The organism is Streptomyces sp. NPDC015130 (assembly GCF_043080005.1).
Classification (GTDB): Bacteria; Actinomycetota; Actinomycetes; order Streptomycetales; family Streptomycetaceae; genus Streptomyces.
In genome coordinates this window covers 1-57,671 of the sequence record NZ_JBIBVC010000018.1, presented here as the reverse complement: position 1 = coordinate 57,671, position 57,671 = coordinate 1, and the positions used below count along the sequence as shown (strand labels likewise).

At 71.6% G+C, this 57,671-nt stretch carries 51 protein-coding genes and 1 pseudogene (1 of these 52 running past the window's edge); 37 read left to right on the top strand and 15 right to left on the bottom strand.

The features are described from left to right. Window positions 1–711, bottom strand: the 5' portion of a protein-coding gene (locus tag ACF08F_RS30420) for a pyridoxal-phosphate dependent enzyme (protein ID WP_392301736.1). The gene continues 411 nt to the left of window position 1, outside the view; 711 of the gene's 1,122 nt are visible here — the first part of the coding sequence; it begins with the start codon at window positions 709–711; its stop codon lies beyond the left edge, outside the window. A 190-nt stretch (window positions 712–901) separates the two neighbouring features. Between ACF08F_RS30420 and ACF08F_RS30415 the strand changes: the two genes are divergently transcribed. Next, on the top strand, window positions 902–2,470 hold the full coding sequence (locus tag ACF08F_RS30415; protein WP_392301735.1) for a S8 family serine peptidase: 1,569 nt from the start codon (window positions 902–904) through the stop codon (window positions 2,468–2,470). A gap of 194 nt (window positions 2,471–2,664) precedes the next feature. Beyond that, the gene (locus ACF08F_RS30410; protein WP_392301734.1) at window positions 2,665–3,843 is read left to right on the top strand and encodes a DUF4190 domain-containing protein; all 1,179 of its coding nucleotides are present in this window, start codon (window positions 2,665–2,667) and stop codon (window positions 3,841–3,843) included. Between the two features lie 152 nt (window positions 3,844–3,995). On the opposite strand, the gene ACF08F_RS30405 is transcribed toward ACF08F_RS30410, so the two are convergent. Next, a complete protein-coding gene (locus ACF08F_RS30405; RefSeq protein ID WP_392301733.1) occupies window positions 3,996–5,336 on the bottom strand; it encodes a glycoside hydrolase family 18 protein in 1,341 nt (446 codons plus the stop codon). Window positions 5,337–5,648: 312 nt separating this feature from the next. Between ACF08F_RS30405 and ACF08F_RS30400 the strand changes: the two genes are divergently transcribed. From ACF08F_RS30400 to ACF08F_RS30380, 5 genes are all read left to right on the top strand, one after another. Further along, the gene (locus ACF08F_RS30400) at window positions 5,649–6,401 is read left to right on the top strand and encodes a GntR family transcriptional regulator (protein WP_392301732.1); all 753 of its coding nucleotides are present in this window, start codon (window positions 5,649–5,651) and stop codon (window positions 6,399–6,401) included. Between the two features lie 362 nt (window positions 6,402–6,763). Next, entirely contained in the window at window positions 6,764–6,943 is a 180-nt protein-coding gene (locus ACF08F_RS30395) for an SPOR domain-containing protein (RefSeq protein ID WP_392301731.1), read from the top strand. A 40-nt stretch (window positions 6,944–6,983) separates the two neighbouring features. After that, a complete protein-coding gene (locus ACF08F_RS30390; RefSeq protein ID WP_392301730.1) occupies window positions 6,984–7,457 on the top strand; it encodes a (deoxy)nucleoside triphosphate pyrophosphohydrolase in 474 nt (157 codons plus the stop codon). A 143-nt stretch (window positions 7,458–7,600) separates the two neighbouring features. Beyond that, window positions 7,601–8,023 carry an ATP-binding protein gene (locus ACF08F_RS30385; protein WP_392301729.1) on the top strand — a complete coding sequence of 141 codons (423 nt, stop codon included), beginning with the start codon at window positions 7,601–7,603 and terminating at the stop codon, window positions 8,021–8,023. A 144-nt stretch (window positions 8,024–8,167) separates the two neighbouring features. Next, window positions 8,168–10,735, top strand: coding sequence for a SpoIIE family protein phosphatase (locus ACF08F_RS30380; RefSeq protein WP_392301728.1), 2,568 nt, complete (start codon window positions 8,168–8,170; stop codon window positions 10,733–10,735). A gap of 23 nt (window positions 10,736–10,758) precedes the next feature. Here the strand turns inward: ACF08F_RS30380 and ACF08F_RS30375 are convergent, their stop codons facing one another. After that, the gene (locus ACF08F_RS30375; RefSeq protein WP_392301727.1) at window positions 10,759–11,466 is read right to left on the bottom strand and encodes a PspA/IM30 family protein; all 708 of its coding nucleotides are present in this window, start codon (window positions 11,464–11,466) and stop codon (window positions 10,759–10,761) included. A 122-nt stretch (window positions 11,467–11,588) separates the two neighbouring features. Next, window positions 11,589–13,697, bottom strand: coding sequence for a TPM domain-containing protein (locus ACF08F_RS30370; RefSeq protein WP_392301726.1), 2,109 nt, complete (start codon window positions 13,695–13,697; stop codon window positions 11,589–11,591). Between the two features lie 198 nt (window positions 13,698–13,895). On the opposite strand from ACF08F_RS30370, the gene ACF08F_RS30365 reads away from it, so the two are divergent. Then, complete coding sequence (locus tag ACF08F_RS30365) at window positions 13,896–14,915, top strand: hypothetical protein (protein ID WP_392301725.1); 1,020 nt, start codon at window positions 13,896–13,898, stop codon at window positions 14,913–14,915. A 22-nt stretch (window positions 14,916–14,937) separates the two neighbouring features. Here the strand turns inward: ACF08F_RS30365 and ACF08F_RS30360 are convergent, their stop codons facing one another. The 4 genes from ACF08F_RS30360 to ACF08F_RS30345 form a co-directional block, all read right to left on the bottom strand. Further along, window positions 14,938–15,714 carry a succinate dehydrogenase/fumarate reductase iron-sulfur subunit gene (locus ACF08F_RS30360; protein WP_392301724.1) on the bottom strand — a complete coding sequence of 259 codons (777 nt, stop codon included), beginning with the start codon at window positions 15,712–15,714 and terminating at the stop codon, window positions 14,938–14,940. Further along, entirely contained in the window at window positions 15,711–17,606 is a 1,896-nt protein-coding gene (locus ACF08F_RS30355; protein ID WP_392301723.1) for a fumarate reductase/succinate dehydrogenase flavoprotein subunit, read from the bottom strand. Before ACF08F_RS30355 ends, ACF08F_RS30360 begins: the two co-directional genes overlap by 4 nt. A gap of 17 nt (window positions 17,607–17,623) precedes the next feature. Further along, window positions 17,624–18,445, bottom strand: coding sequence for a hypothetical protein (locus tag ACF08F_RS30350; RefSeq protein WP_392301722.1), 822 nt, complete (start codon window positions 18,443–18,445; stop codon window positions 17,624–17,626). An 85-nt stretch (window positions 18,446–18,530) separates the two neighbouring features. Continuing rightward, window positions 18,531–18,758: a hypothetical protein gene (locus ACF08F_RS30345; RefSeq protein WP_392301721.1), complete on the bottom strand. Its 228-nt coding sequence runs from the start codon at window positions 18,756–18,758 to the stop codon at window positions 18,531–18,533. A gap of 248 nt (window positions 18,759–19,006) precedes the next feature. Between ACF08F_RS30345 and ACF08F_RS30340 the strand changes: the two genes are divergently transcribed. The 23 genes and pseudogenes from ACF08F_RS30340 (at window position 19,007) to ACF08F_RS30230 (ending at window position 43,578) form a co-directional block, all read left to right on the top strand. Beyond that, entirely contained in the window at window positions 19,007–21,442 is a 2,436-nt protein-coding gene (locus tag ACF08F_RS30340; RefSeq protein WP_392301720.1) for an ABC transporter family substrate-binding protein, read from the top strand. A 315-nt stretch (window positions 21,443–21,757) separates the two neighbouring features. Beyond that, complete coding sequence (gene typA / locus ACF08F_RS30335; protein WP_017239904.1) at window positions 21,758–23,659, top strand: translational GTPase TypA; 1,902 nt, start codon at window positions 21,758–21,760, stop codon at window positions 23,657–23,659. A gap of 481 nt (window positions 23,660–24,140) precedes the next feature. Next, window positions 24,141–25,778 (top strand): ABC transporter substrate-binding protein, encoded by a 1,638-nt coding sequence (locus ACF08F_RS30330; protein ID WP_392301719.1) that lies wholly within the window; start codon window positions 24,141–24,143, stop codon window positions 25,776–25,778. A gap of 174 nt (window positions 25,779–25,952) precedes the next feature. Beyond that, window positions 25,953–26,885 carry an ABC transporter permease gene (locus tag ACF08F_RS30325; protein WP_392301853.1) on the top strand — a complete coding sequence of 311 codons (933 nt, stop codon included), beginning with the start codon at window positions 25,953–25,955 and terminating at the stop codon, window positions 26,883–26,885. Further along, a complete protein-coding gene (locus ACF08F_RS30320; RefSeq protein WP_392301718.1) occupies window positions 26,878–27,831 on the top strand; it encodes an ABC transporter permease in 954 nt (317 codons plus the stop codon). The genes ACF08F_RS30325 and ACF08F_RS30320 overlap by 8 nt, the downstream gene beginning before the upstream one ends. A gap of 14 nt (window positions 27,832–27,845) precedes the next feature. Continuing rightward, window positions 27,846–28,904 (top strand): ABC transporter ATP-binding protein, encoded by a 1,059-nt coding sequence (locus tag ACF08F_RS30315; RefSeq protein ID WP_392301717.1) that lies wholly within the window; start codon window positions 27,846–27,848, stop codon window positions 28,902–28,904. After that, window positions 28,897–29,982, top strand: a complete 1,086-nt coding sequence (locus ACF08F_RS30310) for an ABC transporter ATP-binding protein (RefSeq protein ID WP_392301716.1) — start codon at window positions 28,897–28,899, stop codon at window positions 29,980–29,982. The genes ACF08F_RS30315 and ACF08F_RS30310 overlap by 8 nt, the downstream gene beginning before the upstream one ends. Window positions 29,983–30,323: 341 nt before the next feature. Beyond that, window positions 30,324–30,761 carry a DUF2690 domain-containing protein gene (locus ACF08F_RS30305; protein ID WP_392301715.1) on the top strand — a complete coding sequence of 146 codons (438 nt, stop codon included), beginning with the start codon at window positions 30,324–30,326 and terminating at the stop codon, window positions 30,759–30,761. A gap of 21 nt (window positions 30,762–30,782) precedes the next feature. Then, window positions 30,783–31,196, top strand: a complete 414-nt coding sequence (locus ACF08F_RS30300; RefSeq protein WP_392301714.1) for a DUF2690 domain-containing protein — start codon at window positions 30,783–30,785, stop codon at window positions 31,194–31,196. Window positions 31,197–31,220: 24 nt separating this feature from the next. Further along, window positions 31,221–31,634, top strand: coding sequence for a DUF2690 domain-containing protein (locus tag ACF08F_RS30295; protein ID WP_392301713.1), 414 nt, complete (start codon window positions 31,221–31,223; stop codon window positions 31,632–31,634). 30 nt (window positions 31,635–31,664) lie between these two features. Beyond that, complete coding sequence (locus tag ACF08F_RS30290) at window positions 31,665–32,093, top strand: DUF2690 domain-containing protein (protein ID WP_392301712.1); 429 nt, start codon at window positions 31,665–31,667, stop codon at window positions 32,091–32,093. Between the two features lie 246 nt (window positions 32,094–32,339). Further along, window positions 32,340–32,780 carry a DUF2690 domain-containing protein gene (locus ACF08F_RS30285; protein ID WP_392301711.1) on the top strand — a complete coding sequence of 147 codons (441 nt, stop codon included), beginning with the start codon at window positions 32,340–32,342 and terminating at the stop codon, window positions 32,778–32,780. Between the two features lie 190 nt (window positions 32,781–32,970). Further along, on the top strand, window positions 32,971–33,402 hold the full coding sequence (locus ACF08F_RS30280; protein WP_392301710.1) for a DUF2690 domain-containing protein: 432 nt from the start codon (window positions 32,971–32,973) through the stop codon (window positions 33,400–33,402). A 12-nt stretch (window positions 33,403–33,414) separates the two neighbouring features. Beyond that, complete coding sequence (locus ACF08F_RS30275) at window positions 33,415–34,494, top strand: N-acetylmuramoyl-L-alanine amidase (RefSeq protein ID WP_392301709.1); 1,080 nt, start codon at window positions 33,415–33,417, stop codon at window positions 34,492–34,494. 50 nt (window positions 34,495–34,544) lie between these two features. Further along, window positions 34,545–35,528 (top strand): penicillin-insensitive murein endopeptidase, encoded by a 984-nt coding sequence (locus ACF08F_RS30270; RefSeq protein ID WP_392301708.1) that lies wholly within the window; start codon window positions 34,545–34,547, stop codon window positions 35,526–35,528. 41 nt (window positions 35,529–35,569) lie between these two features. After that, window positions 35,570–35,995: pseudogene (locus ACF08F_RS30265) on the top strand (peptidoglycan-binding protein); the annotation flags it as partial. Between the two features lie 30 nt (window positions 35,996–36,025). Further along, a complete protein-coding gene (locus ACF08F_RS30260) occupies window positions 36,026–36,487 on the top strand; it encodes a hypothetical protein (RefSeq protein ID WP_392301852.1) in 462 nt (153 codons plus the stop codon). A gap of 209 nt (window positions 36,488–36,696) precedes the next feature. Beyond that, window positions 36,697–38,328 carry an ABC transporter substrate-binding protein gene (locus tag ACF08F_RS30255; protein ID WP_392301707.1) on the top strand — a complete coding sequence of 544 codons (1,632 nt, stop codon included), beginning with the start codon at window positions 36,697–36,699 and terminating at the stop codon, window positions 38,326–38,328. A 122-nt stretch (window positions 38,329–38,450) separates the two neighbouring features. Continuing rightward, complete coding sequence (locus tag ACF08F_RS30250; RefSeq protein WP_392301706.1) at window positions 38,451–39,374, top strand: ABC transporter permease; 924 nt, start codon at window positions 38,451–38,453, stop codon at window positions 39,372–39,374. Further along, window positions 39,367–40,353 (top strand): ABC transporter permease, encoded by a 987-nt coding sequence (locus ACF08F_RS30245; protein WP_392301705.1) that lies wholly within the window; start codon window positions 39,367–39,369, stop codon window positions 40,351–40,353. The genes ACF08F_RS30250 and ACF08F_RS30245 overlap by 8 nt, the downstream gene beginning before the upstream one ends. Before the next feature lie 6 nt (window positions 40,354–40,359). Continuing rightward, window positions 40,360–41,343 (top strand): ABC transporter ATP-binding protein, encoded by a 984-nt coding sequence (locus tag ACF08F_RS30240; protein ID WP_392301704.1) that lies wholly within the window; start codon window positions 40,360–40,362, stop codon window positions 41,341–41,343. After that, window positions 41,336–42,436: an ABC transporter ATP-binding protein gene (locus ACF08F_RS30235; protein WP_392301703.1), complete on the top strand. Its 1,101-nt coding sequence runs from the start codon at window positions 41,336–41,338 to the stop codon at window positions 42,434–42,436. Before ACF08F_RS30240 ends, ACF08F_RS30235 begins: the two co-directional genes overlap by 8 nt. A gap of 191 nt (window positions 42,437–42,627) precedes the next feature. After that, on the top strand, window positions 42,628–43,578 hold the full coding sequence (locus ACF08F_RS30230; protein ID WP_392301702.1) for a hypothetical protein: 951 nt from the start codon (window positions 42,628–42,630) through the stop codon (window positions 43,576–43,578). 1 nt (window position 43,579) lies between these two features. Here ACF08F_RS30230 and ACF08F_RS30225 read toward each other — a convergent pair whose 3' ends face one another. Further along, a complete protein-coding gene (locus tag ACF08F_RS30225) occupies window positions 43,580–45,742 on the bottom strand; it encodes a prolyl oligopeptidase family serine peptidase (RefSeq protein ID WP_392301701.1) in 2,163 nt (720 codons plus the stop codon). Between the two features lie 169 nt (window positions 45,743–45,911). On the opposite strand from ACF08F_RS30225, the gene ACF08F_RS30220 reads away from it, so the two are divergent. From ACF08F_RS30220 to ACF08F_RS30205, 4 genes are all read left to right on the top strand, one after another. Beyond that, on the top strand, window positions 45,912–46,106 hold the full coding sequence (locus ACF08F_RS30220) for a hypothetical protein (RefSeq protein ID WP_046911704.1): 195 nt from the start codon (window positions 45,912–45,914) through the stop codon (window positions 46,104–46,106). A 36-nt stretch (window positions 46,107–46,142) separates the two neighbouring features. Next, entirely contained in the window at window positions 46,143–47,033 is an 891-nt protein-coding gene (gene mshB / locus ACF08F_RS30215) for an N-acetyl-1-D-myo-inositol-2-amino-2-deoxy-alpha-D-glucopyranoside deacetylase (protein WP_392301700.1), read from the top strand. Continuing rightward, on the top strand, window positions 47,030–47,467 hold the full coding sequence (locus ACF08F_RS30210; RefSeq protein ID WP_392301699.1) for a DUF6113 family protein: 438 nt from the start codon (window positions 47,030–47,032) through the stop codon (window positions 47,465–47,467). Before mshB ends, ACF08F_RS30210 begins: the two co-directional genes overlap by 4 nt. 73 nt (window positions 47,468–47,540) lie before the next feature. Then, on the top strand, window positions 47,541–49,955 hold the full coding sequence (locus tag ACF08F_RS30205) for a hypothetical protein (RefSeq protein ID WP_392301698.1): 2,415 nt from the start codon (window positions 47,541–47,543) through the stop codon (window positions 49,953–49,955). Window positions 49,956–50,053: 98 nt separating this feature from the next. Here ACF08F_RS30205 and ACF08F_RS30200 read toward each other — a convergent pair whose 3' ends face one another. From ACF08F_RS30200 to ACF08F_RS30175, 6 genes are all read right to left on the bottom strand, one after another. Further along, on the bottom strand, window positions 50,054–50,278 hold the full coding sequence (locus ACF08F_RS30200; RefSeq protein WP_392301697.1) for a hypothetical protein: 225 nt from the start codon (window positions 50,276–50,278) through the stop codon (window positions 50,054–50,056). Window positions 50,279–50,346: 68 nt separating this feature from the next. Further along, entirely contained in the window at window positions 50,347–50,709 is a 363-nt protein-coding gene (locus tag ACF08F_RS30195) for a DUF1304 domain-containing protein (RefSeq protein ID WP_392301696.1), read from the bottom strand. Between the two features lie 119 nt (window positions 50,710–50,828). Then, complete coding sequence (locus ACF08F_RS30190; protein WP_392301695.1) at window positions 50,829–52,397, bottom strand: serine/threonine-protein kinase; 1,569 nt, start codon at window positions 52,395–52,397, stop codon at window positions 50,829–50,831. Beyond that, window positions 52,394–53,953 carry a serine/threonine-protein kinase gene (locus tag ACF08F_RS30185; protein ID WP_392301694.1) on the bottom strand — a complete coding sequence of 520 codons (1,560 nt, stop codon included), beginning with the start codon at window positions 53,951–53,953 and terminating at the stop codon, window positions 52,394–52,396. Before ACF08F_RS30185 ends, ACF08F_RS30190 begins: the two co-directional genes overlap by 4 nt. Window positions 53,954–54,076: 123 nt before the next feature. After that, entirely contained in the window at window positions 54,077–54,961 is an 885-nt protein-coding gene (locus ACF08F_RS30180) for a tetratricopeptide repeat protein (protein WP_392301693.1), read from the bottom strand. Window positions 54,962–54,968: 7 nt separating this feature from the next. Next, window positions 54,969–55,970, bottom strand: coding sequence for a GNAT family N-acetyltransferase (locus tag ACF08F_RS30175; RefSeq protein ID WP_392301692.1), 1,002 nt, complete (start codon window positions 55,968–55,970; stop codon window positions 54,969–54,971). Window positions 55,971–56,082: 112 nt separating this feature from the next. Between ACF08F_RS30175 and fdxA the strand changes: the two genes are divergently transcribed. Together fdxA and ACF08F_RS30165 are read left to right on the top strand one after the other, a co-directional pair. Further along, the gene (gene fdxA, locus ACF08F_RS30170) at window positions 56,083–56,403 is read left to right on the top strand and encodes a ferredoxin (RefSeq protein WP_015035968.1); all 321 of its coding nucleotides are present in this window, start codon (window positions 56,083–56,085) and stop codon (window positions 56,401–56,403) included. Window positions 56,404–56,489: 86 nt separating this feature from the next. Continuing rightward, the gene (locus ACF08F_RS30165; protein ID WP_392301691.1) at window positions 56,490–57,584 is read left to right on the top strand and encodes a bifunctional succinyldiaminopimelate transaminase/glutamate-prephenate aminotransferase; all 1,095 of its coding nucleotides are present in this window, start codon (window positions 56,490–56,492) and stop codon (window positions 57,582–57,584) included. Window positions 57,585–57,671: the final 87 nt, after the last annotated feature.

Here is a 57,671-nt window from a genome sequence, read left to right as displayed (position 1 = left end):
GCCGAGGAGCAACGTGCCGTTGCCGACGGGGACGACGATCGTGTCGGGGAGCCGGCCTCCGAGCTCCTCCCAGAGCTCGTAGACGTACGTCTTCGTGCCGTGCAGGAAGTACGGGTTGTAGACGTGCGAGGCGTAGAACGTGCCGGGGGCGTCCGCGGCCTCGCGCGCCGCCCGGGCGGTGGCCTCGCGGTCACCGGGCACCTCGACCACGCGGGCCCCGTGCGCCCGGATCTGCTCCAGCTTCTTCGGGGACGTCCCCTCGGGCACGTACACGAGGCTGTCGAGCCCGGCCCGCGCCCCGTACGCGGCGACGGCCGTGCCCGCGTTCCCGCTGCTGTCGGCCACGACCCGGTCGAGGCCCCCGGCGCGTGCGAGCCGCAGGGCGTGGGCGGCGAGCATCACGGCGCCCCGGTCCTTGAAGGACAGCGTCGGCATGAGGAAGTCGAGTTTGGCCGAAACCGACTCCGTGAGCGGGACGAGGGGCGTGCGGCCCTCGCCGAGGGTCACCTCGGCTCCGTACGGCAGCGGAGGCAGGGCCTCCTCGTACCGCCACAAGGAATTCACACGTGACGCGAGGGACGTGAGCGACGGGAGGGATCCGGGGGCCGGGGTGAACTCCAGGTCCCAGGGGCCACCGCACTTCGGACAACACCAGGTGAGCGCGTCCGTGGGGGAGTGGATCCGGCAGTCGGGGCACACGTAGGCAGTCATGAGGCCCAGGATGTCAGGCGTGTGACACGGGTGTGTCGGGTACGGCATGGCCCTTGTGTGATTCCTATGGATCGGTCAATCTTTCGCTCGGCAGCCGGACTTGAGAAGCGGCGGGGACATCTCCACGTCGTCTTGTCATGTCCATGCCTACCCCCACAGCAACGCACCACCAATGAGGAGGACCCCTCACATGTCAGTGATGCGTGACTCACGTCGCCGCACGGCCATCGCGATCGCCGTCGCAGCCCTCGCCCTCGGCTCCGCCTCCACCCTCCCGGCCGTCGCCGCGCCGGCCGCCGCGGAGGGCGTCATCGAGAACGCGGGAGCCGAAGGCGCCATCGCGGGCAGCTACATCGTCACCCTGGAGGAGTCGGCTCAGGCCGAGACCGCCGAGGGCCGAGCGGTCGCCGCCGAGTACGGCGCGAAGATCAAGAAGACGTACACCTCCGCGCTCAACGGCTACAGCGTCGAACTCTCCGAGGCGCAGGCGAAGAAGCTCGCCGCCGACCCCGCCGTGAAGTCCGTCGCGCAGAACCGCGTCTTCAAGATCAACGCCACCCAGCCCTCCCCGCCGTCCTGGGGCCTGGACCGGCTCGACCAGCGGGCCCTCCCGCTGAACCAGAGCTACACCTACCCGGACACCGCGGGCCAGGGCGTCACCGCGTACATCATCGACACCGGTGTGCGGATCTCCCACAGCGACTTCGGCGGCCGCGCCTTCAACGGCTTCGACGCCGTCGACAACGACAACGTCGCCCAGGACGGCAACGGCCACGGCACCCACGTCGCCGGCACCGTCGCGGGCACCGCCCACGGCGTCGCCAAGAAGGCCAAGATCGTCGGCGTCCGCGTGCTCGACAACAACGGCTCCGGCACCACCGCCGGCGTCGTCGCGGGCATCGACTGGGTCACCCGGAACGCGGTCAAGCCGGCCGTCGCCAACATGAGCCTCGGCGGCGGGGCGGACTCGACCCTCGACACGGCCGTCCGCAACTCGATCGCGTCGGGCGTCACGTACGCCGTCGCCGCCGGCAACAGCAATGCCAACGCGTCGAACTACTCCCCGGCCCGTGTGACCGAGGCGCTCACGGTCGGCTCCACGACCAACACCGACGCGCGCTCCAGCTTCTCGAACTACGGCACCGTCCTGGACCTCTTCGCCCCGGGCTCCAACATCACCTCGGCGTGGAACACCGGCGACAGCGCCACCAACACCATCTCCGGTACGTCGATGGCGGCCCCGCACGTCGCCGGCGCGGCCGCGCTGTACCTCGGGGACAACCCGAGCGCCACCCCGGCCCAGGTCGGCACCGCCCTGGTGAACGCCGCCACGCCGAACGTGGTGACCAGCCCGGGCACCGGCTCCCCGAACCGCCTCCTGTACGTCGGTGGCGGCGGCACCACCCCGCCGCCCGGGAAGAAGTTCGAGAACACCGCGGACTACGCCATCGCCGACAACGCGACCGTCGAGTCCCCGGTCACCGTCAGCGGCGTCACGGGCAACGCTCCCGCCACCCTCCAGGTGCCGGTGAACATCGTCCACACCTACATCGGTGACCTCCAGGTCCAGCTCATAGCCCCCGACGGCTCGGCGTACACGCTGAAGGCCTTCGGCACCGGCGGCAGCGCGGACAACATCAACACCACGTACACCGTGAACGCCTCCTCGGAGGTCGCGAACGGCACGTGGAAGCTGCGGGTCACGGACAACGCGTCCATCGACACCGGGAAGATCGACTCCTGGGCCCTGCAGTTCTGATCCACGCCGATCGGTCCGGGCGCATGCCCGTCCGCGCTGATCCGCTCTGACGCACGTGTCACGACGAGGGGTGGTCGCCCGCCGGCGGCCGCCCCTCCGGCGTACCCCGGGTCGGTCGGCGCGGCGGACGACGACGTACGATGCGCGCTCGTTCGTCCGTTCGCACCAGCCGCCCCAACAGGAGCACCTCAGCCGTGGAGCCGACCCAGCCGCCCCAGCAGCCCCCGTCGTCCCAGGGCTGGCCCGCCCCCGGCCCGTACACCTCGCCGGGCGGGCCGTACGCCTCCGGTCCCTACGGACAGCCCGGTGGCCCGGGTGGGCCCGGTGCCCCCGGCCCGTACGGGCAGCCCCCGCGTACCACCAACGGGCTCGCCATCGGCGCCCTCGTCTCCGGCATCGTCTGCTGCCTCCCGCCCCTCGGGATGATCCTGGGCGGGATCGCCCTCCCGCAGATCAAGAAGAGGGGCCAGGCGGGCAAGGGGCTCGCCGTCACGGGCATCGTCCTCTCCCTCGTCAGCACCCTGCTGATCGGCATCGGGCTCGCGACCGGCGCCATCGGCTCGGCCGTCGACGGCTTCCGGGAGGGCGTGGACCAGGCGTCGCGCACCAAGTCCCCGTTCTCGCTGCGCGTGGGGCAGTGCTTCGGCGACGACGGCAAGCTGGAGGACGAGGACTACGCGACGGACGTCGAGATCGTCGACTGCGCCGAGCCGCACGACGGCGAGGTCACCGGCAGCTTCAAGCTCACCGGCTACGACAAGTGGCCCGGCGAGTCCGAGACGGAGGCGGTGGCGGAGAAGCGCTGCGAGACAATCAACTCCGCGTACGCGCTGGACACCTGGGCCGTCCCCGTCGACGTGCTGGTGTACTACTACATGCCGAGCAGCCGCAGCTGGCGCTACGGCGACCGGACCGTGACCTGCGCGTACGCGAGCGAGGGCGGGTCCTTCAGCGGTTCGGTGCGCTCCGACGCGAGCACCCTGACCGCCGACCAGGAGCACTTCCTGAAGGCCCTCAACCCGATCGAAACGGTCGGCAACCGGGAGCCGGACGCCGACCCTGACGAGGACTTCGAGGCCAACAAGGCGTGGTCCGGGGAGATGCTCGCGGCGATCGACGGGGCGCGCGCGGGCCTCAAGGGCCACGACTGGCCCGGAGCCTCCACGGCCCCGGTCGCGGCGCTCGCCGAGGAGCTGGACGCCGCCGCGAGGAAGTGGCGCAAGCTGGCCGGATCGACCGACGCGGACGCCTACTGGGAGGAGTACGAAACGGCCTGGGACGCCCTGCCGCAAGACCTCGGCGCGAAGGCGCGGACCGGGCTCGGCCTGACGGACACCCTGCCCGTGGAGGAGTCCCCCGGCAGCTCGGCCTGAGACCGGAAGGCGCACCCCCGGAACTCCGCGGCACCGGGCGACTTCGAGCCGGCGTGCGGTGGTGCGGGCCGGCCCGGTGCTGGGGCCGGCCCGGTGCTGGAGTCCGGCCCGGTGCCGGAGTCGGCCCGGTGCCGGTCCGGGCCGACTCCGGTCTAGCGTCGGGTCAGGCCCCGGTCGATCGCGGTGATCAGCTCACCGTCGGGGGTGTCGCCGTCCAGCGACCAGACCATGGCGCCGCCCAGGCCCCGCTGGCGGACGTAGGACGCCTTGGTGCGCAGCACGGAGGGGTCGTCGTAGGTCCAGAGCGTGGTGCCGTCGAAGAGCCACGCGTGGCCGTTCTTCTGGCCGCGGTAGAGCTTGTACGTGCCGGACTCGGCGAGCTTCTTCAGGTGCTTGTAGTCCTCGGAACCCGCCGCCCACGTGGCCGGGGCCGGGGCCGCCGCGGGCTGCCCGAGGCCGTCGCCGCCGCCGGTGACGCCGGTCCAGCCCTGGCCGTAGAAGGGCATGCCGACGACGAGCTTGTGGGCGGGGGCGCCGCGCCGCAGCCAGGACTTCACGGTCCCGTCGACGCTCCAGTCGTTCTTGGCGAAGAGCGCGGACTGCTGGCCCGTCGTCGTCTCGCCGGAGACGTGGAAGTCGTAACCCTGGAGGTTCACGAAGTCGAAGTCCCGCATGATCTTGGCGACTTCGAAGCCCGCGTCGATCTTGGCGGGCGCGGTGGGCACGTACGCGCTGAGGTCGAAGCGCTTGCGCTGCGGCAGCGAGCGGCCGTAGGCGTCGAGCTGGGTGCGGAACTCCCGCACCAGCTTGGTGAAGTTGGGCTTGTCCTCGGGGCGGATCACGTTCCCGGGGTTGCCCTCCGAGCCGGGCCACTCCCAGTCCAGGTCGATGCCGTCGAAGACGCCCGCGGCGGCCCCGGCGCCACCGCGGGCGCCGTCGACGGGCAGGTTGCCCTTGATGTACGTGTCGATGCAGGAGGCGACCAGCGCCTTGCGGCCGGCGTCGGTGCGCACGGCGTCGGAGAAGTGGGCCGATCCGCTCCAGCCGCCCAGCGAGATCATGACCTTGAGGCCCGGGTTCTTCGCCTTCAGCTCGCGCAGCTGGTTGAAGTTGCCGGCGAGGGGCTGCTCGGCGGTGTCGGCGACGCCGTCCACCGAGTCGGCCGTGTCGACGGGGCGCACGTAGTCGGCCCACGGGTCGGAGCCGGGCACGTTGCCCATGAGGCACTTGCCGTTCGGACCGACGATGCCGAAGGCGTAGTTGATGTGGCTGAGCTTCGCGGCCGTGCCGCTGGTCTCCAGGTCCTTGACCTGGAAGTCCCGTCCGTAGATGCCCCATTGGGTGAAGTACCCGATGCGCTTCAGGGAGTGGGAGGCGGAGGAGGCGGGGGAGGGCTGGTGCGCGTCCGCCGCGGGGGCCAGAGTGGCGAGGAGGCCGAGGGTGGCCGCGGCGGCGGCGCCGAAGGTCAGCTTGGTCAGGGCTCTGGGGCGCATGGGCTCGTTCCTGTGCGAGGCGGGATGGAGCGTGCGGGATGTGCCGTGCGAGAGAGGCCGTGCGGGTGGTGCCGTGCGCGATGTGCCGTGCAGGCAGGAACGTATTGGTCTGTACCAATAGAGGTCAAGGGGTGCGGCGAGGACGCCACGGAGACTCGGGGGCGGCCGAACGTCGCCTACTCCCGGTGACCGCCGGTAGCAAGGCCTGCGACCGGCACGTCATCACTTCGAGTGAAACTCTGGCCCATGCTTGCGGATCGCGACCGTCGGTTGTCAGTCTGTAGCTGTCAGTCAACCTGAGGGGAGTGTCCAGTGACGTTCGGTGAGCAGCCCGCCTACTTGCGCGTGGCGAGCGATCTGCGGGAGAAGATCGCCAACGGCTCGCTTCCGCCGCACACCCGTCTCCCGTCGCAGGCGCGCATCCGCGAGGAGTACGGGGTCTCGGACACCGTCGCGCTGGAGGCCCGCAAGGTGCTGATGGCCGAAGGGCTCGTGGAGGGCCGGTCCGGCTCGGGGACGTATGTGCGGGAGCGCCCGGTGCCGCGCCCGATCGCCCGGTCCGGCTACCGCCCGGCGTCCGGGGCCACACCGTTCCGGCAGGAGCAGGCCGCTGAAGGGGCCCGGGGCACCTGGGAGTCGAGCAGCGAGCAGGAGCCGGCGAGCGTCGAGGTGGCCGCCCGGCTCGACATCGAGCCGGGGGAGCGCGTGATGCGCACGCGGTACGTGTACCGGGACGGGGGTGAGCCCATGATGGTCTCCACCTCCTGGGAGCCCCTCGCGGTCACCGGCAGGACGCCGGTGATGCTGCCGGAGGAGGGCCCGCTGGGCGGCTGTGGCGTCGTCGAGCGGATGGCGGCCATCGACGTGGTCGTGGACAACGTGGTGGAGGAGGTCGGCGCCCGCCCCGGGCTGGCCGAGGAGCTCCTCGCGCTCGGCGGGGTGCCGGGCCATGTGGTGATGGTGGTCGAGCGGACGTACTACGCGTCGGGGCGGGCCGTCGAGACGGCGGACGTGGTGGTCCCGGCCGACCGCTACCGCATCTCGTACCACCTCCCGGTCCGCTGACCCGGTCCCCCGATCGGTTCGCTGTTCCTGTCTGCCGATCCGGTCCGCTGACCCGGTCCGCTGTTCCGGTCTGCCGATCCGGTCCACTGTTCCGACGCGCGCGAGTTGACGGCGCGTCGGACCTCCCCCTTCGCCCTCAACCCCTCGCCCTCCCTCTCACCCTCTCCTCCGCCCTGCCGCCCGGAAGGCGCCGTTCAGGGTGCGTGAGCTTCGGCCTCCCTCCGTCGGTTACCGGCCAGTTCGTATCTCTTTGTGAAAACACATATCCGCTGTGTGAAGGTCAGGCGTAAGCTCCGGCATATGCGGATTGCGGTTTCCCGGAGATCGTTGGAAGCGGCCGGACCGGCGGAGGGAGAAGCCTGATGAGTGACAGCGGCGCTGTTCTTCCCTGGCTTGTCATACGGCAGGACGACAACGGCAACCGCTACCGCGTGGGGCGGTACGCGACGAAGGACGAGGCCCAGAAGATCGCGGACAGCCTCGACGACCACGGCCACCAGCAGCTCTACTCGGTCGAGCGGATCGGCACCCCGGCGCTCTGAGGCCGACGGACGCCGTCCCGTCCGGGCTACGCTCGCGGCCATGACGGAACGCACCACCGACCCCACCACGCCCCACGAGCGGCACGGCACCGCCGGCCGCGACGTCGTGGTCGTCGTCGCGGGGGCCGTGTACGACGGGGGGCGCCTGCTCGCCGCGCGCCGCAGCGCCCCCGCCGAACTCGCCGGCCGCTGGGAACTCCCCGGCGGCAAGCTCGAACCCGGCGAGAGCCCCGAAGAGGCCCTGGTCAGGGAGTTGCGCGAGGAGCTCGGGGTCGAGGCCGAACCGGGCGAGCGCATCCCCGGCGAGTGGCCGCTGAAGCCCGGATACGTCCTCCGGGTGTGGACAGCCCGCCTGCTCTCCGGCGTCCCGCGCCCGCTGGAGGACCACGACGAACTGCGCTGGCTCGCCCGGCACGAGCTGGACTCGGTCGACTGGCTCGACCAGGACCGCCCGGCCGTCGCCGAGGCCGCGCTGCGGCTCCCGGCGGCTCCCGTCGACGGAGCGCGCGACTGAGTCCCTACGCCGTTCGTGCCACCGTGCGCCCATGGCTGCGCCCGACACGATATCCCGCACCAAATAGCGGGTATGTCCTGATTGATCCCCTGGAAGGGGACATGGGCCTTCCTGCTGACACACGGCTGGGGAAGTGATCGGGTGTGATCGACACCGACGGCGACTGTGCCGAGTGGGCCTTCCCGGCAGAGGCCAATGCCGTGCGCACCGCCCGCCACGCGGTGCGCGAGACCCTCCGGGCCTGGGACCTCGACGCGGCCCTCGGCGATGTGACCGTCCTGCTGGTCAGCGAGCTGGTGACCAACTCCCTGCGGTACGCCTCCGGGCCGATCGGCGTCCGCCTGGTACGCCCCCGCCTCGACGGCGCCGCCCCCGCCGCACCCCCCGCCCTGCTGGTGGAGGTTTCGGATCCACTTCCGGATCCCCCGACGGAACGGCCCGCGGGGCCGGAGGACGAGGGGGGCCGCGGGCTCGGTCTCGTGGCCTGTTCCGCACGGCGCTGGGGGACCCGCAAAGGAAGGACGGGCAAAACCGTATGGTTCGAGCTGGCTCTCCCTGGTGAGTAAACAGGGAGGGACAACGATCACCCGGACTCGGCCCGAAGCGAACGAGACCACCCTGTGATCGTGAACGTCGTGCCGTCGGGGCCTGCCGTATTGAATACTGCGGGCATGGCCGGTCCGGTGCGGTGAGCTGGAGGGGACGGTCGCGTGAGCGAGATATCCGAGACGGCGAGCGGCTTCGTGTGGCAGAGCAGCCCGCCCGGCTCCATCTATGACTACATCAGGGTCGCGTCCTTCTCGATCGGGCCCGACGGCCTCGTCGAGCAGTGGAGCAGGCGAGCCGTGGACCTCTTCGGCGTCACCGCCGAGGAGGCCAGGGGCAAGGACCCCGTCGAGGCCTTCATGCCCGCCGACCTGCGCGAGCGCGGGCACCGGAGGGTCAAGGAGATCCTCGACGGCAAGGAATGGACGGGCCTCGTCCCCTTCCGGATGCCCGGCGAGGAGCGCCCCCACGGCATCGCCGAGATGTACGTCATGCCCAGCGAGACCGAGTCCGGTGAGCGAGCCGCGCTGTGCATCGTCGTCGACGTGCGCGCCCTCCGCCGCATCGAGACCGACCTCGCCGCCTCCCAGGCGATTTTCGGCCAATCCCCCTTCGGCTTTCTCCTCTTCGGCACCGACCTCACCGTGAAGCGCGCCAACCAGCGCTTCGCCACCGTCTTCGGCGGCTCGGCCGACGACCACCGCGGCCGGACCGTCCACGACTACCTCGGCCGCGCCGAGGCCGACCGCATGACCAACGCCCTCCGCCGGGTCCTGGAGACCGGGGAGTCCGTCACCGACCTCCAGATCGTCGGCGCCGCCCCCGGCGCCCGGGACCGCCGCCACTGGTCCATCAACCTCTACCGCGTGCACAGCGGCTCCGGCCGGCCCATCGGTGTCGCCGGGCTCGGCATCGACGTCACGCGCCGGCACAACGCCGCCCGCGAGGCCGCCAGCGCCCGCCGCAACCTCGCCCTCCTCAACGAGGCGGGCGCCCGCATCGGCAACTCCCTCGACCTGGAGGCCACCGCCCGCGAACTCCTCGACGTCGCCGTCCCCGGCTTCTGCGACCTCGCCTCCGTCGACCTGTACCAGGGCCTGCTGACCGGGGACGAGGCACCACCGGGCCGGTGGGGCAGCTCCCACGACGTCGGCTACGGGGCGGGCAGCGCCGAACTCCGCAGGGTCGCCTTCGCCAGTGCCGTCTCCGACACCCCCCTCAGAACCGACGAGGGACACGGAACGGGCAGCGGCTGTTGCGGACCCGTGCCGATCCAGGTCGGGGCCGTCCACCGCTACCCCTTCAACTCGCCCTGCGCCGGAGCACTGCGGACCGGACGCATCCGGACCGTGCCGGGCGCCGAGGGCGAACTCGCCCAGTCCACACTGGTCGTCCCGATGGTCGCCCACGACACCGTCGTCGGTCTCGTCCAGTTCTCCCGGGCGAAGGGCAGCGAGCCCTTCGGGGAGCGCGACCGGGCCCTCGCCGTCGAACTCGCGGCCCGCGCCGCCGTCTGCATCGACAACGCCCGCCTCTACCGCCGCGAGCACGAGCGGGCCCTGATCCTCCAGCGCAGCCTCCTCCCGCCCGGCGACCCCGAGGCCGCGGGGCTCGACATCGCCTGCCGCTACCTCCCCGGCACCACCGCCACCGAGGTCGGCGGCGACTGGTTCGACGTCATCGAACTGCCCGGCCACCGCACCGCCCTCGTCATCGGGGACGTCATGGGGCGCGGCCTGCGCGCCGCCGTCGCCATGGGCGAACTGCGCACCGCCGTCCGCACCCTGGCCCAGCTCGACCTGGAACCCGCCGAGGTCCTCTCCCACCTCGACGAGATCGCCCGCGGCCTCGGCGCCCCCATCGGCACCCAGCAGTCCCGCACACACAAGTCCCGGGGCCCCGAACTCTCCGAGGTCTACCTCGCGACCTGCGTCTACGCGGTGTACGACCCGGTCACCCGACGCTGCACCTTCGCCAACGCCGGCCACCTCCCGCCCGTGCTCGTCGAACCCGGCGAGGAGGCCCTGCTGCTCGACGTACCCCCCGGGATGCCGCTCGGTGTCGGCGGGGAGCCCTTCGAGGAGGTCGAGGTCGAACTGCCCGAGGGTGCCCTCCTCGCCCTCTACACCGACGGGCTCGTCGAGTCCCGCGACCACCCGCTCGACGAGGGGCTCAGCGCCTTCCGGCGCGCCCTCACCGACCCGGCCCGTCCGCTCGAGGACGTCTGCGACCGGGTCCTGAGCAGTCTCGACACCGGGCACGGCGAGGACGACATCGCCCTCCTCATGGCCAGGATCCAGGGCCTGCCCAGCGAGGCCGTCGGAGACTGGTCGCTGCCCAGGGAACCCCGCTCGGTCGGCCGCGCCCGCGAACTGGCCCGCACGCAGCTCAAGGCCTGGGACCTCGAACCGCTCGTCGACACCGTCGAACTCCTCGTCAGCGAACTCGTCACCAACGCGCTCCGCTACGGCGAGGGGGAGATCCGGCTGCGCCTGCTGCGCGACCGCACCCTCGTGTGCGAGGTCTGGGACGCGGGCCTGGTCCAGCCCCGCCGCCGCCGGGCCCGGGACACCGACGAGGGCGGCCGCGGCCTCCAGCTCGTCGGGCTGCTCAGCTCCTCCTGGGGATCCCGCCGCACCCCGCGGGGCAAGACCGTCTGGTTCGAACTGGCCCTGCCCGACGGCGACGGAGCGGCGGAACCCACGGTGGAGCAGCTCCTCAGCATGTTCTGACCAGCGGCCGAGCCGGTACCGGATCAGCCCTTGAGCGCCGCCAGCCGGGCCTCGATCTCCGCGCTGTCGCCGAGCGCGTCCAACTGCTCGAACTGGGCGTCCAGCGAGGAGGCGGCGAGCTCCTGCTTGCCCATCGCCTTCGCCTCCTCTCGGCGCACCTTGTCCTCGAAGCGGCTCAGCTCGCTCGTCGGGTCGAGGACGTCGATGCTCTTCACCGCGTCCATCATGCGGTTCTGCGCCTGCGCCGACTTGGCCCGCGCGACCAGCTCGTCGCGCTTCGCCCGCAGTTCGCCGAGCTTCGCCTTCATCTGGTCGAGGCCCGACCTGAGCTTGTCCACCACCTCGGTCTGCGCGGCGATCGTCGGCTCCGCCGTCCGCGCCTCCTTCTCCGACTGGAGCTGCCGGCCCAGCGCCACCTTCGCCAGGTTGTCGAAGCGGTCCGCCTCCGCCGCCTGCCCGCCGGCCCGCAGTTCGTCCGCCTTGCGGCTGGCGGCCAGCGCCTTGCCGCCCCACTCCTTCGCCGCCTCCACGTCCTCCTGGTGGTCCTGCTCCATCAACCGCAGATTGCCGATCGTCGCGGCCACGGCCTCCTCGGCCTCCGAGATGTTGTTCGAGTAGTCGCGGATCAGCTGGTCCAGCATCTTCTGCGGATCCTCCGCCTGGTCCAGCAGCGCGTTGATGTTGGCCTTCGCCAGCTGGGTGACCCGGCCGAGGATCGTCTGCTTGCTCATGGCACTTCTCCTTCGGAGGAACAGAGAACGGAACAGAAAGCGGGACAGAGTCCGGGACTGAGAACGGAACAGGGAACGGGACAGGGAACGGGACAGAAGACGTGACGCCGCACGCGCGGTCCTCAGAACCGGCCGCCGCCGCCCCGTCGGCCGCGCGTGCCGCTGCCGCCGAAGCTGCCGGGCCCGCCGCCGAGACCTCCGCCCCCGAAACCCCCGCCCGAACCTCCACCGAACCCCCCATGTCCGCCTCCTCTTCCCCCGCCGAACAGTCCGCCGAGGATGATGCCGCCGAGCACGGCCCCGCCGAGCCCGCCGCCACGACTTCCTCCCACCCCTGTTACACCGCCCAGGCCGTTCGGGTTCCCGTACGTCCGGACGTCCTGCTCGGCGAGGTCCTGAGCACGCCGGGCCAGCGCGTCCGCCTGCTGGGCCTCCGCGAGGGCGGCCTGCGGATCCTCGGACCCGGCGAGCGAACGCGCTTTCTCCCAGCGGCGCTGGGCCTCGGCCAGACGCGTACGGGCCTCGGAACCCACGGCTCCGCGATGCGTCGTGATGTAGTCGGCGGCCGCTCCGATCGCCGAGCGGGCCGTCAGCATCGCCTGGTCGAGGAGCGCGCGGGCGCGTCGAGTGCCCGACTCGCGCTCCCGTGCGCCCTCCAGCGACTCGTCGAGCGCCGCGTCGGCCTCCTCGACCCGGCGCAGCGCGTCGATCGGGTCGTACCGCCCGGCCTCCACCCCCCGCCGGACCTCGGCGACCACCGACTCGGCCCGGGCGATCCGGCCCTGGAGGTCGGCGGTGGAGACCCCTTCGGCCGTCCCCTTCAACAGACCGCGGGCGTCGGCGAGATCCGCGTCCGTCTCGGACAGCGCGCCCGGCAGCTTCCCCACCGCCTCGGCCAGCTCCTGCGCCCGCCGGTCCACGGCCTCGACGAGCCGGGCCGCCTGGTCCACCGCGCCCTCGGCCGCCCGGATGTGCACCGCGGCCCCGCCGTTGTCCCCGGCGTCGATCTGCTGGCGCGCCTGGTTGACGTGGGTCGTCGCGAACACGAGCCGGTCCTTCGCCTGCTCGATGTCGCCCGCCACCGGGGCCGCCGCCGAGTCCGCGTACCGCTCGCGCATCGCGGTCAGCGCCGCCTCGGCCATGCCCATGCGGCCGGTCTGCTCACGGAACGAGGCCTCGACCGTGGCCAGCGCCTCGGGGGCGGTCCGCTCCAGGGCCCGGAGCCGGTCGAAGGCCTCGCTCTCGGCGTCGAGCCGGGCGTCCGCCTCGCCGCAGCGCCGGAGGATCTCGTCGAGCATGCTCCGGCGGGTCTGGTCGTCCTCGGGAAAGGAGTCGTCGAGCTTCTGCCGCAGCCGGAACGACGCCGTCAGCTGCTCCTTGGCGAAGGCGAGCGCCTCGGTGAAGGGCCGTACCGCCTCATCGCCGAACTGGGCGGTCGCGAAACCGAGCTCCTCCTGGCTGGTGCGGACCGCGTCGTCGGTGGCGACCAGGGACTGCCGCGCCTGCCCGTCGAGTTCGTCCAGGGAGGGCGGCGCGGGCTCCTTCGGCGGCCCCCAGCCCTGCCCGCCCTGCGGGGTGGTCCGGGTCTCGGTCCGCCTGCGCCGTTTGGTGTACGCGTAGGCGGCCACGGCCCCCGCGCCGCCGACCAGCACCACCGGCAGGACCAGGTCGGTCGCCGAGGTCCCCTCGTCGGTCGGCTCGCCGGGGTCGGCGGGCCCGGGGGTGATGTCCGGGGCGGGCACGGGCAGGCCCGCGAGGACGGCGTCGTAGCCGTCTGCCGCGCCGATGGCGGCGCCCGCCCAGTCGTTCTGCCGCAGGGCGGGCTCGATCGCGGTCCTGGCCACGTCGTCCAGCTGCTCCTGGGTGAAGCGCGACGCAGGGTCGGCGGAGTAGCCGTACTGCCGGTCGTGGGTGGCGACGGCGAGCAGCAGGTCCTCGACGCCGAGCCCGTTGCGTTCCGCGGTGGCGTCGGCCCAGCTCTGCCCCGAGCTCCCGGAGAAGTCCCGTACGTACACGACGAAGAGCTGCACGCGGCGGTCGTCGTAGAGGCGGTCGAGGGCCTGGACCACGGAGGCGCGGCGGTCGCCGAGGGCGCCCACACGGTCGGTGATCTGCCCCTCGCGGGACAGGACGACGGGGTCGTCGGCTCGGGCACCGTGCACGGCGGGCACGACGAGCCACCACGCCGCCACCAGTACCGCGAGAAGGGCTCGGGTGGCTGTTCGCGTCACAAGGGGGAGGTTATGTCCCGGTATGCCGCTCCGCGAGCCGAGTCCACGGCCCGCGGGCCAGGGGTACAGCCCCGCGAGCAGTCAGAACGGACCGGTGTCGTCCGGAAACCGTTCGAAGCCGTTCGGCGTCACTGTCGGTGGCCGCCTCTACGGTGGCGACAGCGACATCGGTGACATGACGGCTCTCGGGGGGCTCGGGTGAACGCACGGTTGAAGGGCATCTGGAAGCGGGGGCGCTGGTTCGCCCTCGGGCTGGTCCTGCTGCTCGTCGTCCCGCTGCTCACCGGGGCGGCAGCGCTGCGGCTCAACTTCACGGGCGACGTCAGGGAGGACGCGAGGACCCGCGGCAAGGACGCCATCTGGCTGGGCCACGCCTGGGTCGACGGACGGAAGAAGGACGCCGATCTCGCGGCCTTCGCGCGCCGCATCAAGGGCACCGGGATCCGCGACCTGTACGTCCACGCCGGACCGCTGCGGCACGACGGCACCCTCCCGGCGGCCAAGTACCCCCGGGCGAAGTGGCTGATCGACGCCGTGCACCGCACGATGCCCGGCATACGGGTGCAGGCGTGGCTGGGTGACGTCCTCGTCACCGAGGGGTCGAACGGACTGCGCCTGGACAAGGCCGAGTCCCGGGCGGCCGTGGTCACCTCGGCCCGGCAGATCCTGGACGCCGGCTTCGACGGGGTCCACTTCGACCTGGAGCCGCTGCTCTCCGACGACGTGAACTACCTGTCGCTCCTCGACGACCTGGGGGAGCTGACCAGGTCCCGGAAGGTGCCGCTCTCGGTCGCCGCCCACCAGATCGACCCCGTACCCGCCGCGCACTCGGTGAACAGCGTGATCAGCGGCAAGGAGAAGTGGTGGTCGCAGGAGTTCTTCGGGCAGGTCGCCCGGCGCGTCGACCAGATCGCCGTCATGTCGTACGACACCTGGATGCCGCTGGAGGGGCTGTACGGCGGCTACGTCGCCCAGCAGACGAGCCTCGCCCTCGAAGTGACGCCCGAGTCCACCGACCTGCTGATGGGACTGCCCTTCTTCCACGAGGACGACCTCGGCCACCACGAGAACGCCGAGACCGTCGCCGCCGCGATCCGCGGCACGCGACTGGGCCTCGGGCGCACGGACCCCGGCCGCCGGCAGTTCGGCGTCGCGCTGTACGTCGACTTCGCCGCGGAGGAGGGGGACTGGACGGCCTACCGCGAGGGCTGGCACTGACCAGCCCCCCGGATCGGCTCCCCTACCCCTTCCGCCGTCTGATCGTGTTGCCGAGCCACACCAGCGGGTCGTACTTCCGGTCCACGACCCGCTCCTTCAGCGGGATCAGGGCGTTGTCGGTGATCCGGATGGACTCCGGGCACACCTCCGTACAGCACTTGGTGATGTTGCAGTAGCCGAGCCCGTGTTCCTCCTGCGCGCTCCGCCGCCGGTCGATCCCCGCCTCCGCCGCCGCGTCCAGCGGGTGCATGTCGAGCTCCGCGACCCGCATGAGGAAGCGGGGCCCGGCGAAGGCCTCCTTGTTCTCCTCGTGGTCGCGCACCACATGGCAGGTGTCCTGACACAGGAAGCACTCGATGCACTTCCTGAACTCCTGCGAGCGGTCCACGTCCTCCTGCCGCATCCGGTACTCGCCGGGCCCGAGCCCGGGCGGCGGCACGAAGGCCGGGATCTCCCGGGCCTTCGCGTAGTTGAAGGAGACGTCCGTGACCAGGTCGCGGACGATCGGGAAGGCGCGCATCGGGGTCACGGTGATCACCTCGTCCCGCGCGAAGACCGACATCCGGGTCATGCACAGCAGCCGGGGCCGGCCGTTGATCTCGGCCGAGCACGAACCGCACTTGCCCGCCTTGCAGTTCCAGCGGACGGCGAGGTCCGGCGCCTGGGTGGCCTGGAGGCGGTGCACGACGTCGAGGACGACCTCCCCGTCGTGCACCTCCACCGTGTAGTCGGTCAGCTCCCCGCCGTCGGTGTCGCCCCGCCACACCCGGAACCGCGCGTCGTACGCACTCGCACTCATCGGCCCAGCTCCCCTTCCAGCTCCGTGTCCGCGAGGTACTTGGCCAGCTCCTGCTGCTCGAAGAGGGCCAGCAGGTCCGCCCGGATCGGCTCGGTCCGGACCCGTTCGAGCCCGATGCCGTCGCCCTCGGCGCGGCACAGCAGGTTGACGGGGCGCCACTCCCGCACCATCGCCGGGTGGTCCTCCCGGGTGTGCCCGCCCCGGGACTCGGTGCGCTCCAGGGCGGCCCGGGCCACACACTCGCCGACGAGCAGCATGTTCCGCAGGTCGAGGGCGAGGTGCCAGCCCGGATTGAACTGCCGGTGTCCCTCGACGGCGATCCGGCGGGCCCGCTCCCGCAGGGCGGCGATCCGCTCCAGCGCCTCGGCCATCTCGCCCTCCCGCCGGATGATCCCGACGAGGTCGTTCATCGTCTGCTGGAGTTCCTGGTGGAGCGTGTACGGGTTCTCCGGCGCGCCGCCCGACGGCCCGCCGAAGGGCGCGAGCGCCTCCGCCGCCGCGGCCTCGACGTCCTCCGCGACGACCGTGGAGCCCGCCCCGGACACCGCGTACTGCGCCGCGTAGAGTCCGGCCCGCCGGCCGAAGACGAGGAGGTCGGAGAGCGAGTTGCCGCCGAGCCGGTTGGAGCCGTGCATGCCGCCCGCCACCTCGCCGGCCGCGAAGAGCCCCGGCACGCCGACCGTGGCCGCCGTCTCGGAGTCGACGGCCACGCCGCCCATCACGTAGTGGCAGGTCGGCCCGACCTCCATGGCCTCCGCCGTGATGTCGACGTCGGCCAGCTCCTTGAACTGGTGGTACATCGAGGGGAGCCGCCGCCGGATCACCTCCGCCGGCATCCGCGTCGACACGTCGAGGAACACCCCGCCGTGCGGGGAGCCGCGGCCCGCCTTCACCTCGGAGTTGATGGCCCGCGCCACCTCGTCACGGGGCAGCAGCTCGGGCGGGCGCCGGTTGTTGTCCGGGTCCTCGTACCAGCGGTCGCCCTCCTCCTCCGTCTGCGCGTACTTCTCCTTGAAGACGTCGGGGACGTAGTCGAACATGAACCGCCGGCCCTCGGAGTTCCGCAGCACCCCGCCGTCGCCGCGGACGGACTCGGTGACGAGGATGCCCTTCACCGAGGGCGGCCAGACCATCCCGGTCGGGTGGAACTGCACGAACTCCATGTTCACCAGCGGTGCGCCCGCGAGCAGGGCCAGTGCCTGCCCGTCGCCCGTGTACTCCCAGGAGTTCGAGGTGACCTTGAAGGACTTGCCGATGCCGCCGGTCGCGAGGACGACCGAGGGCGCCTCCAGGACGAGGAAGCGGCCGCTCTCGCGCTCGTAGCAGAAGACCCCGGCGACCTCGCCGTCCGCGCCCTTCAGGATCCGGGTGACGGTGAACTCCTGGAAGACCTTCAGCCGTGCCTCGTGGTCGCCGGTCTCGCGGTGGTCCTCCTGCTGGAGGCCGACGATCCGCTGCTGGAGGGTCCGGATCAGTTCGAGGCCGGTCCGGTCGCCGACGTGCGCGAGCCGGGGGTACTCGTGCCCGCCGAAGTTGCGCTGCGAGATCCGGCCGTCCGGGGTCCGGTCGAAGAGCGCGCCCCAGGTCTCCAGCTCCCAGACCCGGTCAGGGGCCTCCTGGGCGTGCAGCTCGGCCATCCGCCACTGGTTGAGGAACTTCCCGCCGCGCATGGTGTCGCGGAAGTGCGTCTTCCAGTCGTCGTGCTCGTTGGCGTTGGCCATGGAGGCGGCGATCCCGCCCTCGGCCATGACGGTGTGGGCCTTGCCGAAGAGGGATTTGCAGATCACGGCGGTACGGGCGCCCGCCCGGCGCGCCTCGATCGCGGCCCGCAGCCCGGCCCCGCCGGCGCCGACCACGACCACGTCCCACTGCTGTCGTTCCACCACTGCCATCTCAGAAGAACCTCACGTCAGAAGAACCTCGGGTCGTCGAAGGTGCCGGTCGCGAGCAGGTAGACGTACAGGTCGCACGCGGCGACGCTGATCAGCGAGGCCCACGCGAGCTGCATGTGCCACCGGTTCAGCCGTCCGGTCCAGGTCCACAGCCGGTACCGGACGGGGTGCTTCGAGAAGTGCCGCAGCCGGCCGCCGACGATGTGCCGGCAGGAGTGGCAGGACAGGGTGTACGCCCAGATGAGCGCGATGTTCACGAGGAAGACCAGCGTCCCGAGCCCGGCGTGACCCCAGGCGTACGAGGAGTCCCGGAAGGTCAGGACGGTGTCGTACGTGAGGATGCCGGCGACCGGCAGCGCCAGGTAGAAGAAGTACCGGTGGAGGTTCTGGAGGAGCAGCGGGAAGCGGGTCTCGCCGGTGTACGTGCGGTGGGGCTCGGCGACCGCGCAGGCCGGGGGAGACGCCCAGAAGCCCCGGTAGTACGCCTTGCGGTAGTAGTAGCAGGTCAGCCGGAAGCCGAGCGGGAAGACCAGGATCAGCAAAGCGGGGGAGAGGGTCCACCAGCTGCCGAAGACCTCCCAGTTCGGCCCGCCCTCCATGGGGACGCAGTTCGACGCCAGGCAGGGCGAGTAGAAGGGCGAGACGTAGGGGGCCGTGTAGTAGTCGGCGGCGGCGAAGGCCCGCCACGTCGAGTACGCGACGAAGGCGAGCAGTCCGGCGGCGGTGGCGGCCGGCGAGAGCCACCACCGGTCGGTGCGCAGATGACGGGCGGCGATGGCGGCGCGCCCCGGGGAGCGCACCCCCGTCGCGGACCCGGGCGGTTCCGTACCTGTGGCCAACAGGTCCTCCTGCGGTCGGTCGCCGGTACGTCCTCAGGCCCGCGGGGCGCATGGCGCGAGCGCGTGGCTCAGGGCGCTCGGCTGTCTAGGGAGCGTGGCGGTCGCGTGCTCCCAGTCCCTCGTCGTCCGTGTCCGTCCACAGCCCGCTGTCGTACGGGGCGTCGGGGATGGTCACCAGGCTTTCGGCGCGTCCGGCGGTCGGCTCCGGGGCCGCGCCCCGCTCGGCCGCGACGGATCGCTCCAGCTGTCCGACGGTGCGGACCAGCTCTTCGAGGCAGCTCTTGACAGCCGCCAGATCGTCCTGAACGGACATGGGTTGCCCTCACTTCCGCGAGCGGCTTCCGCAGGAGTGTCGCGCGTCACACCCCCCTTGGGAAGCCATGTGCACGGGTTTCCACTCGTCCGGAGCGGCCGGGTTCGGGGTCGTTGGGCCGCACGAGTGGGGTTTCCCGGACGTGCCGCCGTGTCGCCGTGGCCGGATCCGCTCCGTCCTTTTCAGTGTATGAGCAATAGGTCTGATCATCTCCAAATGGAATAAATCTGGACGAAGGGGTACAAGTCATGTCCCAGTTCGGCGCCCCTCGCGGGAGGACATGCTCCAGGAGCCCCCGCTCCCGCACGCTCCGCTCCGTCGCCACCCTCACCAGTGCGGTCCTCGCCGTCACCGTGCTCGCCGGCTGCAGCTCCGACACCGCCGACGAGGCCCAGGCCGCCGCACAGGACAACGCCCCGGCCGCGCGCGACAAGGTGGCCGACGGCGGCACCCTCCGCTGGGCCGTCGACGCGCTGCCCACCACGCTGAACAGCTTCCAGGCCGACGCCGACGGCACCACCTCCCGGATCGCCGGGGCCGTGCTCCCCTCCCTCTACACGCTCGACGCGCGGGGCCGGCCGCAGCTGAACCCGGACTACCTGGAGTCCGCGCAGGTCGTCGAGACCGAGCCCAAGCAGGTCGTCCTCTACAAGCTCCACCAGCAGGCCGTGTGGAGCGACGGGCGCGAGATCGGGGCCCCCGACTTCGTGGCCCAGTGGCGGGCCCTGAGCGGCCGCGACACCGCGTACTGGACCGCCCGCAACGCCGGCTACGAGCGGATCGAGAAGATCGAGCGGGGCAAGAACGACCTGGAGGTGCGGGTCACCTTCTCCAAGCCCTACGCCGACTGGCAGTCCCTCTTCACCCCCCTCTACCCCAAGCAGGTGATGGGGTCCCCGAACTCCTTCAACGACGGGGCGCGCACCACCCTCAAGGCCACTGCAGGACCGTTCCTGCTGAAGTCGATCGACCGCGGGAGCGGCGACGTCACCCTGGTGCGCAACCCCCGCTGGTGGGGCCAGTCCGCCAAGCTCGACAGCCTCGTCCTCAAGGCCGTCCCCCGCGCCGAGCGGGGCACCGCCCTCGCCGCCGGCAAGCTCGACCTGGCCGAGATCGACCGCTCCACCGCCGAGCGGATCGCCCTCGCGCTCAAGGACGCCCGCGCGGGCCGGAACGGCGCGCAGGCGGCCCTCGCCCACGGCCCCGGCTCGGCGATCACCTCCTCCAAGGCCCTGAAGTCCTGGGCCCTCGCCCACGGCTCCGACGAGGAGAAGGCGGAGGAGGTCCAGGCCGCCCGCCTGAAGAACCAGAAGGCCGTCACCCTCTACGCGAACCAGCAGAACACCCTCGCCGGCTTCGTCGTCCGCAAGTCCCTGGAGCCCGCCTACACCCAGCTCTCGCTGAACGGCGAGTCCGGCGCGCTCGCCGACGAGCGGGTACGCCGGGCCGTGGCCCGCGCCATCGACCGCCAGGAACTGGCCGAATCCGTACTCAAGCCGCTCGGCCTCCCGGCGACGCCTCCCGGCAGCCACCTGGCCCTCGCCGGACAGGCGGCGTACGCGGACAGCAGCGACGCCCTGGGCGACCAGGACACCCAGGAGGCGCGGGCGCTCCTCGCCGACGCGGGCTGGGTCCCGGGCGGGGCGGTCAAGAAGCCGGCCGGCGCGAAGGAGGGCACCGAGGCCGGCAGCGAGGCGGAGAAGGCCAAGGAGACCAAGGAGAAGGAGAAGGCCGGGGAGAAGCCCGGGGAGAAGCCCGGGGAGAAGGACGAGGCCGGCGCGAAGACCGACAGCGCCTCCACCGACGCCAAGAAGAAGGCGGACACCGCGTCCGACGAAGGCCTCTACATCGTCGGCGACGACAAGCCGGGCGACCGCCGGGCCCTCCCCGCCCCCGTCATCGGCGCGGCCGGCCCCGAGAACGGCACCGACGTCCTCGCCCCGGCCCCCGCCGCCGCGCGCCAGAGCGCCGCGCTCCTCGCCCGGGCCGAGGCGCTCGACACCGGCACCGGCCCCGGCCGCGCCGCACACTCGGTCACCAAGCCGGACCGGGGAGTGGCCGGGGCCTACGCCCCGCTCGGCACCGCGGCCCCCGTGACCGCGCCCGACGCGGCCCAGGTCCTCGGCAAGGACGGCAAGGCGCTCAGCCTCCGCTTCGTCCTGCCCTCCGGGCCCGGCTCGGAGTCCCTGCGCGCGGTCGGCGACCGGATCGTCCGGATGCTCGACGCGGTGGGGATCCGTACGGAGGTCACCAAGGTCGCGGACGACAGCTTCTTCAAGGACCACGTCGCCGCCGGCGACTACGACCTGGCGCTCTACTCCTGGCCGGCCTCCGCCTTCCCGGCGACCGACGCCCGGCCCATCTTCGCCAAGCCCGAGCCCGCCTCGGACGGGTCGCTCCTGGTCGAGCAGAACTACTCGCGGGTCGGCACCGACCGCATCGACCAGCTCTTCGACCAGGCGGCCGGGACGCTCGACGAGGAGGAGGCCCGGGAGCTCGTCCGCCAGGCGGACGCCCGGATCTGGGCCGCGGCCGGTTCCATCCCCCTCTACCAGCGTCCGCAGCTCGTCGCGGCGAAGGCGGACGTCGTGAACGCGGGGGCCTGGGGCCTCGCCGCCCCCCGCTACCAGGACATCGGCTTCAAGAAGCCCGAATCCTCCAAGGGAGCAGAGCGAAACCGCTGAAAGCTCCAAAGCCCCCGAAACCGCTGGTCACAACCTCAGAACCAGCTCAAGTTCCTTGCCCGCCGGTGATCCCGGCGGGCAGGATCGCGTCGGCCGCTTGACCCGGCCAGTCCACTGTCATACGTCAGCGCCCGGAGCGTCCCCATACGCCTCCGGGCACATGCCGAAACCCCCCAGTAGACCCTCTCGGATGCGGGCGGGGAAGCCCCTTGCGCGGCTGCCCCGTACCATAGGACATAGCCGTGGCGCGTCCGCCCGGCGGGCGTAAGAGGAATTGACGCCGCATCCCACGATCCGAGAGAAGCGCAAGCACCCATGCCCACGCGCCACGACATCCGTAACGTCGCCATCGTCGCCCACGTCGACCATGGCAAGACGACCATCGTCGACGCCATGCTCAAGCAGGCCGGTGCCTTCGCCGCCCACCAGCAGCTCGACGACCGCATGATGGACTCGAACGACCTGGAGCGTGAGAAGGGCATCACGATCCTCGCCAAGAACACGGCGGTGAAGTATCACCCCAAGGACGGCGGGGCCCCGATCACGATCAACATCATCGACACCCCCGGTCACGCCGACTTCGGTGGCGAGGTCGAGCGCGGTCTGTCGATGGTGGACGCGGTCGTCCTCCTCGTGGACGCCTCCGAGGGTCCGCTCCCGCAGACCCGCTTCGTGCTGCGCAAGGCGCTCCAGCAGCGCAAGCCGGTCATCCTCTGCATCAACAAGACGGACCGCCCGGACTCCCGGATCGACGAGGTCGTCAACGAGACCTACGACCTCTTCCTCGACCTGGACGCGGACGAGGACCAGATCGAGTTCCCGATCGTCTACGCCTGCGGCCGTGACGGCATCGCCTCGCTGACCAAGCCGGAGAACGGCACGGTCCCCGCGGACAGCGACAACCTGGAGCCGTTCTTCAGCGCCATCCTGGAGCACGTCCCGGCCCCCGTGTACGACGAGGAGGCCCCGCTCCAGGCCCACGTCACCAACCTGGACGCCGACAACTTCCTCGGCCGCATCGCGCTCCTCCGCGTCGAGCAGGGCGAGCTGCGCAAGGGCCAGACGGTCGCGTGGATCAAGCGGGACGGCACGATCTCCAACGTCCGCATCACCGAGCTGATGATGACCGAGGCGCTCACCCGCAAGCCGGCCGAGGTCGCGGGCCCCGGTGACATCTGCGCCGTCGCCGGTATCCCCGACATCATGATCGGCGAGACCCTGGCCGACCCGGAGAACCCGATCGCGCTCCCGCTGATCACGGTCGACCAGCCGGCCATCTCCATGACCATCGGCACCAACACCTCGCCGCTCGTCGGCCGCGGTGGCACGGGCAAGGGCGCGGACGCCAAGGCCGCGGTCAAGAACCGCAAGGTCACCGCCCGCCAGGTCAAGGACCGTCTGGACCGCGAGCTGATCGGTAACGTCTCGCTCCGCGTCCTCGACACCGAGCGCCCGGACGCCTGGGAGGTCCAGGGCCGTGGTGAGCTCGCGCTCGCCATCCTGGTCGAGCAGATGCGCCGCGAGGGCTTCGAGCTCACCATCGGCAAGCCGCAGGTCGTCACCAAGGAGGTCGACGGCAAGACGCACGAGCCCGTCGAGCGCCTCACGGTCGACGTCCCCGAGGAGCACATGGGCGCGGTCACGCAGCTCATGGGCGTCCGCAAGGGCCGCATGGACAACATGTCGAACCACGGCTCCGGCTGGGTCCGCATGGAGTTCGTCGTCCCGTCCCGTGGCCTCATCGGCTTCCGTACGGAGTTCCTGACCAACACCCGTGGCACGGGCATCGCCCACTCGATCCACGAGGGTCACGAGCCCTGGTTCGGCACGCTGACGACCCGCAACAACGGTTCGCTGGTCGCCGACCGCGCCGGCGCCGTCACCGCCTTCGCGATGACCAACCTCCAGGAGCGCGGCGTCCTGTTCACCGACCCCGGCACCGAGGTGTACGAGGGCATGATCGTCGGCGAGAACTCCCGCTCCGACGACATGGACGTGAACATCACCAAGGAGAAGAAGCTCACCAACATGCGCTCCTCCTCGGCCGACTCCTTCGAGGCGATCGTCCCGCCGCGGAAGCTCTCCCTGGAGCAGTCCCTGGAGTTCTGCCGCGACGACGAGTGCGTCGAGGTGACCCCGGAGGCCGTGCGCATCCGCAAGGTCATCCTGGACCAGAACGCCCGTGGTCGTGCGTCTTCCCGCGCCAAGAACGGCTGAGTAAGGTCGCATACGGCCGAGAGCGGCGGGGTAGGTCACCGACCTGTGATCTTCGCCGCTCCCGACTGACATAGCGTCAGCGCCAGAGCCCGGACCCCCACAGACACCTGTGGGGGTCCGGGCTTTTCGTCAAGTCGAGTCAACTCGATTTCGCTGCCCGAGTGTCCGCATATCGACCCTCGCTCTCCGGTACGTGTGTTAACGGTCCGTTTCGGGGGTGTCTGTCTGTGCTCAGTTTGTCCGGATTTCGGTATCCGGACCCTTGGTGATGTTGTCAAAACGAGACCACTTAAGTGTGGTTTACAGCCCGGACGTACTTAATAGTTGGCTCCATTGAGCTCGGGTCAATGGGTCACGCACTGTGGGGAGTGCCGACTCACGAGCACACTCGGGGCACTTGAGTCCGAAGCCGTCAGGGGTGTCGGCTGAACTCGGAGTGCCCCTCTTGTAGTGACAAAAGTGGACTCATGAGGAGGAACCCATGCGCGGTGCCAAGAGCGCCAAGTGGGTAACGGGCGCGATCATCGTCGCCCTTGCTGCGACCGCCTGTGGCGGGGGTAAGAGCGACAGCGGCGACGCCAAGGGCGCTGTTGACCCGAACGGAATCTTCTCCGTCGAGCTGGGCGAGCCGGAGAAGCCCCTGCTCACCGGTGACACGATGGAGTCCAACGGCTCCGCCGTCATGGCCGGCCTGTTCTCGACCCTGGTCGACTACAAGGCCGACGGCTCGCTCGAGATGATCAACGCCGAGTCGGTCACCACGACGGACTCGAAGACCTGGACCGTCAAGCTCAAGCCGGGCTGGACCTTCCACGACGGCACCGCGGTGACCTCGAAGTCCTACGTGGACGCGTGGAACTGGAACGCCAGCCTGAAGAACGCCCAGGGCCTCGCTTCCTGGTTCGCGGACATCAAGGGCTACGACAAGGTCCACCCGGACGCCGAGGGCGCCAAGCAGACCGCCGACAAGCTCGAGGGTCTCAAGGTCGTCGACGAGAACACCTTCACCATCGAGCTGTCGAAGGCTGTTCCGTACTTCGGTCACAAGCTGGCCTACATCGTCTTCGCGCCGATGGCCGAGTCCTTCTACAAGGACCCGACCGCGGGCGGCCTGAAGCCGGTCGGCAACGGTCCCTACAAGTTCAAGGCCTGGGACCGCAAGAAGAAGATCGAGATCGTCCGCTACGACGGCTACAAGGGCCCGAACAAGGCGAAGAACGGCGGTGTGGTCTTCAAGAACTACACCACCCTCGAGGCCGCGTACGAGGACCTGAAGTCGGGCAACGTCGACGTCCTGCGTCAGATCGCGCCGAAGGACCTCCCGGTCTACCGTCAGGACCTCGGCGACCGCGCCGTGGACCAGGCGTACTCCGCCGTCCAGACCATCGCCGTGGCCTTCTACTCGGACCAGTGGAAGAAGCCGAAGCAGGTCGACCCCCGCGTCATCCAGGGTCTGTCCATGGCGATCGACCGTGCCACCATCACCAAGACGGTGCTGCAGGGTACGCGTGAGCCCGCGACCGGCTGGGTCGCCAAGGGTGTCCTGGGCTTCCAGGAGGACGGTGGCGCCGGCGTCACCAAGTTCGACCCGGCGAAGGCCAAGGAGCTCATCAAGGCCGGCGGCGGCGTCCCCGGCAACAAGATCTCCATCCAGTTCAACGCCGACGGTGGCCACAAGGAGTGGGTGGACGCGGTCTGCAACTCCATCACCCAGGCCACGACCGTCCAGTGTGTCGGCGACGGCAAGCCGGACTTCCAGGCCGACCTGACCGCTCGTAAGACGAAGCAGGTCAAGTCGCTCTACCGCTCCGGCTGGGTGCTCGACTACCCGGTGAACGCCAACTTCATCTCGGACCTGTTCCGCACGGGTGCGGCCGGCAACCAGGGCGACTTCTCCAACAAGGAGCTGGACGCCAAGATCGCCAAGGCTGACTCCGCGGCTACGCTGGACGAGTCGGTGAAGCAGTTCCAGGCCATCGAGAAGGACCTGGTCAACTACATGCCGTCCATCCCGCTCTGGTACTACAAGGTCAACGCGGGCTACTCCGAGAAGGTTTCGGGCGTGGCTTACGGTCAGGACGGCGACCCGATCCTGACCGGCGTCGAGGTCAAGAAGTAATCAACCGAGCGTAGTCCGCACGCCGTCACGGGACTGACGGATCGTCAGTCCCGTCTCGGTGCCTTACGCAGTGGCTGGGGGGCCCTTCCACGACACAGCCGTACCCGGATCCGGGTACCGGTGTGCCATGGGAGGGCCCGTCGGTTGCCGCTGTCACATCTCAACGGAGGCATGATGGGGCGTTATGTCGCACGACGACTGCTCCAGATGATCCCGGTATTCATCGGGACGACCCTGCTGATCTTCCTCATGGTGCGCAGCCTGCCCGGTGACCCCGTGCTGGCCATGTTCGGCGACAAGGGCGCCGACCCGGCGACGCTCGCCGCGAAGCGCCATGAGCTGGGCCTCGACCGGCCCCAGTGGGTGCAGTACGTGACATATATGTGGGACATGATCTGGCACCAGGACTTCGGTACCCAGATCCGTAACGGACGACCGGTCACGGAAGTGCTCGGCGACGCGTTCCCCATCACTCTCCAGCTCGCGGCGCTCGCGTTCGCCATCGAGCTGATCTTCGGCATCGGCCTGGGCATCATCGGTGGTCTGCGCGCCGGCCGTCTGGCCGACAACGCGATCCTGATCTTCACCCTGCTGATCATCTCGATCCCGGTCTTCGTTCTCGGCTACATCATCAAGATGGTGTTCGCCTTCAACCTGGAGTGGATCGCGCCGAACGTGAGTACCGAACCGGTGCTCAGCGAGATGATCGCTCCGGCCATTGTGCTCGGCGGTCTCTCCCTCGCCTATGTGGCGCGCCTCACCCGTACGTCCATGGCGGAGAACCTGCGCGCGGACTACATGCGCACGGCCGTCGCCAAGGGCCTGCCGCGACGCCGCGTCATCGGCGTCCACCTGATGCGCAACTCGATGATCCCCGTGGTCACCTTCCTCGGCACCGACATCGGCGCCCTCATGGGCGGCGCGGTCGTCACCGAGGCGATCTTCAACATCAAGGGAGTCGGTGGCGTCATCGCCGAGTCGATCTCCCGGCGCGAAGGTTCGACCCTGGTGGGCCTCGTCACCATCCTGGTGATCGTCTACCTCGTCACCAGCCTGCTCATCGACCTGCTGTACGCGGTCCTGGACCCGAGGATCCGGTATGCCTGACGTGACCAAGACCGCCACCGCAGTCGAGGACGCCGTCGCCACCCCCTCGGTGGACGCGTCCGCTCCGGCGGCCAAGGCGGAGAAGGCCCGCAGCCTCTGGGGCGACGCCTGGGCCGACCTGCGCCGCAACCCGTACTTCATCGTCTCCTCGGTGCTGATCGCGCTGCTGCTGCTGATCTCGGCGTGGCCGACCCTCTTCACCAGCGCGTCCCCGACCGCCGGTGACCTGGTCCACCACTTCCTGAGCAAGCCCGAGCTGGGCAGCATCGGCTCCCCCGAGTGGCTGGGCTACGACCAGCAGGGCCGCTCCGTCTACGCCCGACTGATCCACGGCACCCGTGCCTCGATCATCGTCGGCATCTGCGTCACCGCGATCGTCACCATCGTCGGCGGCATCATGGGCATGATCTCCGGCTACTTCGGCGGCTGGATCGACGCGGTCCTGTCCCGCGTGACCGACGTCTTCTTCGGCATCCCGTTCCTGCTCGGCGCCATGGTCGTCCTGCAGGCCTTCGTCGAGCGGACCGTCTGGGTCGTCGTCTTCGCCCTCGCGTTCCTCGGCTGGACCCAGATCACCCGCGTCATGCGCGGTGCCGTGATCACGGTCAAGCAGGCCGACTACGTCCACGCGGCCAAGGCCCTCGGCGCCGGCACGACCCGGATCCTCTTCCGGCACATCCTGCCCAACGCCATGGCCCCCGTGATCGTCGTCGCGACCATCGCGCTCGGCGGCTACATCTCGGCCGAGGCCACCCTGTCGTTCCTCGGCCTGGGCCTCGCCGCCCCGACCGTCTCGTGGGGTGTCGACATCTCCGCGGGTGTCGCCCAGATCCGAGTGGCCCCGCACGTCCTGCTCTGGCCCTCGATCATGCTGAGCCTCACCGTTCTGGCGTTCATCATGCTCGGCGAAGCCGTCCGCAACGCCCTCGACCCCAAGCTGCGCTGAGGAGGGCGTAAAAGATGAGCATCATCGACCAGACCGCGACCGTCCCCGCACCGCGCGGCGGCTCCGACCACAACGGTCCCCTGCTCGAAGTCCGGGACCTGCACGTCGAGTTCCACACCCGTGACGGTGTGGCCAAGGCGGTCAACGGCGTCAACTACTCGGTGAACGCCGGCGAGACCCTCGCCGTCCTCGGCGAGTCCGGCTCCGGCAAGTCCGTCACCGCCCAGGCCATCATGGGCATCCTCGACATGCCGCCGGGCAAGATCCCGCAGGGCGAGATCCTGTTCCGCGGCGAGGACATGCTGAAGATGTCCGAGGAGGAGCGGCGGAAGATCCGCGGCCGGAAGATCGCGATGATCTTCCAGGACGCGCTGTCCTCCCTCAACCCGGTCCTCTCCGTCGGCTACCAGCTCGGCGAGATGTTCCGCGTGCACCAGGGCCTGTCCAAGAAGGACGCCAAGGTCAAGGCCATCGAGCTGATGGACAAGGTCAAGATCCCCGCCGCCAAGGCGCGGGTCAGCGACTACCCCCACCAGTTCTCCGGCGGTATGCGCCAGCGCATCATGATCGCCATGGCGCTCGCCCTGGAGCCGGACCTGATCATCGCCGACGAGCCCACCACGGCTCTCGACGTGACCGTCCAGGCCCAGGTCATGGACCTCCTCGCGGAGCTCCAGCAGGAATACAACATGGGCCTGATCCTGATCACCCACGACCTCGGCGTCGTCGCCGACGTCGCGGACAAGATCGCCGTGATGTACGCCGGCCGCATCGTCGAGCAGGCCCCGGTCCACGAGCTGTACGCGCGCCCCGCGCACCCGTACACCCGAGGCCTCCTGGACTCGATCCCGCGCCTGGACCAGAAGGGCCAGGAGCTCTACGCGATCAAGGGCCTGCCGCCCAACCTGCTCAAGGTGCCCACCGGCTGCGCCTTCAACCCGCGCTGCCCCAAGGCCGACGACATCTGCCGTACGGAGATCCCGGCCCTGGCGCCGGTCACCGAGCAGAACGGCGCGGACCTCCCGGGCCGCAAGAGCGCCTGCCACTTCTGGAAGGAGACGATCCATGGCTGACCTCAGCAAGAACGACGAGGCCGTGGCCGCCATGGAGGCCCCCGTGGGCCGCGGCGAGCCGATCCTCCAGGTGCGCAACCTGCAGAAGCACTTCCCGCTGACGCAGGGCATCCTCTTCAAGAAGCAGGTCGGCGCGGTCAAGGCCGTGGACGGGGTCTCCTTCGACCTCTACCAGGGCGAGACCCTCGGCATCGTGGGCGAGTCCGGCTGTGGCAAGTCCACGGTCGCCAAGCTCCTGATGAACCTGGAGCGGGCCACCGCCGGCGAGGTCTTCTACAAGGGCCAGGACATCACCAAGCTGTCCGGGCGCGCGCTGAAGGCCGTCCGCCGCAACATCCAGATGGTGTTCCAGGACCCGTACACCTCGCTCAACCCGCGTATGACGGTCGGTGACATCATCGGCGAGCCGTACGACATCCACCCCGAGGTGGCCCCGAAGGGCGACCGGCGCCGCAAGGTGCAGGAGCTCCTGGACGTCGTCGGTCTCAACCCCGAGTACATCAACCGCTACCCGCACCAGTTCTCCGGCGGTCAGCGCCAGCGCATCGGCATCGCCCGCGGCCTCGCGCTCAACCCGGAGATCATCATCTGCGACGAGCCGGTCTCGGCCCTGGACGTCTCCGTCCAGGCCCAGGTCATCAACCTGATGGGGAAGCTGCAGGAGGAGTTCAACCTCTCCTACCTCTTCATCGCGCACGACCTGTCGATCGTCCGGCACATCTCGGACCGCGTCGGCGTCATGTACCTCGGCAAGATGGCCGAGATCGGTACGGACGAGCAGATCTACGAGCACCCGACGCACCCGTACACGCAGGCGCTGCTCTCCGCGGTGCCGGTGCCGGACCCGGAGGCCCGCGCGCACCGCGAGCGGATCATCCTCACCGGTGACGTCCCCTCGCCGGCCAACCCGCCGTCGGGCTGCAGCTTCCGCACCCGCTGCTGGAAGGCGCAGGAGCGCTGCTCCCAGGAGGTCCCGCTCCTCGCGGTCCCGGCCCGCTTCCAGGGCCAGGACACCCCGGCCGCCCACTTCTCGGCGTGCCACTTCGCCGAGGAGAAGCAGGTCGTCCCGGTGCACTGACGCACCGAAAGCCCGCAAGGCCCCCGCCACCCGCAAGGGTGCCGGGGGCCTTGCGCGTTCCCGGGGGAGCGCCGTACGCGCGTGGCGTCCCGGGGGAGGGGCGTGCGGGCGTCCCGTTCCCGTCCCGCGTCCCCCGGCCCGTCCCGTGCGACCGACGGGAAGCCGCCCCCCGCCCCGGGGTTCCCACCTCGGCCTTCGACGCCGGCCCGCGCCGCCGCCCCCGCCCCGGGACGGGTCCCGGGCGGCGGGACACCGGGGGAGGCCCGCCGGGACTGGCAGCGTGTGCCGCGGCGCAGCCCACCGAGCTGACCGGAGCCCACCACCCAGGACAGGGAGCCCCTGTGAACGCCCTCACCCGCAGATTCGCCACGATCGGTTCGGCCCTCGCGATGGCCGCGTCGAGCCTCCTCCTCGCCTCCTCGCCGGCGTCGGCCGCCACCTCCTGCTACGCCGCCAGCTGCGAGGGCCTGGACCCGGCGACGACGATCTGCCAGAACGACGCGAGGACCGTGGCGACGACCTACTACCCCGGCGGGATCGAGCTGCGCTACAGCCCCACCTGCCGTACGGCCTGGGCCCGTTACAACGGCACCCTCGACTACCCCTTCACCTTCATGGTGGAGCGCGAGAACGCGGACGGTTCCTACTCGCCGCACTACTCGGCGTACTACCGGGGCAACGGGGCCGGCGTCTGGACGCGGATGGTCAACGACGCGGGCTACACGGCGAGGGCCTGCGGCTACCCCACCGGTGGCTACAGCTGCAGCCGCGCGTACTAGACGCCGGAAGGAGCACTTCACGTGAACGCCCTCACCCGCAAGCTCGCGACCACCGCCTCGGCCCTCGCCCTCGCCGCGTCCGGACTGCTCCTCACCTCGTCGCCGGCGTCGGCCGCGACCTCCTGCAACGGGCCCGACTGCACCGGCAGGGACCCGAGCACGACCGTCTGCCAGAACGACGCCCGCACGGTCGCCAGGACGAGCCTGGGCACCGAGCTGCGCTACAGCCCCACCTGCCGGGCAGCCTGGGCACGCCAGAGCGGCGGTACGTCGATGACCGTCCGGGTCGAGGGCAACACCGGCCTGGAGCAGGCCGTTCACCACTCCGGCAGCGGCACCGTGTGGACCCCGATGATCGACGACCGGGGCGTCATCGCCCGGGCCTGCGGTCACGTCATGGGATTCGAGCGGTCGTTGTGCACGACCTGGTTCTAGACCCCGCAGAAGGAGCACCGTCGCATGAACACCCTCACCCGCAAGCTCGCCACCGCAGGCTCGGCGCTGGCCATGGCCGCGAGCGGCCTGCTGTTCGCCTCGTCGCCCGCCTCGGCCGCCACGTCCTGCTACGCGGCGTCCTGCCACGGCCTCGACCCGGCGACGACGATCTGCCAGAACGACGCCCGGACGGTGCTGTGGGACCGCTCGGGCCGCGTCGAACTGCGGTACAGCCCGCAGTGCCGTACCGCCTGGGCCCGACAGGGTTTCGGTCCGGCGGGCCGGATCACGGTCAACAACTCCCAGGGAGCCGTCTTCGCGGCGGACTACTCCGGCGGAAACCCCGCGTGGACCCGGATGGTGAACGACAAGGACATCGCCGCCTGGGCCTGCGGGACGTGGAACACCGGCGAGTTCGGCTGCACGAACCGGTACTGAGCCCTCATCACCTCCATCCCGGGAGTTCTCATGCGCACCTCCGTCGCCTCCCGACTGGGCGCGTTCGCCTCGGCGTCGGTGCTCGCCGCGACCGCTCTGATCTCCGCCGCGTCCCCGGCCTCCGCCGCCACCTCCTGCTACGCGTCGACGTGCCAGGGCAAGGACCCGGCCCTGACCGTCTGCCAGAACGACGCCCGTACCGTCGCCACCTCCGGCTGGGGCCTCCTGGAGCTGCGCTACAGCCCGACCTGCCGTGCCGCGTGGGCGCGCTTCAAGAACGACACGCCGTACGCCCTGTCCATCACGGTGCAGCGCAACGACGGCAAGGGGTCCTACTCCGCGCAGTACCGCGGCGACGGAACACCCGTCTGGACCGCGATGGTCAACGACAAGGACCTCCTGGCCCGGGCCTGCGAGCACTGGGACGACGGCCGGTCCGACTGCACGGACTGGTACTAGGGCGTGTGGCGAAAGTCCCGCCTGCCCGACGGCGTCTGGCACGCACGCTCGCCGCGTTGTCGGGGTCACCCCGATACATCCAGTATCGGGGTGACCCTCCGCCTTGCGATCGCACGCACCAGACGCCTTCGGGCCCGCCCTTCGGGCGGCCGGCGCTACTTTCGCAACACGCCCTAGACCCGGTCCGCCCGGCACACCCCCCCCCATCCGCCACCTCACTGTCCGATCCCCAGGAGACACCCCGTCATGAACTCATGGAAGTCCCCCACCCGAACGCTCGCCACCGTCGGTTCGGCCGTCGCGATGGCCGCGTCGAGCCTGCTCCTCGCCTCGTCGCCGGCCTCCGCCGCCACCTCCTGCTACGCCTCGTCGTGCCAGGGCCTGGACCCCGCGACGACGATCTGCCAGAACGACGCGAAGACCGTGGCCTACGGCTGGTTCCACGCGCAGGAGTTGCGCTACAGCCCCACCTGCCGAGCGGCGTGGACGCGCTACAAGACGACGGACAGCGAGCCCATCACCGTGGCCGTGCGGCGCGAGGACGGCAGCGCGACCTACACGACGCACTACGCCGGCAACGGCGCCACCGTCTGGACCCGCATGGTCAACGACAAGGACGTCCTGTCCAGGGCCTGCGTCTTCACGCTGGACGGCACCAATCGCTACGACTGCTCCGACCCGTACTAGGGCGTGTGGCGAAAGTCCCGCCTGCCCGAAGGCGTCTGGCACGCACGCTCGCCGCGTTGTCGGGGTCACCCCGATACATCCAGTATCGGGGTGACCCTCCGCCTTGCGATCGCACGCACCAGACGCCTTCGGGCCCGCCCTTCGGGCGGCCGGCGCTACTTTCGCAACACGCTTTAGGAGAGCGTCCCCCATGCGCGTTTCCCGGACCCTGACCCGCAGGCCGGCCACCGTCGGTTCGGCCCTGGCGCTCGCCGCGTCGAGCCTGCTCCTCGCCTCGTCGCCCGCCTCCGCCGCCACCTCCTGCTACGCGAGCAGCTGCACCGGGCTCGACCCCGCCACCACCGTCTGCCAGAGCGACGCCCGCACGGTGCGCACCGCCGACTGGGGCGTCGAGCTGCGCTACAGCCCGAGCTGCCGGGCCGCCTGGGCCCGTAAGACCTCCGGCGGCTCCCTCGACACGGAGATCTGGGTGCACAACTCCCAGGGGGCCTCGCGGGGGGTTTATTACGGCGGCAACGGGACGGCGTACACGGCGATGGTCAACGACAAGGACATCCTCGCCTGGGCGTGCGAGGTGCGCGCCTACGAGACCCTCCAGACCCGCTGCACCGGAAGCTACTAAGGACGAGCGCCCATGACCACGGTCACCGGACCGAATCCCCGTCGTCGCACCCTTCTCACCGGCGCCTTCGCCCTCGGCGCCGCGACCGTCCTGCCCGTCGGCCTCGCCGGCCGGGCCGGGGCGGCCACCGCCGCGGTCCCCGCGATCGCCGACTGCGCGGCCTGGGGCGCCCGCCCGGCGAGCAGCCCGCTGAAGATCCTCCCCACCCCGCCGGTCAAGATCATCGTTCACCACACGGCGACCCCCAACGTCACCGACCTCTCCCAGGAGCAGGCCTTCCGGCTCGCCCGCTCCATGCAGAACTGGGCCATGGACGACCGGGGTTGGATCGACACCGGCCAGCACTTCTCCATCAGCCGAGGGGCGTACGTCACCGAAGGCCGCCACAGCAGCCTCGCCGAGCTCCAGCGCGGCACCCGGACCGTCGAGGCCGCGCACTGCACCGGACAGAACACCGTCGCCATCGGCATCGAGAACGAGGGCACCTACACTTCCGTCGACCCGCGCGGCGCGCAGTACTCGGCCCTCGTCGAACTCTGCGCCCACATCTGCCGCCAGTACGGGCTGCGGGCCTACCAGATCTACGGCCACCGGGACTTCAACGCCACCGAATGCCCCGGCGACCGCCTCTACGCCCTGCTGCCGCAGCTGCGCCGGGACGTCGCCGCGCGGATCGGCGGCGACCCGACGGCACCGCTCTGGCCGCTGGTGCGCGGCGGCGACACCGGCGACCGGGTACGGGCGCTCCAGCACCTGCTCGCCGGACGGGGCGCGGCACTCACCGCCGACGGCTCGTTCGGACCGGCCACCGAGAAGGCGGTGCGCGACTTCCAGACCCTGACGCACGCGACCGCCGACGGGCTGGCCGGCAACCAGACCTGGCACCAACTCGTCGCCCCCGTACGGCGGGACGCCTCGGGCGAGGCCGTCAGGGCCGTACAGGTCCTGCTCGCCGCGCGCGGCGTGCCCACCACGGTCGACGGCCTCTTCGGCGCCGGCACCCAGACCGCCGTCACCACCTTCCAGTCGGGCGCCGGCCTGCCCGCCGACGGCCTCGTCGACGCCCGCACCTTCGGCCGCCTGCTCGGCTGAGCAGGAGCACCGGCCCCGGACTTCCCACCCCACAGGAGGAGCACCCAGCCATGCCCTCGCACACCCTGCCCACCACCCGCTGGGCGGTGCTCGTCGCCGCCGTCGTCGCCCTGCTCGTCGGACTGGTCTCCCCGGCCCAGGCCCTGGTCGGGGCCTTCGCCCCGACCCAGAGCAAGGGCAACCGGGGCTCGGACGTCGTCGCCCTCCAGTACCTGCTCAACGCCCAGGGCGCCGGACTCACCGCCGACGGCGTCTTCGGCGCCGGCACCGACACGGCGGTCCGCTCCTTCCAGACCGCGAAGGGCCTGGACACCGACGGCATCGTCGGCCCCCACACCTGGAAGGCGCTCACCCCGACCGTGCGGGAGGGCAGCCAGGGCGAGGCGGTGAAGGCCGTCCAGTACCTGCTCAACGCCAAGCGCGGTGCCGGCCTCGCCGTCGACGGGGCCTTCGGCGCCGGCACCGCCTCGGCCGTCCGGACCTTCCAGAGCCACGAGGGCCTGAGCGCGGACGGCGTCGTCGGCCCGGGCACGTGGACGGAGCTGCTCTGGCACTACGAGTATGTCGACTACAACGCCGGCACGCTCTGCAACCAGAGCCCGGACGGCAACACCTCCGCCGACTGGGGGACCGCCGCGGCCGTCGCCCAGCTGGAGGCCGCCGCCCGCTCCTTCTCCGCCCTCGGCCGGGGCAGGGTCCCGGTCGGCGACGTGAGCTTCGAGCACGGCGGCACCATCAGCGGCCACGCCAGCCACCAGGTCGGGCTCGACGCCGACCTCTGGCCCGTCCGCACCGACGCGGCCCAGTGCGGCGGCTCCCGGATCACCTGGCAGTCCGCAGCCTACGACCGCGGCGCGACCCGCGAGCTGGTCAAGGCCCTGCGCGCGGCGGCCCCCGGGCACGTGAAGTTCGTCTACTTCAACGACCCCCAGCTGATCGCGGAGGGGCTGACCGTCCAGTACCCCAACCACGACAACCACCTGCACGTCCGGTACTGCGAGCCGGTCCACCCCAACTCCTCCTACCAGTGCTGACGGCTGCCGTCCCGGCGACCACGACCCCGAGGAACACCACGATGAGAAGAATCCCGGGCCTGGCGGCCACCCTGCTCGCCACCCTGATGGCCGCGCTGACGGCCGGACTGCTCTCTGCCGCCCCCGCCCTCGCCGCCGACTGGCCCCTCGTCCGCAACGGCGACTCCGGCGTCCAGGTGACGACCGTCCAGCACCTGCTGACCGCCCACGGCCAGGGCACCACCGCCGACGGCGCCTTCGGCCCCGGCACAGAGTCCAAGGTGAAGAGCTTCCAGAGCGCCAACGGCCTCTCCCCGGTGGACGGCATCGTCGGTGCCGACACCTGGTCCAAGCTGATCGTCACCGTCCGCAAGGGCGACAACGGCTCCGCGGTCAAGGCCGTGCAGACGCAGCTCAACCGGTACGGGGCGGGCCTCACCGTCGACGGAGCCTTCGGCGACGGCACCGACGGCAAGGTCAAGGGCTTCCAGAGCTCCAAGGGCCTCGACGCGGACGGCATCGTCGGCCCCGACACCTGGCGGGCCCTGGTCACCGGCTCCTCCGGCGGCAGCGGCGGCAGCAGCGGCCTGCTGACCCACTCCGAGGCGGCCTCGATCTTCACCTCGGCCGGCATCACCTGGACCTCCTCCGGCAACTGCTCCAACCGCAACAGCACCAGCTGCACCTCGTTCGACGGCCTGCGCCGCGCCTCCGCCGACGGCGCCGTCGCCCTGCGCAGGGCGAGCAACTGCGCCCTGACGATCACGGGCGGTACGGAGACCGGGCACGCGAGCGGCACGTACAGCCACTGGAACGGCTACAAGCTGGACTTCAGCCCCGGCACCTGCCTGAGCAACTACGTCACCGGCACCTTCCCGCGGACCGGGACCCGTGCCGACGGCGCGGCGCTCTACACGGCCCCCTCGGGCAACGTCTACGCCCGTGAGAGCAACCACTGGGACGTCACCTTCATGAACTGAGCGGCACCGGAGACGGCGGCCGGCCATGGCACCCCCTGTCATGGCCGGCCGCCGTCGTCCCCGCCACCGTCGTCCCCGCCACTCGCGTCCCCGCCGTCCTCGTCCGCGTCCTCGCCGTCGCACCGATGGGTGCAGAGAACATGCACGCCTCCTGAATACGGGTCATATTGAGCCCTAAGTCACACTTAGGGACATATGGGAGGCACTCCATGCGTGGAGCCACGCACGCCAAGTGGGCCGCTCTGGCCACCGCGGTCGCCCTTGCGGCGACCGCCTGCGGCGGCGGAGACGACAGCGGCGGCGGAGGCGGAGGGGCCGACGGCATCGTGACCTCCTCGTGGGGAGACCCGCAGAACCCCCTGGAGCCCGCCAACACCAACGAGGTGCAGGGCGGCAAGGTCCTCTCCATGATCTTCCGGGGGCTCAAGCAGTACGACCCGAAGACCGGCGAGGCCAAGGACATGCTCGCCGAGAAGATCGAGACGACCGACTCGATCAACTTCACCATCACGGTCAAGGACGGCTGGACCTTCTCCAACGGCGAGAAGGTGACCGCCAAGTCCTTCGTCGACGCGTGGAACTACGGCGCCGATCTGAAGAACAACCAGAAGAACGCCTACTTCTTCGGCCAGATCGAGGGCTACGACAAGGTCCACCCCGACAAGGGCGAGCCGTCCGCCACGTCCATGTCCGGCCTCAAGGTCACCGGCCCCCAGACCTTCACGGTCAAGCTCACGCAGAAGTTCTCCACCTGGCCCATCACCCTGGGCTACGCCGCGTTCTCACCGCTTCCCCAGGCGTTCTTCGACGACCGCGCCGCCTGGCTCTCGAAGCCCATCGGCAACGGTCCGTACACCGTCGACTCCTACACCAAGGGCTCCGAGATGGCCCTCAAGCGGTGGGACGGCTACCCCGGCACCGACAAGGCCCAGAACGGCGGCATCACCCTCAAGGTCTACACCGACAACAACACCGCCTACACCGACCTGACGGCCGGGAACCTCGACCTCGTCGACGACGTCCCCGCCGCCCAGCTCAAGAACGTCGAGGCCGACCTCGGCGACCGGTACATCAACGTCCCCGCCGGCATCATCCAGACCCTGTCCTTCCCGTTCTACGACCCGGCCTGGAACAAGCCCGGACAGGAGAAGCTCCGCCAGGGCATCTCCATGGCGATCGACCGGAACCAGATCACCGAGACGATCTTCCAGAAGACCCGGACCCCCGCCGTCGACTGGACCTCCCCGGTCCTCGGCGAGGACGGCGGCTTCAAGGACATCTGCGGCGACTTCTGCAAGTACGACGCGGCCGAGGCCAAGAAGCTCGTCACCGAGGGCGGCGGCATCCCCGGTGGCACCATGAAGATCTCGTACAACGCCGACACCGGCTCCCACAAGGAATGGGTCGACGCGGTCTGCAACTCCATCAACCGTGCCCTCGGCAACGACACGGCCTGCGTCGGCAACCCGGTCGGCACCTTCGCCGACTACCGCAACCAGGTCACCACCCAGAAGCTCACGGGCCCGTTCCGCGCCGGCTGGCAGATGGACTACCCGCTCATCCAGAACTTCCTCCAGCCGCTGTACTACACCAACGCCTCGTCCAACGACGGCAAGTACAGCGACCCCGAGTTCGACAAGCTGGTCGACCAGGCCAACGCCGAGTCCGACATCGCCAAGGCCGTCGGGCTCTTCCAGCAGGCCGAGGGCATCCTCCGCGACGACATGGGCGCCGTGCCGCTCTGGTACCAGAACGGCAGCGCCGGCTACTCGGAGCGCGTCTCCAACGTGACCCTGAACCCGTTCAGCGTCCCGGTCTACGACCAGATCAAGGTCAACTGACGCCGTAGGAGGTCGGCGGCGTACGGCCCGGCCAGCGGATCACCACCGCGCCGGGCCGTACGCCTTCCCCCCAGCCCTCCCCGGAGCCACCCCCTCCCCGGAGCCAACCCCCGGAGCACCCCATGGGTCGTTATGTGATCCGGCGACTGCTGCAGATGATCCCGGTCTTCTTCGGCGCCACGCTGCTGATCTTCCTGATGGTGAACGTGATGGGCGACCCCATCGCCGGTCTGTGCGGCGACCGCCAGTGCGACCCGGCGACGGCGGCGCAGCTCGAAAAGGAGTTCGGGCTCGACAAGCCCGTCTGGCAGCAATACCTGACCTACATGGGCAACGTCTTCACCGGCGACTTCGGCACCGCCTTCAACGGCCAGGAAGTCACCGAGCTGATGGCCAACGCCTTCCCGGTCACCATCCGCCTCACCATCGTCGCCATCTTCTTCGAGATCGTCATCGGCATCAGCCTCGGCGTCCTCACCGGCCTCAAGCGCGGCCACCCCGTCGACACCACCGTGCTGCTGCTGACCCTGGTCGTCATCTCCATCCCGACCTTCGTCACCGGCCTCATCCTCCAGCTCCTCCTCGGAGTGGAGTGGGGCTGGATCAAGCCGGCCGTCTCCAGCGACGCACCGATCAACGAACTGATCGTCCCCGGCCTCGTCCTCGCCTCGGTCTCCCTCGCGTACGTCACCCGGCTCACCCGCACCTCGATCGCCGAGAACAAGCGGGCCGACTACGTCCGCACCGCGACCGCCAAGGGCCTGCCCCGCCACCGGGTCATCACCCGCCACCTGCTGCGCAACAGCCTCATCCCCGTGGTGACCTTCATCGGCACCGACGTCGGCGCGCTGATGGGCGGAGCCATCGTCACCGAGCGGATCTTCAACATCCACGGTGTCGGCTACCAGCTCTACCAGGGCATCCTCCGCCAGAACACCCAGACCGTCGTCGGCTTCGTGACCGTCCTCGTCCTGGTCTTCCTGGTGGCGAACCTGCTCGTCGACCTCCTGTACGCCGTCCTTGACCCGAGGATCCGCTATGCCTGAGCAGCCTCAGCCGTTCGACGACGGCCGCGCGATCAACCACACCGGCGCCGGAGGTACGGCCGACCTCGCGATGGACGAGGGCGAGACGCTGGAGAAGACCCCGGGAGGACCCGAGGGCACCGGCCCCGAGAAGAAGCCCCGCTCCCTCTGGTCCGACGCCTGGCACGACCTGCGCCGGAACCCGATCTTCATCATCTCCGGCCTGATCATCGTCTTCCTCGTGGTCATCGCCATCTGGCCGCAGCTCATCGCCAGCGGCAACCCGCTCGACTGCGACCTCTCCAAGGCGCAGGAGGGCTCCCAGCCCGGGCACCCCTTCGGCTTCAACGGCCAGGGCTGCGACGTCTACACCCGTACGGTCTACGGGGCCAGGGCCTCCGTCCAGGTCGGCGTCTTCGCCACCCTCGGCGTGACCCTCCTCGGCTCCGTCCTCGGCGGCCTCGCCGGCTTCTACGGCGGCGCCTGGGACGGCTTCCTCTCCCGCATCACCGACGTCTTCTTCGCCATCCCCGTCGTCCTCGGCGGCCTCGTCCTGCTCTCCGTCGTCAGCAGCAACAGCGTCTGGCCCGTCATCGGCTTCATGGTGCTCCTCGGCTGGCCGCAGCTCTCCCGCATCGCGCGCGGCTCCGTCATCACCGCCAAGCAGAACGACTACGTGCAGGCCGCCCGCGCGCTCGGCGCCTCCAACAACCGGATGCTGCTCCGCCACATCGCGCCCAACGCCCTCGCTCCCGTCATCGTCGTCGCGACCATCGCCCTCGGCACGTACATCTCGCTCGAGGCCACGCTCTCCTTCCTCGGCGTCGGCCTCAAGCCCCCGACCGTCTCCTGGGGCATCGACATCTCCTCGGCCGCCGCCTACGTGCGCAACGCACCGCACATGCTGCTCTGGCCCTCCGGCGCGCTCGCGATCACCGTGCTCGCCTTCATCATGCTCGGCGACGCCGTCCGCGACGCCCTCGACCCGAAGCTGAGGTAGGGACCCATGCTGCTCGAAGTGCGCGACCTGCACGTGGAGTTCCACACCCGGGACGGGGTGGCCAAGGCGGTCAACGGCGTCAACTACTCCGTCGACGCGGGGGAGACCCTCGCCGTCCTCGGCGAGTCCGGCTCCGGCAAGTCCGTCACCGCCCAGGCCGTCATGGGCATCCTCGACATCCCGCCGGGCAAGATCAGCGGCGGCGAGATCCTCTTCCAGGGCCAGGACCTCCTCAAGCTCAAGGAGGAGGAGCGGCGCAAGATCCGCGGCGCCAAGATGGCGATGGTCTTCCAGGACGCGCTGTCCTCGCTCAACCCCGTCGTCAGCGTCGGCGACCAGCTCGGCGAGATGTTCCAGGTCCACAAGGGCATGTCCCGCAAGGACTCCCGGGCCAAGGCCGTCGAGCTGATGGACCGGGTCCGCATCCCCGCCGCCAAGGAACGCGTCGGTCAGTACCCCCACCAGTTCTCCGGCGGCATGCGCCAGCGCATCATGATCGCGATGGCGCTCGCCCTCGAACCCGAGCTGATCATCGCCGACGAACCCACCACCGCCCTCGACGTCACCGTCCAGGCCCAGGTCATGGACCTCCTCGCCGAGCTCCAGCGCGAGCTCAACATGGGGCTCATCCTCATCACCCACGACCTCGGGGTCGTCGCCGACGTCGCCGACAAGATCGCCGTCATGTACGCGGGCAAGATCGTCGAACAGGCCCCCGTCCACGCGATCTACAAGGCCCCCGCCCACCCCTACACCCGGGGCCTCCTCGACTCGATCCCGCGCCTGGACCAGAAGGGCCAGGAGCTCTACGCGATCAAGGGCCTCCCGCCCAACCTCCTCGCCATCCCGCCCGGCTGCGCCTTCAACCCGCGCTGCCCGCTCGCCCGGGACCGGTGCCGCACGGACGTGCCCCCGCTGTACGACGTGACCGAGTCCCCGGTGCCGCGCGCCAGCGCCTGCCACTTCTGGAAGGAGTGCCTCCATGGCTGAGGCGATTCTCGAAGTCCGGGACCTCCACAAGCACTACCCGCTGACCCAGGGCATCCTCTTCAAGAAGCAGGTCGGCGCCGTCAAGGCCGTCGACGGCGTCGACTTCGACCTCGCCGCCGGCGAGACCCTCGGCATCGTCGGCGAGTCCGGCTGCGGCAAGTCCACCGTCGCGAAGATGCTGGTCAACCTGGAGCGGCCGACGTCCGGAGAGATCCGCTACAAGGGCGACGACATCACCAAGCTGTCCCCGCGCGCCCTCAAGGCCGTCCGCCGCAACATCCAGATGGTCTTCCAGGACCCGTACACCTCGCTCAACCCCCGCATGACGGTCGGCGACATCATCGGCGAGCCGTACGAGATCCACCCCGAGGTCGCGCCCAAGGGCGACCGGCGCCGCAAGGTCCAGGACCTCCTGGACGTCGTCGGTCTCAACCCCGAGTACATCAACCGCTATCCGCACCAGTTCTCCGGCGGCCAGCGCCAGCGCATCGGCATCGCCCGCGGCCTCGCGCTCCAGCCCGAGATCATCGTGGCCGACGAACCCGTCTCCGCCCTCGACGTCTCCGTCCAGGCCCAGGTCGTCAACCTCCTGGAGAACCTCCAGTCCGAGTTCTCCCTCTCGTACGTGTTCATCGCCCACGACCTCTCGATCGTGCGGCACATCTCCGACCGGGTCGGCGTCATGTACCTCGGCCGGATCGTCGAGATCGGCACCGACGCCCAGATCTACGACCACCCCACCCACCCGTACACCCAGGCCCTGCTCTCGGCCGTCCCCGTCCCGGACCCGGATGCCCGCGCCCACCGCGAGCGCATCATCCTCACCGGCGACGTCCCCTCCCCGGCCAACATCCCCTCCGGCTGCCGCTTCCGCACCCGCTGCTGGAAGGCCCAGGAACGCTGCACCCTGGAAGTCCCCCTGCTGGCCGTCCCGGCGGTCTTCCGCCTCACGGACAGCCCCGCGAAGCACGACTCGGCCTGCCACTTCGCGGAGGAGAAGCAGGTCGTCCCCCCGGAGACCGGCGAGGAGACCCCCGAGCCCCCCGAGACACCCGATCTCCCCGGGACACCCGAGCCCCCCGAAGCGCCTTAACGCACCGGCAACCGGCCGGACCCGGCTCCGATATACGGACACGGCAGGCTCTTCGACGTACGGCCGTGCGGGTGCCGTGAGCCGGCCGGGGCGCACCGAGTCGCCCCGGTCGGCTCGTCACGCACCCCCCGTCACCCCCGTCCATGCGGAACCGCTTGTTTCGGTCGGCCGCGACCGTGAGTATCGGGTCCGTGACTGTGACACGCCCGGCACGTCTCACGGGCGCCGCGCTCTGCGCCGCGCTCGCCCTCTTATCCGCCGTCTGGATCCTCAAGGACCTCGCCGCGCTCGGCTCGCCCGCCGACCTCGCGTGGTCCTGGACCGGGGACCCCGGCTCCCAGTACTTCCTGCGGGGACGGGTCGCCACCTCCCTGGCCGACCCCCTGCTCCTCGTCGTCTGCGTCGCCACCGCCGTCGCCGCCCTGCGCTCCCGCCACGCGGCCTCCGCGCTCGTCGCGACCGGCTCCGTCACCCTCGCCCTGCGCCTGCCCGGCCTCTGGGCGCCGGGGAGCGGCGCGCTCGTCACGGCCCTCCTCGAACTCGCCCTCGCCGCCGGTCTCGTCGGCACCGCCGCGGCGGGTCGCCGCAGGGCCGACGGCCCGCACGACCTGCTCCCGACCCGCCCCCGCACGGGCCCGTCCGTCACCGCGGGGGTCCTGCTGCTCGTCGGCGCCGCCGTCGTCGTCGCGTGGGAGGTGGACGCGGCCGTCGAACTGCCCCCGGAGATCACCGTCGACCGCTTCCTCGGCGGCCGGTCCCTCCTGGGACCGGTCCTCGCGCCCCCGCCCGGCTGGCTGGCGGTGATCCTCCTCGCGCTGTACGGCACCGCCGCCGTCTCCGCCTTCGCCCGCGCCCGCCACGCCCGGGCCTTCGGGCTGCTCGCCGGGGCGTTCCTGACGGCGACCGGCCTCGCCCTCCTCGCGAGGGTCCTCCGCTACGAGGTGATCCCGCACTTCGCGGAGGCCCGCACCGTCGAGCAGATGTCCGTCCTGACCGCCGTCTTCGGGGTGCTCGGCGGCATCGCGGTGCTCGCCCTCCTCGCCGGGCGCGGCGCCCCGCCCGCCGTGCCCGTCCCCTACGCCCCGCACGGCTCGTACGGGCCGCCGCCGGCCCCGCCGTACCCGCCGCCGCCCGGCTGGTGACTCAGGGCGCCGCCAGGCCCAGCGCCCTCCTCAGGAAGTCCACCTGGAGCAGGAGCAGGTTCTCCGCCACCTGCTCCTGCGGAGTCATGTGCGTGACCCCGGACAGCGGCAGCACCTCGTGCGGCCGGCCCGCCGCGAGCAGGGCCGAGGAGAGCCGCAGCGCGTGCGCGAAGACCACGTTGTCGTCGGCGAGACCGTGCACGACCATCATCGGCCGCGCGGGACCCTCCGGCGCCGTCAGACCGTCGTCGCCGAGCAGCGACTGCGCCGCGTACACCTCGGGACCGTCCTGCGGGGTGCCCAGGTACCGCTCCGTGTAGTGCGTGTCGTACAGCCGCCAGTCCGTCACCGGTGCCCCGGCGACCGCCGCGTGGAAGACGTCCGGCCGCTGGAGCACCGCCCGGGCGGCGAGATAGCCGCCGAACGACCAGCCGCGGATCGCCACCCGCCCCAGGTCCAGCGGGAAGCTCCCGGCCAGCGCCCGCACCGCCTCCACCTGGTCGTCGAGCGTCGGCGACAGATCGCGCAGGAGCGCCTTCTCCCAGGCGGGGGAGCGGCCCGGCATGCCCCGCCCGTCCGCGACGACCACCGCGAAGCCCTGGTCGGCGAACCACTGGGACGTCAGATAGGCCTGGTGCGCGGCGAGCACGCGCTGCCCGTGCGGACCGCCGTACGGATCGAGCAGCACCGGAAGCGGCCCGTCCCCCTCCGCGTACCCCGTGGGCAGCAGCACCGCGCACGGGATCCGCCGGGCACCCGCCTCCGTGAGCCGCACCCGGGGGAAGACCACCGGCTCCTGCGCGTACGAGCCCACCACGGCGACCTCCGCGCCGTCCCGCAGCACCCGCGCCACGCTCCCGGGCGCGTCCGGCCGCGCCGAGACCAGCACCGTCACGGGACCCGAGCGCACCGCCCGGTGCACCCCGGCCCCCTCGGAGATCCGCTCCGCGCCCCGCTCGGTCACCCGGTACACATGGATCTCGCCGGTCTCCGGCGCCCCGGCCGCCGCCCCGGCCGAGGCCGAGACGAGGACGTCGTCCTCCCCGAAGCCGAGCACCGCCCTGACGTGCAGCGTCCCGTCCGTCAGGAGCCGCTCCCCGACGGTGAGGGCCCGCGCCCCGCTCTCGTCCGTGACCCGGACGAGCTCCCCGTCCGGCGACCACGCCGGCACCCCCGGCAGCAGCTCCAGCCACGCGGGGTCCTCCTCCTTCCGCACGGTCGAGGTCTTCCCGGACTCCGGGTCCACCGCCAGGTTCAGCTGCGTCCGCTGGTCCCGCGCCTGGACGAGCAGCAGCGGGGCCCCCGCCGCCGACCAGTGCACGCGCGCGAGGTACGGATACCGCTCCCGGTCCCACGCCACCTCGGTGCGCGCCCCGTCGAGCCCCACGAGGAAGAGCCGCACCTCGGCGTTGTCCGTCCCCGCCGCCGGGTACGCGACCTCCTGGGGCGCCTGCCCGGGATGCGCCGGGTCGGCGATCCACCAGCGGCGTACGGCCCGGTCGTCCGCGCGCGCGACGAGCAGCCGGTCCGAACCGGGCGACCACCAGAATCCGCGGTCCCTCCCCATCTCCTCGGAGGCGATGAATTCGGCCAATCCGTAGGAGCTGTGCCCGTCTTCCGGAGCGGCGAGTTCCATATCGCCGGAACCATCCGCTCCGACCACCCGCAGCGCACCCTCCGCCACATACGCGACGAGCCGCCCGTCCGGCGAGGGACGCGGGTCGATCACCGGCCCCGGCACCGGGAGCTCCCGCGCCGTCCCGGCCCGCAGCTCCGCCGTGAAAAGCCGCCCCGACAGGGCGAACGCCGCCAGCTCCACGGCCGAGTCCACCGCGTACGCCACGATCCCGCCCGAGCCCTCCCGGCTCCGCTCCCGCCGCGCCCGCTCCTCCGGAGACAGCTCCTCCGCCGCTCCGTCGAGCAGCGTCCCGGGGTCGGCCGCCACCCGCTCCACCGGCACACCGCCCGACGGAAGATCGAGAACCCACAGCTTGTGCGAACGGTCGGTCCCCGACGCGGATCTGACGAACACGACGCGCTCCCCGTCCGGGGAGACCGAGAAGCCGCGCGGAACACCCAGCGTGAAGCGCTGGGTCCGGGCCTGCTGACGGGGGAAGGAGAGCGCGGCCCGGGGTGCGGCCGACGACTGTCGAGGCGAGGTCATGCGGCTGAAACTAGCGCCGTGCGCCCCCCTCGTGCCCCTGTCCGCCGATCGATGCGATGGCACGGATAGTTATGATCCGTAGCGCTAGGTGGGTATGTACCCGACTGGCACATGCTCGTGGACCGAACCGATCGAATATCCGACCGAAGAAGTGTGGAGGTGGACCGCCGTGGCACTCTCGATTTCGGTGGTGGTGCTGCTGGCGATCGTCGTCTTCCTGCTGATCCGGAAATCAGGACTGAAGGCAGGCCACGCGGCGATCTGCGCGCTCCTCGGCTTCTACCTGGCGAGCTCCTCCATCGCCCCCTCGATCAGCACGCTCACGACGAACGTGGCGAGCATGATCGGCGGCCTGAAGTTCTGACCTCGTAGGGCGCGGCGGGTCTCGTAGGCTGGGGCCATGACCGATCTTCCCGCCCGTCGTCTGCTCCTCGTGCACGCGCACCCGGACGACGAGTCGATCAACAACGGCGCCACCATGGCCAGGTACGCGGCCGAGGGCGCCCTTGTCACGCTGGTCACCTGCACGCTCGGCGAGGAGGGCGAGGTCATCCCGCCCGCCCTCGCCCACCTGGCCCCCGACCGCGAGGACCGGCTCGGCCCCCACCGCGTCGGCGAACTCGCCGCCGCGATGACCGAGCTGGGCGTCACCGACCACCGCTTCCTCGGCGGCCCCGGCCGCTTCCGCGACTCCGGAATGATGGGCGCCGAGCAGAACAAGCGCGAGAACGCGTTCTGGAACACGGACGTCGACACCGCAGCCCCCCACCTCGTCGAGGTCATCCGCGAGACCCGCCCCCAGGTCCTCGTCACCTACGACCCCGACGGCGGCTACGGCCACCCCGACCACATCCAGGCCCACCGGGTCGCCACCCGCGCCGCCGAACTCGCCGCCGACCCGGACTACCGCCCCGACCTCGGACCCGCCCACACGATCGCCAAGATCTACTGGAACCGCGTCCCGCGCCCGGTCGCCGAGGCCGGCTTCGCCCGGCTGCGCGCCGAGGGCTCCGCCTTTCCCGCCGTCGCCGCGGTCGACGACGTCCCCGGGGTCGTCGACGAGGACCGGATCACCACCGAGATCGCCGCGGGCCCCGAGCACACGGCCCGCAAGACCGCGGCCATGGCCGCGCACGCCACCCAAGTCGCGGTCGACGGCCCCTTCTTCGCGCTCTCCAACGACCTCGGCCAGCCGATCTTCACCACCGAGTACTACGAGCTCGTCCAGGGCACCCCGGGCGCCCCCGCCGGCGTCCGCGAGACGGACCTCTTCGCGGGGGTGACCGCGTGAGCGCCGCCTCCCGTGCCTCCCGGGCCTCCTCGGGCGGCTCCCCCCGGACCCCCGCCCCCGCCCCGGCGCCGGCCTCCCTCCCGACCTCCCCGGGCGTCCGGTACGCCTGGTACGGCGCACTGGTCGTGCTCGGCGCCCTCGTCGGGACCGCCGGAGCCCTCGTCCAGGCCGCCTGGTTCCCCGCCGGCCTGCTCCTCGGTCTCCTCGCCACCGGCGCCGTCTGCTACGGAGGGCTCCGCGCCACCGGCACCCAGCTCGGCGTCGTCGCCGCGGGCGGCGGCTGGCTCGTGGCCGTCATCCTGCTCAGCTTCGGACGCCCGGAGGGCGACGGGGTGTTCGGCGGAGGCGGCGGAGACCTGCTGTTCCTCTTCGGAGGCATGGCGATCGCTGTGATCTGCGCCACGTTGCCCCGGGTCCCGCGACCGACCCCGTGAACAGGACGACTTGAGACCGGGGACGCCCTGACTTCGGCCGGATTGCCCGTCGTCCGCCACCCAGGGGTCGGGTATGCGGCGGCGCTGCCCAGTATGGTGGTGCGCGCCGCCGAACCGCCCGGGTTACACGAGCATCAGCAAGAGCGGGCGGTGGAGCCAACCGGGAGATCCTGCTTTGAGTCGTGAAACTGGTCGAGAGACTGACAGTTCGTCCTCCGGCGCCCAGGGGCGCGGTGGAGCCGCGTACCCCTCGGGTACCCCGCCGTACGGATCCCGCCAGTCGTCGGAGGAGACCCCCGCCGCGCCCGCGCTGCCGGAGGAGCCCAAGACCGAGACGACGCTGACGACCCGGATCCGGATCAACATCCCGGGTTCGCGTCCGATCCCGCCCGTCGTCGTCCGCAAGCCGGTCGCCGAGGCGTCCCCGCCGGAGACGGCGGCGGCGCCGGAGCCGGCGCCCGTGGCGGAGCCCCCGGCGCCGGAGGCGGCTCCCGAGCCGGTCGCGGCCCCGGAGCCGGCAGGCGCCGAGGAGGCGCCGAAGGCCAAGGAGACGAGCGACTGGTTCGCCCCGCGCAAGGCGTCCCCCGCCCCCGCTCCGACCCCGGCCGCGCCCGCCGCCCCCGCCGCGCCCGCCGCCCCGGCGGCCCCGGGCCCGCTCGCCGCGGCCCCGGACGCGCCGGGCACGGGCTTCGCGGGCTCCGCCACCTCCGGCGTCCCGACGGTCGGCACGACCCCGTCGAGCCGCCCGGTGACGGCGCACCCCGGCGCCGGCAACCCGCTGTACGACATCGGCACCCCGGCCGGAGGCAGCCCCCGGTACGAGGGAACGCCCGGCTACGACGGCCCCGCCACGGGCAGCATGCCGATCTACGACGGCACGCCCTCGGGCGGCACGCCGATGTACGACGGGACCCCCTCGGCCGGAACCCCGATGTACGACGGGACCCCTTCGGGCGGCACGCCGATGTACGACGGCACCCCCTCGGCCGGGACCCCGATGTACGACGGCACCCCCTCGGCCGGGACCCCGATGTACGACGGGACCCCGGCGGCCGGTACGCCCCTGTACGACGGCACGCCCTCGGGGGGCACGCCGGCGTACCAGGCCCCGCCGTCCGGACCCACCACCGGCCCGGTCACCGGCACCGCCTCGCTCGGCGGCCCCGCGCCCGCCTCGCCGTTCCCGGGCGCGCCTCGTGTGCCCGGCGCACCCGGCGGCGCCCCGCGCATGTCGGACGACACGGCGATCCTGACCCCGCAGCCGCCCGCCCCGAAGCCCGCCCAGGGCCCGGGACAGGGCCAGGGACCGGTCCCCGGGCCGATGCGCCCGCAGACCCCCGGCGGCCCGGGCAGGGCCCCCGGCCAGGGCCTGGCCGCCGACGGCGGCGGTCACGTCTCCGGCGACACGCTCACGAGCGGCATCCCGGTCGTCCCGCCGGCGGCGGCCCGCCCGAACCTCACCCCGCGCATCGAGGAGGCCCCGGCCCCCGCGCCCGCGGCCGCACGTCCCGCCCCGGCGCCGAGCCGCGCCCCGGCGAAGAAGGGCCGCTCCAAGCTGGTCCTCGTCGCCGTGGGCGTCGTCGGCCTCGCGGGCATCGCCTACGGCGCCGGACTGCTCCTCAACCACTCCGACGTCCCCAAGGGCACCACGGTGCTCGGCGTGGACATCGGCGGCGGCACGAAGGAGGAGGCCGTCAACAAGCTGGAGGCCGCCCTCGGCAAGCGGGCCGCCGCGCCGCTCCAGCTCAGCGTCGGCGGCAAGAAGGTCCAGATGCCGCCGGAGAAGGCGGGCCTGGCCCTCGACAGCCAGGAGACCGTCCGCGCGGCCGCCGGCAGCGACTACAACCCGGTCTCCGTCATCGGCTCCCTCTTCGGCGAGCAGCGGGTCGCCAAGCCGGTCTTCCCGGTCGACGAGGAGAAGCTCGCCGTCGCCCTCCGGGACCTGGCGGGCAGCTCCGCCTCCGCGACCGAGGCGACGATCCGCTTCGCGCCGAACAAGGTGACCGCGATCGAGGGCAAGCCGGGCAACGGCATGGACGTCCAGCGCTCGATGATCTCCGTCCGGGACGCCTTCCGCGCCCAGGTCGAGACGGGCCAGGGCAAGGTCGTCGAACTCCCCGTCACCACGCTCCGGCCCTCGGTCTCGAAGGCCGAGCTGGACCGGGCGATGCGGGAGTTCGCCCAGCCGGCGATGTCCGACCGCATCACCATCAAGGCGGGCGGCAAGGAGATCCAGTTCGGCCCGGCGCGCTCGCTGCCGCAGATCCTCTCCATGAAGGCCGTCGACGGCCGCCTGGTCGAGGTCTACGACAAGAAGGCGATCGAGCGGCTCCTCGACGGAGCCTTCGACGGCATCATGATCACCAAGGGCGACGGCACCAAGCACCAGGTGTCCGCCGACGACGTGGCCTTCGTGATGCGCGACGCCCTGCTGGGCAAGACGAAGGCCGAGCGCACGAAGACGATCGACCTCTCCGGCAACGGCTGACACCCGGGCCGTACCCGCGGCTCCGCACCCCCGTCCGACCACCGTCGGGCGGGGGTGTCACGCGTCCGGGCCACCGTCGCGCGACGCCCGAGGCGCGGTCACCAGTCGCCCCCGTACCGCTGCCGTCTGTCCCGCAGCCAGGCCTGGATCTCCCGCGTCTCGGCGGCGGACGCCGGGCGGAGGTCGTCCGCGGGGATCGTCGCCACGAAGCGCGTGAACCGCACCCGCCGGTGCGCTCCGTCCACGCCGATGACCTTGCCGGGGCCGTAGACGTCGGTGCCCGTGTGGGCGACGAAGGCGCCGGGGCCGTGAGGGGTGTGCATCGCCAGCCTTTCGCCCTGTGTGCTGTTCCGGTCACACAGTGGCGTGGATCACGTTAGCTCCGACGGGCTCAGCCCGCCACGATCACGGCGGAGAGGGCGAGCGCGCCGGGCAGGGCCTGGGCGAAGAGGATCCGGCGGTTGGCGGTCGCGGCGCCGTAGATGCCGGCGATGACGACGCAGGAGAGGAAGAAGATCTTCACCCGGTAGCCGATCGGGTCGTCGGCGACCAGCCCCCAGACGAGCCCCGCGGCGAGGAAGCCGTTGTAGAGGCCCTGGTTGGCGGCCATGGGGGCGGTGGCGCGGGCCATCTGGGCGTCGAAGCCGGAGAAGCCGCGGCCGGTCTCCTTCTCCCACAGGAACATCTCCATCACCAGGATGTAGAGGTGGAGGAGGGCGATCAGGGCGACGAGGATGTCGGCGGTCAGATCCATGGCCGCATTGTGTCGCGGAGGTGGAGGCGGGGCGGTCCGCGACGCGGTGGCCGACGGCCCCGGCCCGCTCCCGGCTCAGGCCCGGCCCCTGCCCGCTCAGGCCCCGGTCCCCTCCCCGCTCAGTCGCTCGGCATCGCCGTGATGGCCGCCCGGGCGATCGTCGTCGCCTCCCGCTCGCACGTCTCGGGCGGGTGGCGTTCGCCGCCCAGGACCACGGCCACGATCAGGTTCCCCTTGCGGGCGTTGAGCACGCAGTTCGTGTCGCTGCCGCTCGGGGCGCTCCAGTAGGCCTCGTCGGCGAAGGGGAGGCTCGTCCCGCGTCCGCCCTCCGCGTCGTCCGCGAACTCGTCCTCCTGGCGGTCCGTCGCGTTCTCGTCCGTGCCCGCGCTGCGACGCAGTTCCCAGCGGACCATGGCGTGGGAGTAGAAGCTCCAGCCGTCCCGCTGCGTCTCGTCCCTGTCGTTCCAGGAGCAGCTGGTCGAGGCCGAGTCCGAGTACTCGGTGTACGAGTCCCGGGTCGCGTTCCGTCCCGGGAGCGCGATCTTCGCGGCGACCTCCGCGCACACCGGCATCGTCAGGTACGTGTCCGGGGGACCCGCCAGAAGCCCGCCGTCCTTGAGGGACCACCAGGCGCCGACGCCGAGGACGCACAGGGCGACGGCCGCGGCGACGGCGACCGGGCCCCGGCGGCGGCGCGCCGGAGCGGCGGGGGCGGCCTGGGTGACGACCGCCGTCGGGGTCGCTGCCGTACCCCCGTCGGGCGGGACGACCACCGTGCGTTCGGGGTCGTCGGGGGAGCCGAGCAGGCGGTCGACGGAGCGCTGTTGCTCCTCGATCATCGCGTGGACGGCGGGCGGCCACGGCCGGGCGGTCGGGGCCGCCGGGCCGAGCGCGGCGAGGAGCTGCGCGGGGGTGGGGCGGGCCGTCGGGTCCTTGGACAGGCACCGGCCCAGCAGGCCGGCGAGTTCCGGTGGTACGGCGCCGAGGTCGGGTTCCGTGTGGACGACGTTGTAGAGGGCCTGGAGGGTCGAGGGGGCCGCGAACGGGCTCGTGCCCGTCGAGGCGAGCGCCAGGAGCGAGCCCAGCGAGAACACGTCGCTCGCCGGGGTCAGCTCCTTGCCCTCGGCCTGTTCGGGCGACATGAAGGCGGGGGAGCCGACCACGAGGCCGGTGCCCGTGAGCTCGGTGACGTTCCCCGACTCGGCGATCCGGGCGATGCCGAAGTCGATGACCCGGGCGCCGTCCACCGAGAGCAGGACGTTCTCCGGCTTCAGGTCGCGGTGGACGATCCCGGCCCGGTGGATCTCGTCCAGGGCCGTCGCGAGCTGCACGGCGAGCCGCCGCACGGTCTCGACGGGCAGCGTGCCGGACCGTTCCACCGCCGCCCCGAGCGAGGGCCCGGCGACGAAGACGGAGGCGAGCCAGGGGACGGGCGCGTCGGCGTCGGCGTCCAGCACGGCCGCCGTGAAGGCGCCGGACACCTTCCGGGAGGCGTCGACCTCGCGCCGGAACCGGGCGCGGAAGCCCTCGTCGTGGGCGAACCGGGCGTGCACCTGCTTCACGGCCGCGAGCCGCCCGTCGGGCGCGGCGCCGAGGAGGACGCGGCCCATGCCGCCGCGGCCGAGTTCGGCGAGGAGTCGGTAGGGGCCCGCCTCGCGGGGGTCGGTGGGGCTCAGGGGCCTCGTCACTGTGCCGCCTCGGGCTTCACCAGCGCGACGGCCTGCCGCGCGCTGTTCTCGGTCAGGTCCTCACATGTGCCCAGGGGGTAGTTCGGTCCCTTCACCTGGACGAAGAGCTCCAGGTTGACGTCCCGGGCGTACAGCACGCAGTGACCGTCGGGCTTGTACCAGAGGGCCTCCTCGACGAAGTCGAGCGTCGAGACCCGCAGGGTCGAGCCGCGCATGTACATGCCTTCGTAGTGCTTCTTCGAGAGCTCGGCTCCGGTGGGGCCGCCCGGCCTGCTCCGGTAGAGCTCCCAGACCACGACGATCTGGTCGCCTGAGCGGGTGTTCCAGGTGCACTGGTTCCTCTTGGTGCCGTCGTCCCGGGTGGTGGGGGGACCCCCGTCCTGGGTCGGCTGCTGGGTGAACCCGGCGGGCACCTTCAGCTCGGGGAGCATGTCCTCGCAGGAGGGGATGGTCCCGGTGTAAGCGTCCGCCACCCGGCTCAGCGGCACGTTCCCCGGCGTCGGCACGGGCTCGTCGACGAACGTGTAGTACACGTCCTCCGCCCAGCCCGTCGCCGCGAACACCGCCCCGGTGACCACGAGGACCCCGGCGGCGACGGCGGCGGCCGTCCAGCGCCGGCGGCCCCGGCTCCGTACCCGGGGGAGCGGCGGCGGAGGGGGCGGCGGCGCGGGTGCCTCGCGCACCAGCCGGGCGACCTCGGCGGACCGGCCGGCGATCCGCCGGTGCACGGCCTCGGGCCAGGGCCGGGCGGTCGGCGCCACCGGACCGACGAGGGCCAGGAGGTCCCGCGGCGAGGGACGGGCCGCGGGGTCCTTGGCGAGGCACGCCGCGAGGAGCTCGCGCAGCCCCGGCGGTACGGCGTCGAGGTCGGGTTCCTCGTGGGCGATGCTGTACATCAGCGCGGGGGCCGAGCCGCCGCTGAACGGAGTCCTCCCCGTACAGGCCACGACCAGGGCGGCACCGAGCGCGAACACGTCGGCGGCGGGCGTCGGCGCCCCGCCGGTGATCTGCTCCGGTGCCATGAACGCGGGGGAGCCGATGAGCGCGCCGGTGTGGGTGAGCTTCGTCAGCTGGTCACCCGCCCGTGCGATGCCGAAGTCGATCACCCGGACGCCGTCGTCGGTGAGCATCACGTTCGAGGGCTTGAGGTCCCGGTGGACGAGGCCCGCACGGTGGATGTCGACCAGCGCCTGGGCGAGGCCGGCGGCCAGCTGCCGTACCGCCTCCTCGGGCAGGACGCCGTCCGCGAGGACGTCGCTCAGCGGGAGCCCGGGGAGGAAGAGCGAGGCGAGCCAGGGCGTCGGGGCGTCCGGGTCGGCGTCGACCACGGGCGCCGTGTAGGCGCCGGACACCCGCCGCGAGGCGTCGACCTCGCGGCGGAACCGGGACCGGAAGCCCTCGTCGTCGGCCAGCTCGGCGTGCACCTGCTTGACGGCGACCAGGCTGCCGTTCGGCGCGACCCCGAGCAGGACCCGGCCCATGCCGCCCTGCCCGAGCACCGCGACCGTGCGGAACGGCCCCACCCGCGTCGGATCGTCCGGCGTCGACGGACCCACGCGATCACCTCCCCCGTGAACGGGAAGGGATCCTAGTCGCGGCGGCCGCGGATCACTCCCGAATCCCGGAGTGATCCGCGAGACACCCACGGAAAGGGCAAGTCCGGCGCGCGGCGGCCTTGTTCAGTTCAGCCGGGCCCGCGCCGCCTGGGCGCGGCGGCGGATCGTCGTCGCCGACTCCGGGTCCACCGCGTCCATCACCCGCGCGTACGCCTCCATCTCCGCCGCCCCCGAGAGGAACTCGCCGCGCTGGACGAGCAGCTCCGCGCGCTCGTAGCGCAGCCGCGCCGGGTGCGAGGGCAGCAGCAGGGCGAGCTCCACGGCCCACAGGGCCACGTCGGAGCGCTCGGGGCGGGGGGCCGCCCAGGCGCGGATGTTGTTGAGGACGCGCAGCACGATCGCGCCCGGCTCGGCCGGCCGGAGCATGGAGCGGTCGAGGGCCTCGCCCGTCGCGCTCGCCACGAGCAGCTCCGCGTCCGGGCCCGTCAGGGGCCGGCCGCCGGAGAAGGGGTCGGCGAGGTTCAGGTCGGCGGGGTCGCCGAAGCCGACGACGAAGTGGCCGGGGAGCCCGAGCCCGTACACGGGAGCGCCCGCCCGGCGGGCGACCTCCATCCAGACGACGGAGAGCAGGATCGGCAGGCCCCGGCGGCGCCGCAGCACCTCGTGCAGCAGCGAGGACTCCAGGCGCTGGTAGTCGGCGGGCACGCCCTCGAAGCCCTCGCGGTGGCCGAGGAGCGCGGCGAGCTCGGCGGCCCAGGCGCCGGTGCTGCGGGTGGCGTAGGGGATGAGCCCGGCCAGGCGGTCGAGTTCGATCTCCGCCTCGTCGATGACGTGCCGGGTGACGGCCGGGTCGGCCACCGCTCCGACGAGCAGACAGAGCCGGGCGAGGTCGGGCCGCTCGGCCCGGGCCTCCTCCGCGAACTCCCGGCGCCAGTCGGGTTCGTCCTCCGGCGGTCCGTCGCCCGCCCGTGCGTCCGGTCCGTCGGACCCGGCTCCGTGCTCGGTCACGCCTCCGTCACGCCTCCGCCCATCGGTAGTGGTGGTAGTGGTGGTGGACCGCGAAGCCCATCCCGTCGTACAAGGCCCGGGCGCCGTCGTTGTCCGCCTCCACCTGGAGCCAGGCCGCCGACGCGCCCTCGTCGAGCGCCTGCCGGGCGAGGGCCGTCATGACGGTCGTCGCCAGGCCCTGCCGCCGGAGCGCGGGGTCGACCTCGACGGCCAAGAAGCCCGCCCAGCGGCCGTCGACGACGCAGCGCCCGATCGCCGCCGGTACCTCTCCCGTGCCCGCCACGGACGCGAACCACACACTCGGGCCGGAGGTGAGGACGGGCCGCACCGCCGGGCTCGGCTCCCCGAAGCGCTGGTAGCGGCGCAGCCACGACTCGTCGAGCGCGCGGGAGAGGCGTACGGCGGAGACGTCGGCGTCCAGGTCGCCGATCGGGGCGAGCGCCGCGATCCGGACCTCGGCGGACACCTCGCGCCGCCAGCCGTGCCGGTCGAGCTCGGCACCCAGCAGCTCCTGGGTGCCTTCGGCGCCGGTCGCGGTCTGGACGTACGCGGGGAGCTTCCGGGCCGCGTACCACTCGCGCACACGGATCAGGGCGTCGGCCACGGGGAGCCCGGGATCGCCGAGGGGCAGGACGGAGTTGGCGCGGCGGGTGAAGCCGTCGGCGGCCCGCAGGGTCCACTCGCCGAGCGGCTCGCTCTCGACCGGCTGCCAGGCGCGCGCGGTGGCCCGGGCCAGCTCCGGGAAGGTGGCCGAGGGGCCCTTGCGGCGGGCCGGGGCCGGGGGGACGACCTTCCCCGCGACGAGGGAGGCTTCCGCGATCCGGACGGTTTCCCCGCTCTTTCGTGTGATCACCGCCACACCGGAGTGCCACGATGTGAGCACTCCGACCGCGTCGGTGAACGTCGCTCCACCGGCGCTCGAGTCTGTCACGTACCGAACGGACACACGTTTTCCCACGTCAGCGCTGGTGATTCGGACCTTGAGAAGTCCTCCGCCGGTCAATTCCACAGCTTCTCCGCCCCTCCTGTTCGGATCGCCCCCAAGAACGGAGATACTAGGTGCGGGCATCGACGACGCCGCGCTCCCGCGCAGACCAGCCCTATCGAGGAGGAACGACAGCGTGACCTACGTCATCGCGCAGCCTTGTGTCGACGTGAAGGACAAGGCGTGCATCGAGGAGTGCCCCGTCGACTGCATCTACGAGGGCAAGCGGTCCTTGTACATCCACCCGGACGAATGCGTCGACTGCGGGGCCTGTGAGCCGGTCTGCCCGGTTGAGGCGATCTTCTACGAGGACGACACCCCGGAGGAGTGGAAGGACTACTACAAGGCGAACGTCGAGTTCTTCGACGAGCTCGGCTCGCCCGGTGGTGCCTCCAAGCTCGGCGAGATCGAGCGTGACCACCCCTTCATCGCCGCCCTGCCGCCGCAGAACGGCTGATCGACCGCTTCCGGTCCCGTACGGCGTCGGTCGCCGTACGGGACCGAGGCGTTTTCCCGTACGTACGAGGAAGTGAGAGCCAACCCGTGAGCGCAGTCTCTTCGCGCCTGCCCGTCTTCCCCTGGGACAAGCTGGAGCCGTACAAGAAGACGGCCCTGGCGCACCCGGACGGAATCGTGGACCTCTCGGTCGGCACGCCCGTCGACCCGGTCCCCGCGCTGATCCAGGACGCCCTGGTCGCGGCGGCGGACTCGCCGGGCTATCCCACGGTGTGGGGGACGAAGGAGCTGCGGGACGCGCTCACCGGCTGGTGCGAGCGGCGACTCGGCGCGGTGGACTTCGCCCACGAGAACGTGCTGCCGGTGGTCGGCTCCAAGGAGCTCGTCGCCTGGCTGCCGACGCAGCTGGGCCTCGGCGCCGGGGACAAGGTGGCGTACCCGCGCCTCGCCTACCCGACGTACGAGGTCGGCGCGCGGCTCTGCGGCGCCGAGCCCGTCGTCTACGACGACCCGACGGAGCTCGACCCGGCCGGTCTGAAGCTGCTCTGGCTGAACTCCCCGTCCAACCCGACGGGCAAGGTCCTGGCCAAGGACGAGCTGACCCGGATCGTCGCCTGGGCCCGTGAGCACGGCGTCCTCGTCTTCTCCGACGAGTGCTACCTGGAGCTGGGCTGGGAGGCCGACCCGGTCTCCGTCCTGCACCCGGACGTCTGCGGCGGTTCGTACGAGGGGATCGTCGCCGTCCACTCGCTCTCCAAGCGCTCCAACCTGGCCGGCTACCGTGCGGCCTTCGTCGCGGGCGACGCGGCGGTCCTCGGCGAGCTGCTCCTGATCCGCAAGCACGGCGGCATGATGACCGCGGCCCCGGTGCAGGCGGCGACGGTCGCGGCGCTCGGCGACGACGCGCACGTGGCCGAGCAGCGCGAGCGGTACGCGGCCCGCCGGGCGGCGCTGCGGGCGGCCCTGGAGGCGCACGGCTTCCGGGTCGAGCACAGCGAGGCGAGCCTGTACCTGTGGGTGACCCGGGACGAGCCGTGCTGGGACACCGTGGCGTACCTGGCGGAGAAGGGCGTCCTGGTGGCGCCCGGCGACTTCTACGGCGAGGCCGGGGAGCGTTTCGTGCGGGTCGCGTTCACGGCGACGGACGAGCGCGTCGAGGCGGCCGTGAAGCGCCTCGCCTAGGGCGTGTTGCGAAAGTAGCGCCGGCCGCCCGAAGGGCGGGCCCGACGGCGTCTGGTGCGTGCGATCGCAAGGCGGAGGGTCGCCCCG

Bases quoted from the DNA above. Each gene is read 5' to 3' on its own strand.
- ACF08F_RS30280 (WP_392301710.1), top strand. From the start codon at position 32,971: ATGCGCGTTTCCCGGACCCTGACCCGCAGGCCGGCCACCGTCGGTTCG.
- typA (WP_017239904.1), top strand. From the start codon at position 21,758: ATGCCCACGCGCCACGACATCCGTAACGTCGCCATCGTCGCCCACGTC.
- ACF08F_RS30320 (WP_392301718.1), top strand. From the start codon at position 26,878: ATGCCTGACGTGACCAAGACCGCCACCGCAGTCGAGGACGCCGTCGCC.
- ACF08F_RS30395 (WP_392301731.1), top strand. From the start codon at position 6,764: ATGAGTGACAGCGGCGCTGTTCTTCCCTGGCTTGTCATACGGCAGGAC.
- ACF08F_RS30295 (WP_392301713.1), top strand. From the start codon at position 31,221: ATGAACACCCTCACCCGCAAGCTCGCCACCGCAGGCTCGGCGCTGGCC.
- ACF08F_RS30360 (WP_392301724.1), bottom strand. From the start codon at position 15,714: ATGAGTGCGAGTGCGTACGACGCGCGGTTCCGGGTGTGGCGGGGCGAC.
- ACF08F_RS30275 (WP_392301709.1), top strand. From the start codon at position 33,415: ATGACCACGGTCACCGGACCGAATCCCCGTCGTCGCACCCTTCTCACC.
- mshB (WP_392301700.1), top strand. From the start codon at position 46,143: ATGACCGATCTTCCCGCCCGTCGTCTGCTCCTCGTGCACGCGCACCCG.
- ACF08F_RS30290 (WP_392301712.1), top strand. From the start codon at position 31,665: ATGCGCACCTCCGTCGCCTCCCGACTGGGCGCGTTCGCCTCGGCGTCG.
- ACF08F_RS30200 (WP_392301697.1), bottom strand. From the start codon at position 50,278: ATGCACACCCCTCACGGCCCCGGCGCCTTCGTCGCCCACACGGGCACC.
- ACF08F_RS30235 (WP_392301703.1), top strand. From the start codon at position 41,336: ATGGCTGAGGCGATTCTCGAAGTCCGGGACCTCCACAAGCACTACCCG.
- ACF08F_RS30325 (WP_392301853.1), top strand. From the start codon at position 25,953: ATGGGGCGTTATGTCGCACGACGACTGCTCCAGATGATCCCGGTATTC.
- ACF08F_RS30345 (WP_392301721.1), bottom strand. From the start codon at position 18,758: ATGTCCGTTCAGGACGATCTGGCGGCTGTCAAGAGCTGCCTCGAAGAG.
- ACF08F_RS30310 (WP_392301716.1), top strand. From the start codon at position 28,897: ATGGCTGACCTCAGCAAGAACGACGAGGCCGTGGCCGCCATGGAGGCC.
- ACF08F_RS30340 (WP_392301720.1), top strand. From the start codon at position 19,007: ATGTCCCAGTTCGGCGCCCCTCGCGGGAGGACATGCTCCAGGAGCCCC.
- ACF08F_RS30315 (WP_392301717.1), top strand. From the start codon at position 27,846: ATGAGCATCATCGACCAGACCGCGACCGTCCCCGCACCGCGCGGCGGC.
- ACF08F_RS30375 (WP_392301727.1), bottom strand. From the start codon at position 11,466: ATGAGCAAGCAGACGATCCTCGGCCGGGTCACCCAGCTGGCGAAGGCC.
- ACF08F_RS30390 (WP_392301730.1), top strand. From the start codon at position 6,984: ATGACGGAACGCACCACCGACCCCACCACGCCCCACGAGCGGCACGGC.
- ACF08F_RS30285 (WP_392301711.1), top strand. From the start codon at position 32,340: ATGAACTCATGGAAGTCCCCCACCCGAACGCTCGCCACCGTCGGTTCG.
- ACF08F_RS30330 (WP_392301719.1), top strand. From the start codon at position 24,141: ATGCGCGGTGCCAAGAGCGCCAAGTGGGTAACGGGCGCGATCATCGTC.
- ACF08F_RS30255 (WP_392301707.1), top strand. From the start codon at position 36,697: ATGCGTGGAGCCACGCACGCCAAGTGGGCCGCTCTGGCCACCGCGGTC.
- ACF08F_RS30270 (WP_392301708.1), top strand. From the start codon at position 34,545: ATGCCCTCGCACACCCTGCCCACCACCCGCTGGGCGGTGCTCGTCGCC.
- ACF08F_RS30250 (WP_392301706.1), top strand. From the start codon at position 38,451: ATGGGTCGTTATGTGATCCGGCGACTGCTGCAGATGATCCCGGTCTTC.
- ACF08F_RS30195 (WP_392301696.1), bottom strand. From the start codon at position 50,709: ATGGATCTGACCGCCGACATCCTCGTCGCCCTGATCGCCCTCCTCCAC.
- ACF08F_RS30355 (WP_392301723.1), bottom strand. From the start codon at position 17,606: ATGGCAGTGGTGGAACGACAGCAGTGGGACGTGGTCGTGGTCGGCGCC.
- ACF08F_RS30240 (WP_392301704.1), top strand. From the start codon at position 40,360: ATGCTGCTCGAAGTGCGCGACCTGCACGTGGAGTTCCACACCCGGGAC.
- ACF08F_RS30205 (WP_392301698.1), top strand. From the start codon at position 47,541: ATGCGGCGGCGCTGCCCAGTATGGTGGTGCGCGCCGCCGAACCGCCCG.
- ACF08F_RS30415 (WP_392301735.1), top strand. From the start codon at position 902: ATGTCAGTGATGCGTGACTCACGTCGCCGCACGGCCATCGCGATCGCC.
- ACF08F_RS30225 (WP_392301701.1), bottom strand. From the start codon at position 45,742: ATGACCTCGCCTCGACAGTCGTCGGCCGCACCCCGGGCCGCGCTCTCC.
- ACF08F_RS30405 (WP_392301733.1), bottom strand. From the start codon at position 5,336: ATGCGCCCCAGAGCCCTGACCAAGCTGACCTTCGGCGCCGCCGCCGCG.
- ACF08F_RS30245 (WP_392301705.1), top strand. From the start codon at position 39,367: ATGCCTGAGCAGCCTCAGCCGTTCGACGACGGCCGCGCGATCAACCAC.